Annotated in this window: 41 protein-coding genes and 1 pseudogene; 17 read left to right on the forward strand and 25 right to left on the reverse strand. The window is 48.2% G+C overall.

The genetic code is table 11. The features are described from left to right. The 3 genes and pseudogenes from Q1V74_RS04625 to Q1V74_RS04635 form a co-directional block, all read left to right on the forward strand. A pseudogene (locus Q1V74_RS04625) lies at nucleotides 1-616 on the forward strand (bifunctional uridylyltransferase/uridylyl-removing protein); the annotation flags it as partial. A gap of 10 nt (nucleotides 617-626) precedes the next feature. Continuing rightward, nucleotides 627-1,334 carry a MarC family protein gene (locus Q1V74_RS04630; RefSeq protein ID WP_260648695.1) on the forward strand — a complete coding sequence of 236 codons (708 nt, stop codon included), beginning with the start codon at nucleotides 627-629 and terminating at the stop codon, nucleotides 1,332-1,334. 15 nt (nucleotides 1,335-1,349) lie between these two features. After that, on the forward strand, nucleotides 1,350-1,832 hold the full coding sequence (locus Q1V74_RS04635) for a disulfide bond formation protein B (RefSeq protein WP_300647267.1): 483 nt from the start codon (nucleotides 1,350-1,352) through the stop codon (nucleotides 1,830-1,832). A gap of 84 nt (nucleotides 1,833-1,916) precedes the next feature. On the opposite strand, the gene purF is transcribed toward Q1V74_RS04635, so the two are convergent. The 7 genes from purF to aceE all read right to left on the reverse strand — a co-directional run bounded on the left by purF (nucleotide 1,917) and on the right by aceE (nucleotide 12,326). After that, a complete protein-coding gene (gene purF / locus Q1V74_RS04640) occupies nucleotides 1,917-3,377 on the reverse strand; it encodes an amidophosphoribosyltransferase (protein WP_300647269.1) in 1,461 nt (486 codons plus the stop codon). 18 nt (nucleotides 3,378-3,395) lie between these two features. After that, complete coding sequence (locus tag Q1V74_RS04645; RefSeq protein WP_300647270.1) at nucleotides 3,396-3,884, reverse strand: CvpA family protein; 489 nt, start codon at nucleotides 3,882-3,884, stop codon at nucleotides 3,396-3,398. Continuing rightward, complete coding sequence (locus tag Q1V74_RS04650) at nucleotides 3,884-4,663, reverse strand: SPOR domain-containing protein (RefSeq protein ID WP_300647271.1); 780 nt, start codon at nucleotides 4,661-4,663, stop codon at nucleotides 3,884-3,886. The genes Q1V74_RS04645 and Q1V74_RS04650 overlap by 1 nt, the downstream gene beginning before the upstream one ends. A gap of 75 nt (nucleotides 4,664-4,738) precedes the next feature. Further along, nucleotides 4,739-6,112, reverse strand: a complete 1,374-nt coding sequence (gene folC, locus Q1V74_RS04655) for a bifunctional tetrahydrofolate synthase/dihydrofolate synthase (RefSeq protein WP_300647272.1) — start codon at nucleotides 6,110-6,112, stop codon at nucleotides 4,739-4,741. Between the two features lie 74 nt (nucleotides 6,113-6,186). Further along, nucleotides 6,187-7,893 (reverse strand): dihydrolipoyl dehydrogenase, encoded by a 1,707-nt coding sequence (gene lpdA / locus Q1V74_RS04660; protein WP_300647273.1) that lies wholly within the window; start codon nucleotides 7,891-7,893, stop codon nucleotides 6,187-6,189. Between the two features lie 8 nt (nucleotides 7,894-7,901). Continuing rightward, on the reverse strand, nucleotides 7,902-9,605 hold the full coding sequence (gene aceF, locus Q1V74_RS04665; RefSeq protein WP_300647274.1) for a dihydrolipoyllysine-residue acetyltransferase: 1,704 nt from the start codon (nucleotides 9,603-9,605) through the stop codon (nucleotides 7,902-7,904). Between the two features lie 15 nt (nucleotides 9,606-9,620). Then, nucleotides 9,621-12,326: a pyruvate dehydrogenase (acetyl-transferring), homodimeric type gene (aceE, locus tag Q1V74_RS04670; RefSeq protein WP_300647275.1), complete on the reverse strand. Its 2,706-nt coding sequence runs from the start codon at nucleotides 12,324-12,326 to the stop codon at nucleotides 9,621-9,623. A 265-nt stretch (nucleotides 12,327-12,591) separates the two neighbouring features. Here aceE and Q1V74_RS04675 point away from each other — a divergent pair, with 265 nt between their 5' ends. The 5 genes from Q1V74_RS04675 to Q1V74_RS04695 are packed head-to-tail and all read left to right on the forward strand — an operon-like array spanning nucleotide 12,592 to nucleotide 18,518. Continuing rightward, nucleotides 12,592-14,349 carry a PAS domain-containing sensor histidine kinase gene (locus Q1V74_RS04675; RefSeq protein WP_260648686.1) on the forward strand — a complete coding sequence of 586 codons (1,758 nt, stop codon included), beginning with the start codon at nucleotides 12,592-12,594 and terminating at the stop codon, nucleotides 14,347-14,349. Next, on the forward strand, nucleotides 14,346-14,969 hold the full coding sequence (locus Q1V74_RS04680; protein WP_260648685.1) for a response regulator transcription factor: 624 nt from the start codon (nucleotides 14,346-14,348) through the stop codon (nucleotides 14,967-14,969). The genes Q1V74_RS04675 and Q1V74_RS04680 overlap by 4 nt, the downstream gene beginning before the upstream one ends. 1 nt (nucleotide 14,970) lies before the next feature. Then, complete coding sequence (folD, locus tag Q1V74_RS04685) at nucleotides 14,971-15,828, forward strand: bifunctional methylenetetrahydrofolate dehydrogenase/methenyltetrahydrofolate cyclohydrolase FolD (protein WP_260648684.1); 858 nt, start codon at nucleotides 14,971-14,973, stop codon at nucleotides 15,826-15,828. A 14-nt stretch (nucleotides 15,829-15,842) separates the two neighbouring features. Next, the gene (locus Q1V74_RS04690) at nucleotides 15,843-17,912 is read left to right on the forward strand and encodes a M3 family metallopeptidase (RefSeq protein ID WP_300647276.1); all 2,070 of its coding nucleotides are present in this window, start codon (nucleotides 15,843-15,845) and stop codon (nucleotides 17,910-17,912) included. Between the two features lie 15 nt (nucleotides 17,913-17,927). Continuing rightward, nucleotides 17,928-18,518: an SCO family protein gene (locus Q1V74_RS04695; protein ID WP_300647278.1), complete on the forward strand. Its 591-nt coding sequence runs from the start codon at nucleotides 17,928-17,930 to the stop codon at nucleotides 18,516-18,518. Between the two features lie 55 nt (nucleotides 18,519-18,573). Here the strand turns inward: Q1V74_RS04695 and Q1V74_RS04700 are convergent, their stop codons facing one another. Both Q1V74_RS04700 and Q1V74_RS04705 read right to left on the reverse strand, forming a co-directional pair. Then, complete coding sequence (locus Q1V74_RS04700; RefSeq protein ID WP_300647279.1) at nucleotides 18,574-19,956, reverse strand: dihydrolipoyl dehydrogenase; 1,383 nt, start codon at nucleotides 19,954-19,956, stop codon at nucleotides 18,574-18,576. 90 nt (nucleotides 19,957-20,046) lie between these two features. Then, entirely contained in the window at nucleotides 20,047-20,250 is a 204-nt protein-coding gene (locus tag Q1V74_RS04705; RefSeq protein ID WP_300647280.1) for a heavy-metal-associated domain-containing protein, read from the reverse strand. A 156-nt stretch (nucleotides 20,251-20,406) separates the two neighbouring features. Between Q1V74_RS04705 and Q1V74_RS04710 the strand changes: the two genes are divergently transcribed. Together Q1V74_RS04710 and cueR are read left to right on the forward strand one after the other, a co-directional pair. After that, nucleotides 20,407-22,674, forward strand: coding sequence for a heavy metal translocating P-type ATPase (locus tag Q1V74_RS04710; protein ID WP_300647281.1), 2,268 nt, complete (start codon nucleotides 20,407-20,409; stop codon nucleotides 22,672-22,674). After that, nucleotides 22,671-23,084, forward strand: coding sequence for a Cu(I)-responsive transcriptional regulator (cueR, locus tag Q1V74_RS04715; protein ID WP_300647282.1), 414 nt, complete (start codon nucleotides 22,671-22,673; stop codon nucleotides 23,082-23,084). Before Q1V74_RS04710 ends, cueR begins: the two co-directional genes overlap by 4 nt. On the opposite strand, the gene Q1V74_RS04720 is transcribed toward cueR, so the two are convergent. From Q1V74_RS04720 to Q1V74_RS04765, 10 genes are all read right to left on the reverse strand, one after another. Beyond that, a complete protein-coding gene (locus Q1V74_RS04720; RefSeq protein WP_300647283.1) occupies nucleotides 23,081-23,659 on the reverse strand; it encodes a nitroreductase in 579 nt (192 codons plus the stop codon). The two genes, cueR and Q1V74_RS04720, sit on opposite strands and share 4 nt — an antisense overlap. A gap of 9 nt (nucleotides 23,660-23,668) precedes the next feature. Next, a complete protein-coding gene (locus Q1V74_RS04725; protein WP_300647284.1) occupies nucleotides 23,669-24,394 on the reverse strand; it encodes a pyridoxine 5'-phosphate synthase in 726 nt (241 codons plus the stop codon). Nucleotides 24,395-24,402: 8 nt separating this feature from the next. Then, nucleotides 24,403-25,830, reverse strand: coding sequence for an efflux transporter outer membrane subunit (locus Q1V74_RS04730; RefSeq protein WP_300647285.1), 1,428 nt, complete (start codon nucleotides 25,828-25,830; stop codon nucleotides 24,403-24,405). Beyond that, the gene (locus Q1V74_RS04735) at nucleotides 25,827-28,985 is read right to left on the reverse strand and encodes an efflux RND transporter permease subunit (protein ID WP_300647286.1); all 3,159 of its coding nucleotides are present in this window, start codon (nucleotides 28,983-28,985) and stop codon (nucleotides 25,827-25,829) included. Before Q1V74_RS04735 ends, Q1V74_RS04730 begins: the two co-directional genes overlap by 4 nt. Nucleotides 28,986-28,990: 5 nt before the next feature. Next, nucleotides 28,991-30,184 (reverse strand): efflux RND transporter periplasmic adaptor subunit, encoded by a 1,194-nt coding sequence (locus Q1V74_RS04740; protein ID WP_300647287.1) that lies wholly within the window; start codon nucleotides 30,182-30,184, stop codon nucleotides 28,991-28,993. A gap of 127 nt (nucleotides 30,185-30,311) precedes the next feature. Next, on the reverse strand, nucleotides 30,312-31,106 hold the full coding sequence (locus Q1V74_RS04745) for an ABC transporter ATP-binding protein (protein ID WP_300647288.1): 795 nt from the start codon (nucleotides 31,104-31,106) through the stop codon (nucleotides 30,312-30,314). Between the two features lie 5 nt (nucleotides 31,107-31,111). Next, a complete protein-coding gene (locus Q1V74_RS04750) occupies nucleotides 31,112-32,002 on the reverse strand; it encodes an ABC transporter permease (RefSeq protein WP_300647289.1) in 891 nt (296 codons plus the stop codon). A 65-nt stretch (nucleotides 32,003-32,067) separates the two neighbouring features. Continuing rightward, on the reverse strand, nucleotides 32,068-33,036 hold the full coding sequence (locus Q1V74_RS04755; protein WP_300647290.1) for an ABC transporter substrate-binding protein: 969 nt from the start codon (nucleotides 33,034-33,036) through the stop codon (nucleotides 32,068-32,070). 167 nt (nucleotides 33,037-33,203) lie between these two features. Then, complete coding sequence (locus Q1V74_RS04760) at nucleotides 33,204-33,965, reverse strand: spermidine synthase (protein ID WP_300647291.1); 762 nt, start codon at nucleotides 33,963-33,965, stop codon at nucleotides 33,204-33,206. Between the two features lie 73 nt (nucleotides 33,966-34,038). Beyond that, nucleotides 34,039-34,188: a hypothetical protein gene (locus Q1V74_RS04765; protein WP_300647292.1), complete on the reverse strand. Its 150-nt coding sequence runs from the start codon at nucleotides 34,186-34,188 to the stop codon at nucleotides 34,039-34,041. Between the two features lie 219 nt (nucleotides 34,189-34,407). On the opposite strand from Q1V74_RS04765, the gene xth reads away from it, so the two are divergent. The 5 genes from xth to Q1V74_RS04790 are packed head-to-tail and all read left to right on the forward strand — an operon-like array spanning nucleotide 34,408 to nucleotide 38,751. Continuing rightward, nucleotides 34,408-35,187 carry an exodeoxyribonuclease III gene (xth, locus tag Q1V74_RS04770; RefSeq protein WP_300647293.1) on the forward strand — a complete coding sequence of 260 codons (780 nt, stop codon included), beginning with the start codon at nucleotides 34,408-34,410 and terminating at the stop codon, nucleotides 35,185-35,187. A gap of 30 nt (nucleotides 35,188-35,217) precedes the next feature. Next, nucleotides 35,218-35,550, forward strand: coding sequence for a hypothetical protein (locus Q1V74_RS04775; RefSeq protein WP_260648667.1), 333 nt, complete (start codon nucleotides 35,218-35,220; stop codon nucleotides 35,548-35,550). A gap of 10 nt (nucleotides 35,551-35,560) precedes the next feature. Further along, the gene (gene gmk / locus Q1V74_RS04780; protein WP_260648666.1) at nucleotides 35,561-36,211 is read left to right on the forward strand and encodes a guanylate kinase; all 651 of its coding nucleotides are present in this window, start codon (nucleotides 35,561-35,563) and stop codon (nucleotides 36,209-36,211) included. Between the two features lie 38 nt (nucleotides 36,212-36,249). Then, on the forward strand, nucleotides 36,250-36,453 hold the full coding sequence (rpoZ, locus tag Q1V74_RS04785) for a DNA-directed RNA polymerase subunit omega (RefSeq protein WP_260648665.1): 204 nt from the start codon (nucleotides 36,250-36,252) through the stop codon (nucleotides 36,451-36,453). A 27-nt stretch (nucleotides 36,454-36,480) separates the two neighbouring features. Continuing rightward, the gene (locus Q1V74_RS04790) at nucleotides 36,481-38,751 is read left to right on the forward strand and encodes a bifunctional (p)ppGpp synthetase/guanosine-3',5'-bis(diphosphate) 3'-pyrophosphohydrolase (protein WP_300647294.1); all 2,271 of its coding nucleotides are present in this window, start codon (nucleotides 36,481-36,483) and stop codon (nucleotides 38,749-38,751) included. Here Q1V74_RS04790 and Q1V74_RS04795 read toward each other — a convergent pair. The 3 genes from Q1V74_RS04795 to Q1V74_RS04805 all read right to left on the reverse strand — a co-directional run bounded on the left by Q1V74_RS04795 (nucleotide 38,732) and on the right by Q1V74_RS04805 (nucleotide 41,829). After that, a complete protein-coding gene (locus Q1V74_RS04795) occupies nucleotides 38,732-39,100 on the reverse strand; it encodes an AzlD domain-containing protein (protein ID WP_300647295.1) in 369 nt (122 codons plus the stop codon). The genes Q1V74_RS04790 and Q1V74_RS04795 overlap by 20 nt on opposite strands. Next, entirely contained in the window at nucleotides 39,090-39,788 is a 699-nt protein-coding gene (locus Q1V74_RS04800; protein WP_300647296.1) for an AzlC family ABC transporter permease, read from the reverse strand. Before Q1V74_RS04800 ends, Q1V74_RS04795 begins: the two co-directional genes overlap by 11 nt. 94 nt (nucleotides 39,789-39,882) lie before the next feature. Beyond that, complete coding sequence (locus Q1V74_RS04805) at nucleotides 39,883-41,829, reverse strand: SurA N-terminal domain-containing protein (RefSeq protein ID WP_300647297.1); 1,947 nt, start codon at nucleotides 41,827-41,829, stop codon at nucleotides 39,883-39,885. A gap of 155 nt (nucleotides 41,830-41,984) precedes the next feature. Between Q1V74_RS04805 and ugpQ the strand changes: the two genes are divergently transcribed. Next, nucleotides 41,985-42,743, forward strand: coding sequence for a glycerophosphodiester phosphodiesterase (gene ugpQ / locus Q1V74_RS04810; protein ID WP_260648660.1), 759 nt, complete (start codon nucleotides 41,985-41,987; stop codon nucleotides 42,741-42,743). 62 nt (nucleotides 42,744-42,805) lie between these two features. Here ugpQ and Q1V74_RS04815 read toward each other — a convergent pair whose 3' ends face one another. Continuing rightward, nucleotides 42,806-43,537, reverse strand: a complete 732-nt coding sequence (locus Q1V74_RS04815) for a pseudouridine synthase (RefSeq protein ID WP_260648659.1) — start codon at nucleotides 43,535-43,537, stop codon at nucleotides 42,806-42,808. A 137-nt stretch (nucleotides 43,538-43,674) separates the two neighbouring features. On the opposite strand from Q1V74_RS04815, the gene Q1V74_RS04820 reads away from it, so the two are divergent. Then, nucleotides 43,675-44,892 (forward strand): MFS transporter, encoded by a 1,218-nt coding sequence (locus tag Q1V74_RS04820; protein WP_300647299.1) that lies wholly within the window; start codon nucleotides 43,675-43,677, stop codon nucleotides 44,890-44,892. A 16-nt stretch (nucleotides 44,893-44,908) separates the two neighbouring features. Here Q1V74_RS04820 and Q1V74_RS04825 read toward each other — a convergent pair whose 3' ends face one another. Further along, nucleotides 44,909-45,247 carry a P-II family nitrogen regulator gene (locus tag Q1V74_RS04825; RefSeq protein ID WP_260648657.1) on the reverse strand — a complete coding sequence of 113 codons (339 nt, stop codon included), beginning with the start codon at nucleotides 45,245-45,247 and terminating at the stop codon, nucleotides 44,909-44,911. 40 nt (nucleotides 45,248-45,287) lie between these two features. Next, on the reverse strand, nucleotides 45,288-46,469 hold a 1,182-nt coding region (locus tag Q1V74_RS04830), incomplete at its 5' end, for a mechanosensitive ion channel domain-containing protein (RefSeq protein ID WP_300647300.1).

Below are 46,469 nucleotides of genomic sequence, written 5' to 3' on the forward strand. Positions count from 1 at the left end.
GCTAGCATTACACAAAGCGTTGCTCCACCCCCACCCTGTAGTCGAAACACGTCCCGTCGGCAAGGGCGAAACCATACAGATCATGATTTATACGCCCGACCGCGAAGACTTGTTCATGCATATTTGTGCTTTTTTTGACCAACACCACCTTAACACCCAAGACGCCCGCATCTACACCACCAACCACGGCTGGGCTTTAGATAGTTTTGTACTGCTTTTACCTCGACATCAGCGTTACTCTACGAACTTTGCCAAGACACTTCAACACCAGTTGTGTACTTTTTTACAGCATCCACAAACCCCATTTGACACCGCTCCCCGCTATCTACCCCAAACACAATCAAGACGTGCACGGGTTTTTCCTATTGCCCCTATTGTGGACATCCAACCAATGAGCCAACCACACACGTGGAAAATCTCTATTGTTTGCGCAGATCGCAAAGGGTTGCTCTATAGCATCGCCCAGGCCTTTACTGCACAACGCATTAACGTAAAATCCGCTAAAATTATGACTTTAGGTGAGCGCGTGGAAGACACGTTCATTGTGCACAGCGATGAACTTCACCACACCGTTTTTTTTAAGCAGTTCGAGCGCGCCTTGCGTTCGGTCCTTTAAGCCATGCTCCATGGAAACCTCCTTATTTTTTGATTTTAGTCGCAGTTTCTTATTTACCATAGCGACTCTACTGCCTATGCTGAATCCACCGGCGGCAGCTCCTATTTTTTTAACACTTACCGAGGGCGCTAGCACATCAGCACGCACTCGCCTCTCTAAAAAAGTCGCAATCAACATCTTTATTATGCTGACGGTAGCCATGATTGCTGGCAATGTGGTGCTGAACTTTTTTGGCATATCTTTGCCGATCATTCGTATTGGTGGCGGCTTACTCGTTATTGCCACAGCATGGCGTTTGGTGAGTGCTTCGGATTTTGATGCAGAGCAAGCGCAGGATATGGCTGAGTCCTACTCATGGGAACATGTGCGGGCCAAAGCCTTTTACCCTCTGACTTTTCCCATGCTCTGTGGCCCAGGGTCACTATCCGCTGCTCTTACTGTGGGCGCCACCTTACACCACAGTAGCGCTGTTGTTGGTGCCACAAAACTAGCCGGTGCCATCCCCGCTGTAGCAGCAGCGGCTTTTGTGGTGTATTTATGTTTACGCTTTGCCTCTCAGTTCTTACACCGTTTAGGCCAAAATGGTACCGCCGTCGTCATGCGACTATCAGCTTTTATTCTGCTTTGTTTAGGCGTGCAAATTGTCTGGGATGGTTTTCACGAAATCGTGTTAGATCTGTTAGTCGAAGCTGCTCATCGCAGCGCTACTGCTCAATAAACCAAGGTTTTTTTTATGCAACAACGCTTTTTTCTTTATACCGCCGTCCTCAGTTTACTCGCCCTGGGGGTTGCACTAATCTCTCAACATGGGTTTGGCTTACGCCCTTGTGCCTGGTGCGTTTTTCAACGTCTCTTATTAGTTGTTTTGTTTTTATTGAGTCTCATCGGATATATTGCTATGGCCTGGCGCCAACTTTGGCTAGGCTTATTGGCTCGGATTTTTATTATTATTACGGCCTACGGTGGCGTAATGGCTGCATGGTATCAGCACTCTGTGGCCGCTAAACTGTTTTCCTGCGATATGAGTTTTGCAGATCAATTCATGATCAACACGGGCTTAGAGTCAAGCATTCCCTGGTTATTTGGGATTTATGCTTCTTGTATGGATGCCACAACGGCTGTGTTAGGGCTGGATTATGCTCTCTGGGCTTTGTTGTTTTTTGCTCTGGTTGGCATTACAAATACCTTTGTGCTCTTTCGTAAAGCCGTTATTTAGTTTTCATTCCACCTAAATCAAAAAGCCCCCCAAGACTGACCTGAGTCGTCTTGAGGGGCGTTTTCTTATTGTTATCAACAAATGCTATGACTCACCACGCTCTTGTTCTAGTTGGTCTAAATCCTCGGCGGTAATATCACCCGTAACATAGTCCGCATCAAAACAAGAAGATTCAAAGCGATCAAAATCCGGATTTAAATCGCGTAAGGCTTGCTCTAAATCATCTAGGTCTTGATAGACTAAGCCATCTACCCCAATTTCCAAAGCAACGTCCTCTACCGTTTTGCCATACGCAATGAGCTCACGCCGTGTAGGCATATCAATACCATACACATTCGGGTAACGAACGGGTGGCGCTGCGGATGCAAAAAAGACTTTATTGGCTCCGGCTGAGCGAGCCATCTCAACAATCTCGCGGCTCGTTGTTCCTCTTACAATGGAATCGTCCACAAGCAATACATTCTTGCCTTTAAATTCCATAGGAATAGCACTCAATTTCTGCCTAACCGATTTTTTACGTACCGCTTGCCCCGGCATAATAAAGGTGCGCCCAATATAACGATTTTTAATAAAGCCTTCGCGATAGTTAAGATTTAACTGTGCAGCCAACTGCATGGCAGACGGACGTGCCGAATCAGGAATAGGCATCACCACATCAATATCCGCTAAACGTAACTGCTTTGCTACCTTGTTCCCCAAATACTCGCCCATTTTCAAGCGTGCATCATACACCGAGACCCCATCCAAGGTAGAATCTGGCCGAGCAAAATAAACGTACTCAAATACACAGGGGGATAACTGAGTGCTTTCTGCGCACTGGTGACGCTGTACATTACCTTTTAAATCAATAAAAATGGCTTCGCCCGGTAACACATCCCGCTCTAAGTGGAAACCACAGCCCGTCACCGCCACTGACTCTGACGCGATCATCCACTCTTTGCCCTCGGGTGTAAGCTGGCTGCCAATGCAAAGTGGTCGAATCCCATTTGGATCCCGAAATGCCACTAAACCGTAATGAGCGATTTGAGCAATCACCGCATAGGCCCCTTTGGCACGGCGATGTACAGCAGTTACTGCATCAAAAATAATATCCGGCGTTAAATCCCCACCATTCGCTGCTCGTTGTAGCTCGTGCGCAAAAACATTGAGCAATACCTCTGAGTCAGAGTTCGTATTAATATGACGACGATCAATGCTAAAAAGCTCCTGGCGTAGCTGACGCCAGTTGCTCAAGTTGCCATTATGCACAAAGCTAATACCAAAAGGGGCATTAACATAAAAAGGCTGCACCTCGTCAGCATTTTCAGCACTATCTGTGGTCGGATAGCGGACATGACCCACGCCCGAATTGCCCACTAAGCTGCGCATATTGCGTGTACGAAATACATCACGGACCAAACCTGGTCCGCGATGAGTGTGAAAAAAGTAATTGTTGTAGGTGGTTATTCCTGCAGCATCTTGGCCTCGGTGCTGTAGCAGCAATAAACTATCGTAAATCAATTGATTTACTGGCCCACGGCCGACGACCCCTACGACTCCTGACATAATGTTCTATCCATAATGTTAATAAGGTAACCACGCAGCCACATCGGGCGGCAAATAGGATTTTATACCTATTATTACATTGATGGCAGTATTTGCTAAGGTGGATTGTTGCCACCACGGCTCAACAGGTAGTTGCGTGTAGCCTGCTACTAAAATCACACCTAAAACTATCACACTACCTTTGGCTAAACCAAATAGAGCGCCAAGACTATGATCCGCTGAGCCTAAACCGGTATGCTCAATCAGCGCATTTAATGCCATATTTAGCAGGCCTACGCCAAGCAAGGCGACAAAAAACGTGGCAATATAACCCACCGCTGTGCGCAATAAGGGCGTAGCAATTAAATTTTCTAACCAACCGCTGGTTTGTGGCCCCCACCAAATCGCTGCCATAAATGCTGCCACATAAGCCACCAGTGACATCAGCTCTTTCATTAAACCGCGAGCAAAGCCTAACACGCTGGTTAGGCCAAGTACGGCGAGCAGTACATAATCAAAGCTATTCACTACTTAGATGAAATAAAGCTATTTTCGTAACCCAAGGAACGTAAGCGAGCTTGAGCGGCTTGAGCGGCTTGGCGGCTCGGAAAGGGCCCCACGCGCAAGCGATAAGCAGGTTTACCTGAAACTGTTGCGGTTTCTACATAAGCATTGCTCACCCCTGCCGCCACAAGTTTAGCGCGTCGTGCATTCGCATCACTTTGTGAAGAGTAAGCACCGATTTGCACCACGACAGCCCCCTGCTGCATTGTAGGTGCTGATGTGGTTTTGGGTGGGGTTCTGCCCTCGAGCAATGCTAAGGCTACCGCCCCGTCATCCGTACGCACAGGAGCTGGTTTGGGCTTTGGCTCTGGTTTAGGTTCGGGTTTCGGTTTTGGTTCAGGTTTTGGTTCTGGCTTAGGCTCGGGTTTTGCTTGAGCTACAGGCTCCACACTAGGGGGCAAAACGGTAGGCTCTGGCTCAGGCACCGTAACGGGCGTTTCGATTAGCCCAGGGTCTTCGGTGTTATCTATTTCCTGCTCGAACACAGGCTGCTCTAAACTTTCAGCAAGACGATATTTTTCTTCTGAAGGTGGAATAATTGATGGAATTACACTTACCACCTGCTCTGGCTCTTGTGTGCTTTTATCACTAATAAGAATAGGAATAAGCACAATTGCTGCTAACACCAGCACTACAGCACCAATCAAACGCCGACGCGCCCGATTACGCAGCTCAATGAGCTGATCATCACTTGAGCTTCGTGCTGTTTTTACTGCTGCCTCTTTACGTGAAAACAGTCCCATTTAAATTTTAAAACCTATAACAAGTCAGTGGGCAAAATAAATCATGAAATGCTATTTTAGCCTCTTTTGAATAAATTACAGTCGCCCTAAGTGCGTTAGCACTGGCCCCACCGCAAAAAATGAGCCAAACACTAAAATTCTATCATTTAGCTGTGCGATCTCTTGTGCTTTTACAAACGCTTGCACCATATCAGTACAACTTTGGATTTGTACTGTGCTCTTATCCACCCTAGGCTGCGAGCTACGCACACCAGGACTTAGGGCTGTAGACCCTGTATTATCGTCTATATCCGGCGCTTGCACGACTTGGTTAACCAATTCTGACAATTCCTCTGCCATCAAGGCTCGAGGCCCGCTTAAACTAGCACACAACCAAATATCGACCCAGGGTGCTAAACGCTGAATCACGGCCTTGGCATCTTTATCTTTGAGCATCCCCACCACAGCAATTGTTTTTGCATGCGGTTGATAAGGCATCTGCTGTAAGTTTTGTGCCAAAGCCCCTGCTGCATGCGGATTATGTGCAACATCCAATATCACGGTAGGCTGCCCCGGTAAAATCTGCATACGTCCAGGCACAGCCGCACGCAACAGCCCCTCGCGTACTGCGCTTGCCGGTATCACTAATTGCATACGCAATGCCTCTAATGCTGCTAAAACAGCCGAAGCATTCAAAAGCTGGTTGACCCCACGCAATGCAGGATACGCCAAAGCGGGACGACGTTGCTCACGCCCGGCAAATGCCCACTGCTGCGCATCGCCTGAATAGTTAAAATCCACGCCAAACTGCCATAAATCAGCCCCTACTTGGCGAGCATAGCGAGCAATCGATGCCGGTGGCATCGGATCAGCACAAATGGCTGGTTTATCAGCACGAAATATATGAGCTTTTTCCCAACCAATTTGCTCTCGGTCATCGCCCAAATACTCCACATGATCAATATCCACACTTGTAATAATGCTGCAATCCGCATCTACCACATTGACGGCATCTAAACGCCCACCTAGGCCGACCTCTAGCAACATCACATCGACGTTTGCGTCCATAAAAGCAGTTAATGCGGCAAGCGTAGAAAACTCAAAGTAGCTCAGGGAAATAGCACCTCGTGCTTGCTCTATGCGCGCAAATTGGGTGGTAATCACTGCGTCTTCAACAGGAGCACCATTAATACGTATACGCTCGTTATAATGCACTAAGTGTGGTGATGTGTACGTCCCCACTCGATACCCAGCCGCTAATAAAATTGCCTCTAGCATCGCACATGTTGAGCCTTTGCCATTGGTCCCACCCACCACAATTTTTAATGCCTTACTCTGCGCAACACCTAAGCTCTGTGCTACCTTGCCGACTCGCTCTAGCCCCATATCAATGACCTGTGGGTGTAAGCGTTCCAGATGAGCTAACCATTGGGATAACGGACTATATTGATCTAAGGTTGTGGTGTTCATAACTGTCATCAAAAAGTAAAAGCGGTAGGCGCCCATCATAGCACCTACCGCTCAAAAAATAACCTATAAATGCGTTATTTACGGCGCGCAGGAGGAATATCCGTACAAGCACCTAACGAGGCGGCCGCTGCCATGCCAACTGACTCCCCTAAAGTGGGATGAGGATGGATAGTTTTGGCAATATCCACTTGATCAGCACCCATCTCAATCGCTAAGACGATCTCGCTAATCAAATCACCAGCACCCACCCCTACGATACCTCCACCGAGAATACGCTTGGTTTCTGCATCGAATAAAAGCTTAGTAAAGCCCTCATCACGATTGTTCGCAATGGCCCGTCCTGAAGCCTGCCAAGGAAACAATCCTTTTTCGATTGCTATACCCTGCGCTTTGGCTTGCTCTTCGGTAAGCCCCACCCAAGCTACCTCTGGATCGGTGTAGGCAACGGAAGGAATCACACGTGCATCAAAGAATGATTTTTGCCCTGCGATTACCTCTGCCGCCACATGACCCTCGTGGACGGCTTTATGCGCTAGCATAGGTTGCCCCACAATATCACCAATGGCATAAATATGCGGTACATTGGTACGCATTTGATTATCAACAGCAATAAAACCGCGCTCATCCACACGTACACCGGCATTTTCAGCGCCGATTTTCTTGCCATTGGGGCTCCGTCCTACCGCCTGCAACACAAGGTCATAGCGCTGGGGTTCATCCGGAGCGCCTTCGCCCTCAAAACGCACCCAAATGCCATCATCCTTGGCCTCAGCAGAGATAGTTTTAGTATTGAGCATAATCTGATCAAAACGATGTTTGTTTTGATTTTGCCATACACGAACTAAATCCCGATCGGCGCCTTGCATCAGACCAGACTGCATTTCCACAACGTCTAAACGTGCACCCAGCCCCGAATAAACCGTACCCATTTCGAGGCCAATAATACCGCCCCCGATAATAAGCATTTTTTCTGGAATGGATTGCAGCTGCAAAGCCCCTGTAGAGTCGACAACGCGAGGGTCGTCTGGAAGAAAAGGCAGTTTCACAGACTCGCTGCCTGCCGCAATAATGGCAGATTTAAACCCAAGTGTCAGTGTTCCTGCTACATTTTCCACTTGAAGCTGATGTGGTCCAATAAAGCGCCCCGTTCCAGTGATGACTTCCACCTTGCGCGCTTTAGCCATGCCGGCCAAGCCTTTGGTTAGTTTTGCAATCACACCGTCTTTGTAGCCGCGCAGGCGCTCTAGATCAATACTCGCTTCGCCAAACTGAATGCCCTGCTCAGACAACGTTTGGGCGGCTTCATACACACCTATGGTATGTAATAGGGCTTTAGAAGGAATGCAGCCTACGTTTAAACACACGCCGCCTAGGGTCAAATAGCGTTCAACCAGAGCTACCTTTAGCCCTAAGTCTGCGGCACGAAAAGCCGCCGAATACCCACCGGGCCCTGATCCCAAGACCACCACATCAAACTGCTGCTCCGATTCAGTCGACACGGGCGCTGCAGCGACTGGCTTAGATGCTGCAGCAGCAGGTGACGCCGTCTCAATGCGCACAATAGCAGAGCCCTCAGAGACTTGATCTCCTACTTGAACCAATACCTCTTTTACCACCCCCGCATGACTGGCGGGGATTTCCATCGAGGCTTTATCGGACTCCACCGTAATCAAACTTTGCTCAAGCTCAATTTGATCGCCCGGCTGCACCAGGACCTCGATCACATCAACGCTTTCAAAGTCACCGATGTTTGGCACGACAATATCTTGTGTACTCATCAATGCGCTCCTTAAAGGACAATGCGACGGAAATCAGCCAATAACTGACCTAAGTACGCATTAAATCGCGCCCCTGCCGCCCCATCAATGACCCGATGATCATACGATAACGACAACGGCAACATCAGCCGAGGCTCAAAGTCTTTACCATTCCAAACCGGCTGCATCGTAGAACGTGATACCCCTAAAATAGCTACCTCGGGAGCATTAATAATAGGAGTAAAGTCTGTACCACCAATACCACCTAAAGAGGAAATGGTAAAGCACCCGCCTTGCATTTGAGCCGCACTCAGTTTGCCATCTCGCGCCAAAGCAGCGAGCTCTGCGGTTTCTTGGGCAATATCCAAAATACCTTTTTTATCGGCATCTTTAATCACCGGTACAACCAATCCATTTGGTGTGTCCGCAGCAAAGCCAATATTGTAGTATTTTTTAAGGACCAGATTATCCCCATCTAGCGAGGCATTAAACTCAGGGAACTGTTTTAAAGCCGCCACACTTGCTTTGATTAAAAAAGCTAGCATCGTCACGCGCACAGCCTGACCTGATTTTTTACCCTCCTCGTTAATTTGCTTACGGAAGGCTTCTAGCTCTGTGATATCGGCCACATCATTATTCGTAACATGCGGAATCATCACCCAGTTACGATGCAAGTTCGCACCAGAAATCTTTTTAATGCGTGATAGTGGCTGGATTTCGGTTTCACCAAAGCGTGCAAAATCCACCTTCGGCCAGGGCAAGACTTGGAAATCACCCGATACCGTTGCAACCCCGGCGGCAGGTGCGGCGCCACCTACGGCCCCACCTGCTAATGCCTGCTTAACAAAATTACGCACATCCTCGGGTTTAATACGACCTTTGCTGCCTGTTCCCTGAACGAGATTTAAGTCTACCCCTAGCTCACGAGCAAACTTACGTACCGACGGTGAAGCATGTGGCAGATTTCGTAAAGGCACATTGGCATCAGCAAAAGAAGAGGTTGGTGACTCGCGCTTAGGTGGGCTAGAGACCATCGCCCCCCCACTGCTTTGCCCCACAATAGCAGAAGGCTTTGACTCCACTTTTGGTGTAGTAGATGTGGCAGGCGCAGGGGCGGGAGCGGGGGCGGCCTTTTGCTCTTTAACCGTATCCGTACCGCTCATGGTTAGCTCTAAGATATCTGAGCCTTCAGACACCTTGTCACCTACCTTAACAAGGATTTTTTGAATCACGCCAGCATGACTCGAAGGCACCTCCATCGATGCTTTTTCTGTTTCGAGAGTAATTAAGCTTTGATCCCGCTCAATCGTATCGCCCTCGCTAACCAAAACCTCGATCACATCCACATCATGCGCATCCCCAATATCAGGAACACGTACCACGACGGTTTTTGTTTCTGTGCTCTCTGCAGCAGCGGTCACTGGCGCCGCTGAAGCGGACTCTACTGGCTGCTCAGCAACAGCTGCACTTGATGTCTGCGCTGTTGCCGAAGCATCAGCACTTTCTAATTCTAAAATCAACGAGCCCTGACGAACTTTATCACCCAACTTGACTTTGATGGATTTCACCACCCCAGCATGGCTAGAAGGGATTTCCATCGAGGCCTTGTCCGATTCCACAGTAATCAAGCTGTCCTCTTGGGCTACCGTATCCCCTTCGTTGACAAGGATCTCGATCACGTCCACATCTTCATCACTGCCAATATCAGGGACAACGACTTCAATAATTTCACTCATGACTTGCTCCCCTCTTTAAACGTGATGAGGATTGGGTTTATTTGGGTTAATCCCGTATTTATCAATGGCCTCAACCACTTTATCCATACTGATTTTGCCTTCGTCTGCTAAGGCGCGTAAAGCACTCAACACCACAAAGTAGCGATCGACCTCAAAGTGAGAACGTAGCTTGGCACGGAAATCCGAGCGACCATAACCATCGGTTCCCAATACACGATACGCTCGGTTTTGCGGAATAAACGCACGAATCTGATCGGCAAAAGCTTTGATATAGTCGGTAGATGCCACAATAGGCCCTTCGGTTTGCTCAAGCTGAGCAGTTACATAGGGCTTAGGCGGTTGGGTATCACGCGGGTGTAGTAGCGCATAACGCTCGCAATCCAAGCCATCGCGGCGCAGCTCTGTAAAGCTAGTAACACTCCACACATCCGAGCCAATCCCCCAGTCTTTTTCAAGCAAGTCTTGCGCAGCAATAACCTCACGCAAAATCGTGCCCGACCCCAGCAGCTGTACGCGGTGTTCGCCGTCCACAGACTTGAACTTATACATGCCGCGCAAAATGCCTTCTTCATCACCCGCTTTTAAACCTGGCTGGGCATAGTTCTCATTCATCAAGGTGATGTAGTAATACACATCCTCTTGTTTTTCCACCATGCGGTATAAACCATCACGGATGATAACGGCTACCTCATGAGCAAAAGTAGGATCATAAGACACGCAATTGGGAATAACAGAAGACTGAATATGGCTATGTCCGTCTTCGTGCTGTAAACCTTCTCCGTTCAATGTGGTGCGACCGGCCGTCCCTCCAAGCACAAAACCACGTGCCTGCATATCACCGGCCGCCCATGCCAAGTCACCAAAACGCTGGAAACCAAACATGGAATAGTAAATAAAGAACGGGATCATGATGCGGTTATTGCTGGAATAGGAAGTAGCCGCCGCAATCCAAGAGCTAAACGCACCAAGCTCATTAATCCCTTCTTGCAGAAGCTGACCGTTTTCCGCTTCGCGGTAGTACATCACCTGGTCTTTATCCACCGGGGTGTATTTTTGCCCTTCAGGAGCATAAATTCCAATCTGGCGGAATAAACCTTCCATCCCAAAAGTACGCGACTCATCCGCTAAAATGGGCACAACGCGTGGTCCCAACTGTTTATCACGTAACAACTGATTTAATACGCGCACAAAAGCTTGTGTAGTGGAAATCTCACGCCCTTCGGCCGTTGGCTCAAGCACTGCTTTAAAAGTATCTAGGCTAGGCGCAGGCAAATGCTCATCGGCTTTTACACGACGTTTTGGTAAGTATCCCCCTAAGGCCTGACGGTGTTCATGCAAATACCGCATTTCAGGCGAGTCTTCGGCGGGTTTAAAGTAAGGAACCTCTTCGAGGCGCTCATCAGGGATTGGGATATTAAAGCGATCACGGAACTCACGTAAGGACTCAACATCCAAGCTTTTTTGTTGATGCGTGGGGTTTTTCGCTTGCCCCACATGCCCCATCCCATAACCTTTAATGGTTTTAGCAAGAATTACCGTAGGCTGGCCTTCGTGTTTAACGGCAGAATCAAACGCGGCATACACCTTATATGGATCATGACCGCCACGATTTAATCGCCAAATATCCTCGTCACTCATGCGACTGACCATCTCAAGCAGCTTGGGATGCTTACCAAAGAAATGTTCGCGCACATAAGCGCCATCATTGGCTTTATAGGCCTGATATTCGCCATCGATGGTGTCTTCCATCACCTGACGTAAAATGCCCTCTTTGTCACGCGCTAATAAAGGATCCCAGTACCCGCCCCAGATCAGCTTGATGACGTTCCAACCACCCCCACGGAATACACCCTCTAGTTCTTGGATGATTTTGCCGTTACCACGTACGGGGCCGTCCAAGCGCTGCAGGTTACAGTTAACCACAAAAATCAGGTTATCCAGTTTTTCTCTTGCCGCTAAGCCAATCGCACCTAAAGATTCTGGCTCATCCATTTCGCCATCGCCCAAAAACACCCATACTTTGCGGCCAGAGGTGTCAGCAATCCCACGAGCGTGTAGGTATTTTAAAAATCGGGCTTGATAAATACCCATCAGTGGCCCTAAACCCATTGATACAGTTGGGAACTGCCAAAAATCAGGCATAAGCTTGGGGTGGGGATAAGAAGAAAGCCCTTTGCCATCGACCTCTTGACGGAAATTATCGAGCTGCTCCTCGGTCAACCGACCCTCTAGGTAAGCTCGCGCATACATGCCAGGAGAGGTATGGCCCTGAAAGTAAACCAGATCCCCGCCTCGACCATCGCTATCGGCTTTCCAGAAATGGTTTTGACCACACTCGATCATGGTCGCCAACGAAGCAAAAGAGGCAATATGACCACCTAAACCACCACCATCTGGAGGCGTTTCTTGGTTGGCTTTAACTACCATTGCCATCGCATTCCAGCGAATGTAGGAACGGATACGCTCCTCTAGGACAGGATCCCCTGGATATTTGGGTTCTAAACCTACAGGAATCGTATTAACGTAAGCCGTATAAGGAGAGAAAGGAATACGTGACCCAGAACGACGCGCTACGTCAGTCAAGCGCTCAATTAAATAGTGGGCTCGAGCCGGACCTTCGCGGTCCAATACGGCTTCTAGAGCCTCTAGCCATTCTTGGGTTTCTAAGGCTTCATCATTATCTACGTGAGCCGAATTATATACTTGATCAAGAGAGGACATAGGGCGTGTCTCCGGTGAATGAATATGAAGTCCGCTCTGACAAAGTTCTGGCATTATTATTCGCGTCTCAAACACTGTCAGATGGCACGAACCGCAAACATAAAAAACGATTTGTTCTTATGCTTGACCTATTCTAGGAAAGAAAAGCAAATGGCTCAAGCAAAATTTCATTTTATGGTAATAGATTTCATATTGCGAAAAGCAACCCATAGCAATACCATAGCATTCACGCTTACAATATTGCTTGGTCTTTTTTATTACTGCTATGGCTAATCACTCTAAAAAGTCTCTCATCCCCTCTACTTTCTACGAGCAAGCACGCCACAACCGGCGCGGCTTTTATTGGCTTACACCGGTTATCGTATTAGTCTTGTATTTATGCGTGATGGGGGCGTTTTTTTGGTTGCAACGGCTGCAACATGACAGTGTCATGTTCATCACCATCGACCAAGAAATCCGACAACAACGCCTGCTTTTGGTGGTGGTTGCCCTGTCGCTGGTGATTATTTTCAGCCTATTAGCTTTATGGCGCTACACGCGTTTTCGCTCCCATGCCGAGGCCGCACTCATCGCAGAAACAGGCTTTAGACGCGCCATGGAAAACTCCATGTCAACGGGGATGCGCGTTTTTGACATGTATGGGCGTATAGCTTACGTCAACCCAGCTTTCTGCCGCATGATTGGCTGGAATGAGGCCGATTTAATCGGACGCACAGCCCCTTTCCCTTATTGGTTACCTGGGCGTCATCAACAACATCAGGAAATTCTCGACCTACTCATGTCGGGTCGCACACCAAGTAGTGGCCTAGAGGTCGAAGCGCAACGGCGTGACGGCTCACGCTTTACTGCCCGCATGTACGTGTCACCTTTACGCGATCCAAATGGCGAGCAAATCGGCTGGATGACCTCCATGACCGATATTACTGAGCCTAAACGGATTCGCGAAGCTCTCACCGCCGCACATGAGCGCTTTATGACCGTCCTAGAGGGCTTGGATGATGCGATTTCTGTTGTAGCAGATACACCCGAAGGCCTAGAGCTGCTTTTTGCTAACCGTACTTACCGTCGTATTTTCGGCGCTCAACCCAATGGGCATGCTGAGCTTATGGGGGGGCGATTAGGACGCTTTACCGATGAAACCGTCGAAACTTTTTCCTTATCCGCTCAGCGTTGGTTTGAGGTCCACCACCGAATGCTAGCTTGGACGGACGGCCGACGGGTACGGCTACAAGTGGCTCGCGATATTACTGAGCGGCGCCAACACGAAGAAGCGTCTCGCATTCAACAAGAAAAAGTCCAGCTCACCAGTCGTCTTACTACCATGGGAGAAATGGCATCCTCTCTGGCTCATGAGTTAAACCAGCCCCTAACGGCGATTAGCAATTACAGCATGGGGGCAGTGGCTATGGTAAAATCAGGGCGATACAATCCGGAAACATTAATTGACGCGCTCGAAAAAGCAGCTGCCCAGGCAGAGCGCGCAGGTAAAATCATTAGTCGCATTCGCGAATTTGTAAAACGCAGTGAACCTCGTCGCCAACAGGTTCCATTAGCTCAAATTCTTGATAATGCGGTGGCTTTTGCTGATATTGATGCCCGCAAACGGCAAATTAAAATTGAAGTCAGCTTACCTACCCCCATTCCGGATGTATTAGCTGATCCCATTTTAATTGAACAGGTGTTATTAAACCTGCTCAAAAATGGGGTCGAGGCGATGGAAAATAGTGATTATCCTATTTTGCACGTCTACGTTACCCCACTCGAAGGTAACTTACTTGAAATCGCTGTCGTCGATAGAGGCTATGGTCTAAAAGACCCTGAGCGTTTATTTGAGCCTTTTTACAGCACAAAAAACGAAGGTTTAGGCATGGGCTTAAATATCTGTCGTACTATTATCGAATCCCATCATGGGCGTCTCTGGGCCACAGATAATCCAGATGGCGGTACGATTTTCCGTTTTACTCTGCCCTGTGCCCACCCCTCACAAAACACAACCACGCATTCCGAGGAGATTCAAGCATGAGTAGTACCCAAATGTCTTGCACTGTATTTATCGTAGATGATGACGAAGCCGTGCGTGACTCGCTCCGTTGGCTACTTGAAGCCAATGGTTATCGCGTCAAATGTTTTGCGGCGGCCGAAGAGTTTTTACAGCACTACGATGCCGAGCAAGTTGGCGTACTCATTGTCGATGTGCGTATGCCCGGCATGAGTGGTTTAGAGCTTCAAGAAGCGCTCATCGCCCGCAAAGCGCCTTTACCCATGGTCTTTATCACCGGACACGGTGATGTCCCAATGGCAGTCAGCACCATGAAAAAAGGGGCTGTGGATTTCTTAGAAAAGCCTTTTAACGAGGCTGATCTACGGGCTATTGTGGCGCGCATGATTGACCAAGCCATTGAGCTTGCCGATCAAGCCGCTCAGCAGCGTAATCACGAGCAGGTCTTATCCCGTTTAACCGCACGTGAGCAACAAGTCCTTGAGCGTATTGTTGCTGGCCGCCTGAATAAACAAATCGCAGGCGATCTTAATATCAGTATTAAAACCGTAGAGGCGCACCGCGCCAATATTATGGAAAAACTGGAAGTCACCACGGTGGCCGATTTAATGAAAATTGCTTTAGCAAAAACCGGAGAAAACTAAAATGAGTTCTAGCAGTGCGCGCCCTATCGATGGCAAAGCATTAGCACAGCGTGTACGTGCCGAAGTCGCACAACGTGTTGAAAAACTAAAAACCCAAGGGATCACCCCGGGCCTAACCGTTGTGCTCGTCGGCGAAGATCCTGCCTCACAAGTCTATGTGCGCAATAAGGCCCTAGCTTGTGAAAAAGCAGGCATGAAATCCGATGTGATCCGCCTTCCTGCCACGACCTCTCAGGCCGAACTGCTAGCGCTTATTGACCAGCTCAATCAAGACCCCACTGTGCATGGTATTTTGGTGCAGTTACCTCTCCCAGATTCCCTCGATGAACACGCTGTGATCGAGGCCATTGCCGCCACAAAGGACGTGGACGGTTTTCATATTAGCAATGCTGGACTCTTATTAACTGGCAAACCACTTTTCCGCCCTTGTACCCCTTACGGGGTCATGAAAATGCTCGAGGACGAACAGGTGAATCTGCGTGGTGCCGAAGCCGTGGTAATCGGTGCAAGCAATATCGTGGGTAAGCCCATGGCATTGATGCTACAAGCCGAAGGAGCAACGGTCACCATCTGTAACAGCAAAACCAAAGATCTTGCTGCTCACACCCGCCGTGCTGATGTACTGGTGGTCGCTGTAGGCCGCCCCCAAATGATCACCGGGGACATGGTTAAACCTGGCGCTGTTGTTATTGACGTAGGCATTAACCGTCTCGAATCCGGCAAGCTAGTGGGCGATGTGGATTATGACTCTGTCGCTCAAGTCGCCAGTGCTGTTACCCCTGTGCCTGGTGGTGTTGGCCCCATGACCATTGCCATGCTGCTCGTCAACACCGTTGAAGCAGCCGAACGTCTTATTTAATTTTTACTACCATCATGATGACCAATCCTTTGCTTGCACCCATTACTGAACTCATTGATTATGCAGCGATTCAAGCTGATCATGTTGAGCCGGCGATCACTCAACTACTGCAACAAGCACGTCAAGCAGTAGAGCAGATCGCACAACAGTCAACACCGACATGGGAGAGCACTGTTCCTGCCTTACATCTCGCCACAGAACAATTGTGGCGTGCTTGGACGGTTGTAGGACACTTGGATTCGGTCATCAATAGCCCCGCTTTGCGCGATGCCAAAAACCAATGTTTGCCGCACATCACCGAGTTCTCTACATGGATGGGGCAGCACCAAGGCTTGTATCAGCAATACCTTGCACTATCGCAAAGCCCTGATTATGCCCATTACAATGCAGAGCAAAAGCGCACCATTGAGCTTGCTTTACGCGATTTCCGTTTAGGCGGGGTTGAGCTCCAAGGCCAAGCGCGGCAACGCTATGGCGAAATCACGGAGCAACAGGCGCTGGCCTCACAGCGTTTTTCTGAAAATGTGCTTGACAGCATGGATCAATGGGCCCTTTATATTACAGATGCCTCCCAGCTAGCTGGGATCCCAGCTGACGCCCAAGCCGCCTTTGCACAAGCCGCTGCAGCCGATGGCAAACCGGGCTGGAAAATCACTCTAAAAATGCCAAGCTACCTACCCGTCATGCAATATGCAGACAACCGCGAGCTACGGCAAACCCTCTACAAGGCCTATGCCACCATCGCTTCCGATCAAGCAGAAAACACCGATTTAGATAACTCTGACGTGATTGAGCAACTGCTACGATTACGTGCGGAAAAAGCCAAGTTACTCGGCTATGACAGTTTTGCTGATCTACGCCTAGAAACACGCATGGCAGATAATGCTCACCAAGTTATTGACTTTCTCAACGATTTAGCTCGACGCGCCCTTCCTTTTGCACAACGTGATCTAGAGCAGCTTAAAGCGCACGCACAACAACTGGGGATCGCGGATTTTCAACCTTGGGATGCGGCCTATGTTTCAGAAAAACTGCGTCAGTCACAATATAATTATTCCGAGGACGAGGTCAAACAATACTTTACCGAGCCCCAAGTCCTCAACGGCTTATTTGATGTCGCTCAGCGGCTCTTTGGTGTAGAGTTCAAGCCCGCTACTTTATCGGTTTGGCATCCCGATGTAAAAGCGTACGAAGTACATAATCAACATCAGCAAGCAATCGGCTATTTGTATATCGACTTATATGCACGCTCTGGTAAACAGGGGGGAGCATGGGTTAATAGTGAGCGTTCTCGCCGTTATCACCCAGATGGTCTTTATTTGCCTGTTACCTATTTGATATGCAATTTTAGTGCCCCTCAAGACAACAAGCCGGCTTTATTAACACACGATGATGTGATCACGCTTTTCCACGAAAGCGGTCATGCGCTACACAACCTATTATCCACCGTCGATGAGCCCGACGTTTCCGCCTTTGCTGCAGTGGAATGGGATGCCATTGAGCTTCCCTCTCAGTTCATGGAGAATTTCTGCTGGGAATACCCCGTGCTTAAAACGCTTTCCGCACACGTGGATACGCAAGAGCCGCTACCCTTAGCCCTCTATCAAAAACTTGTCGCCGCCAAAAACTTCCAAAGCGGTATGCAAATGGTGCGTCAAATTGAATTTGCCTTGTTCGATATGCTGATTCACCATCAATCCCGTGGGCTAACCATCCAAGAGGTCCTACAAACCTTAGATCAAGTTCGCAACGAGGTAGCGGTAATTATTCCCCCAGCTTGGCATCGCTTCCCCCATGCCTTTTCACACTTATTTGCGGGGGGCTACGGGGCGGGTTATTACAGCTACAAGTGGGCAGAGGTTCTCTCGGCCGATGCCTATGCAGCGTTTGAGGAAAATGCTACAACCACTGCTGATGGCAGCCGTGACACGCTGGACCCGGCTACCGGAGCACGGTTCCGCGATGAAATCCTAGCAGTCGGGGGGGTACGCCCGGCGGCACAAAGCTTTGTCGCTTTCCGCGGTCGCGAACCCTCGGCTGAAGCCTTATTACGCCATAGCGGACTCAGTGAAGACGCGGCTTAATCTCAAGGAGCAATCATGTCCAGCCCTCTTCGTTTATTATCCGTGATTCTGGCGCTGTGTATGCTGAGTTTAACCCAAATAAGTCTAGCTAGCTCACAGATTCACCCAGTACGGGGCTTTATGCCAGATCTTAAATTCACGTTAAATGCCGCCAACCAAACGGTCTTAACCGAAAAAGATATGCGCGGCAAAGTCGTACTGATGTTTTTCGGTTACGCTAATTGTCCCGATATTTGCCCAACTTCCATGGCGCAATTAGCGGATGTGATGGAAAAACTCGGTGATGACGCACAGCATGTACGCATTTTATTCGTTAGTGTCGACCCTCACCGTGACACACCCGATATGCTGCAAGAATACGTGGAAAATTTCGATGACCGTTATGCTATTGGGCTTACCGGCACAGAAAAACAAATCGCCGACCTGGCGCGTCGTTATCGGGTTGCCTATCAAATTGAAAAGCCTCGCTCCGCTAATCCCAATGACTACGAGGTATCACACAGTCGAGGCGTCTATTTTTTTGATGCCAAAGGCAAAGCACGTTATTTAGCCTCTGACTCCGAAGAAGTCGAAGCACTTGTAGAAAAAGTACGTGCCATCTTATAAATGCCCAATAAAAAAGCTCAACAGACGTTGAGCTTTTTTGCGGTTAAAACACTTTTTACTCTACGCGCGCGCCGCGTAATGCTGTACGTAACCCCTCTTCCAACACGGGATGATAAAACGGCATCGCCAGCATTTGCTCAATGGTTAGCTCCATCTGCAAGCACCACGCTAATAAATGCGCCATATGCTCAGCAGCTGGCCCTAGCATCTCTGCTCCTAAAAAACGGCCATTTTCTTTATCCGCATACACGCGTAGACGCCCACAGTTTTTTAACATGACGCGTGCACGACCTTGATTCGCAAAATTGACCTCGCCAATCTGTGTTCGCGCTAAATCCAAATCCTTATAGGCGCAACCTACTTTCATAATCTGAGGGTCTGTAAAGACAATACCCATCGGCGCACGCCGTGCTACGGCAACTGGCGCTTGAGGCCAATGCGCCGCATTCATTCCTGACTGGTACCCGTCATCCGCCGCTTCGTGCAAAATAGGATGTTGATTATTGGCATCACCAGCAATAAAAATAGCTGTATTTTTGATTTGTAAGGTCTCCGTATCAAACAACGGCATCCCTTTTTCATCTAGCTCAGCTGATGTATTCTCTAAACCAAGCCCTTGCACATTGGGTATACGACCTGCTGCACTCAAAACAAAATCTGCTGTCACATGGTGTGTCTGGCCATTTTGTTCATAATGCACTACCACCTGATTATCTTTAAGCTCCGTAGCTGTTACCGTAGCATTCGCTTCTAGGGCAAACTCACAACAAAATGCTGCGCGCGCGGCTTCTCGTACCTCTGGATCTGTGATACCCCCTACCGTATCACTCCGATTCAGCAGGGTGGTTTTTACGCCTAAGCGGCTAAGAGCTTGGCCTAATTCTAAACCAATCACACCGGCCCCAACCACTACAATACGCTGGGGTAAATCCTCCCACTCAAACACATCATCATTAATCACCAGTCGGTCACCAGCGGCCAAAAGTGCTTTGGGAATAAAAGAAGTAGAACCCGTTGCTATCACAAAACTTTGGGCTTGAATTTGCGTGTGCTCATCTACTTGTACTGTTTGGTCATCCAAAAATTTAGCATAGCCTACGACCTTATCGTCCGCAGGAAACGCTTCTACATCACTTAACACAAAGCTCACAAAGCGATCCCGTTCACTTTTAACCCGCTGCATCACCTGTTTGCCATCAATGCGCACCGTGCCATCCACATGGACACCAAAGGCAGACGTATGTTGCGCTTGGTGCGCCGCATCGGCCGCGGCAATTAATAGTTTAGAAGGCATACACCCCACCCGGGCACATGTTGTCCCAAAAGCCCCTCCTTCAACTAAAATGGCTTTTTTCCCTGCTCGGGTTGCCGCCCGATAAGCAGTCATTCCTGCTGTTCCAGCACCTATAATGACTACATCAGCCTGACGTTTTTGCATAAACGGTTCCTTTGTGATTAACAATGCATAAAATCAACGCAATCGAGCGGCAAAAACACCCTGCCGCTCTGGACGATACAAAAATCGCCCTTATGCTACGTTCGGGGTATAACCAGCCTCTTGTAGCAGCAGCAAGACCGCTGCCTCATCTAATTGCATCGTCTCTACCGTCACCTGATGCGTCTGCGTGTCAGCATGAACCTGAGCATCAGCGTCCGCAGCCTGTACGGCTTGTGTGATCATTTTTACACAATGCCCACATGTCATATCGGGCACAATAAAAGTATGTTTCATCGCTTTTTTCCTACAAGTAAATCCATCGTGTAGTCCTTATGCTACCCAGCATAACATTTCACTACAACTACCCTATCATAATCTTCTCTTTATTATTTGACCTTCACCTAAGGTAAAGGTTCATACTAAAATAAAGCAAATCATATCGAGGTATCCATGACACAACAGGAAGGCGTCCAATTAGCGGTGCACGGCATGAATTGTGCCGCATGCGTACGGCACGTAGAAAATGCGCTGAAAGCAATCGAAGGCGTGGACCAAGCTTTTGTCAATTTAGCAACGGCCAAAGCCTATGTCACTCTGGCACCGCATGCCAGGGTTGCCCACACAACGCTCATTCAGGCTATTCAGAAAAAAGGCTTTGAAGCACAACTCTTAAATGAAAGTAATGAGCTCAACGCTCCAGCAGAAAATCAAAAAGCCCTCGCCAAAGAGGCCCAACAAAAAAAACAAGCGTTTCTCCTTGCGCTGATTCTAACCCTACCTGTTTTTATCAGTGATATGGGCAGCCATCTCATTGCCCCCTTTGCCCATTGGTTACACCAACAAATCTCACCTTATGCCCTTGGTCTCATGCAGGCCTCACTCGCCACACTGGTTATGGTAGTACCAGGACGTGATTTTTTTCTGCTTGGCTTCAACGCCTTGTGGCAGCGACAGCCTGATATGAATAGCTTAGTCGCCGTCGGTGCAGGCAGTGCTTGGCTTTATTCAATGGTGGCTTTATTTGCTCCCTTCCTCTTACCAGCAGGAGCCAACCATTTGTATTTTGAAGCGGCTGCGGTGGTAATCACTCTCATTTTGCTAGGTAAATACCTAGAAGCACGTGCCAAAGGTCAAACTGGTGAAGCCATCAATCAGCTTTTACGTCTACAGAGCCGCTTTGCCCGTGTATGGCGCCAAGAACAGTGGTTGGATTTACCAATTGATCAAATAATGATTGGTGATCGCATTTTAGTGCGCGCCGGAGAAACCATTCCTCTCGATGGTAAAATCCTCCAAGGCCAAAGCCATGTAAACGAAGCTATGATTACCGGTGAATCCATGCCCGTTTATAAAAGCACAGAGGATACCGTTATTGGCGGTACACTAAATGGCAATGGTCCTTTAGAAATTCACGTCACCCATCTGGCCAATCAATCTACCTTGGCCACGATTATCCGTATGGTGGAGTCAGCACAGGCCACTAAGCTACCTGTACAAAATCATGTTGATCGCATCACGGCTTGGTTTGTACCCACTGTCCTCGCTATTGCCGGTGCTGTTTTTATCGGTTGGGCCATATGGGGGCCTGGTTTAAATTATGCGGTAGTCAATGCCGTTGCCGTTCTTATTGTTGCCTGCCCATGTGCGATGGGTTTAGCCGTACCCACTTCTATTATGGTGGCGACAGGCCGTGCCGCTCAGCTCGGAGTACTCTTTAGACAGGGCGATGCGCTTCAACAATTAGCCTCTGTGCAGTTAATTGCTTTTGACAAAACAGGCACGCTCACTTTAGCTCAGCCGGTAGTTCAGGATCTATTTTTTAACGAAGACATTGACGCGACACGGACGCTTAGCCATATTGCCTCCTTACAACAGCATTCTGAGCACCCCATCGCCACGGCCTTAGTCAATGCGGCTCAAGCGAAGTCCTTACCACTTTCTGCACCCAGCCAGTTTCACACCCATACAGGCTTGGGCGTTAGCGCCCAAGTCGAGCAACATCACTATTATCTTGGCTCGGCGGCCCTGATGGCGCAACAAGGCTTGCAACCCAGCGCTGCGCAAAAAAATCAATTTGAACAATTAGCCGAACAAGGGAAAACTGTCATTTATGTGGCGCGAGACCAAGATATTATTGGGGTCATCGCCATTATGGACGCCATCCGCCCCGAAGCTGCTGCTGCCATTCAGCAATTACATCAGCTAGGTATAAAAACGGCTATGATTACAGGCGACCATATCCTAACAGCGCATCATGTCGCCAATGCACTCAGCATCGATGTGGTGTATGCTCAAACCCAACCCGGTGATAAAGCGCAAATTATTAAACAGCTGCAAGCCAATTATGGTACGGTAGCCTTTGTCGGCGATGGCATTAATGATGCACCCGCGCTCGCCCAAGCCGATGTTGGTATTGCAGTAGGCGCAGGTACAGATGTAGCAATCGAATCTGCTAACGTGGTTTTGCTGAATAATGATCTTGGCACCACCAGTGCAGCCGTACGGCTTTCTCAAGCTACCTTACGCAATATTAAACAAAATCTTTTTTGGGCGTTTGCTTACAATATTGCCCTTATTCCGCTAGCCGCGGGTTTGTTATTGTGGCTAACTGGGCACGTATTTTCCCCTGTCTATAGTGCATTAGCGATGGCATTTTCCAGTGTGTTTGTTGTAACAAATGCACTTCGTTTAAAACGCCTTCGTGTCAATCCATCATGACCTATTACAGTATCCGTCAGGCCGCTGAACACAGCGGGCTGACACCAAAGATGATTCGCGACTATGAGCAAAAAGGCTTGTTAGTCAATATACGCCGTAATGATGCTGGGTATCGCTTATATACCGAGCAGGATTTACATACATTATTTTTTATCGCCCATGCCCGTACTTTAGGATTTTCGCTAAAACAAATCGCTGAGTTGGTCGCCTTATGGCAAAACCCAACACGCAGCAGTGCAGATGTTAAAGCCTTAGCACAAAGCCATATACAAACCTTGGAACAAAAAGCGCAACAATTGCATGAAATGGCAAACAGCTTACGCCAGCTTGTTCATCAATGCCATGGTGATGAGCATCCTGACTGCCCAATATTAAAGGGCTTAGAAAAGCCCTTTAATTCTCTCGATTAAGCTAAGTCAGGCTCCCAGTCGGTAACATGGTCCGCTACCGCAGGACGCTCTTTTTGTGCTACAGGCTCTTGCAATGAGCCAATCACAACAAAGCCCAAAAATTCATATTCTAAAGGGTCAAAACCTAAGGCTTCGGGCACGGCATCGGTATATGTCCCAATACCTGTGCTCCAAAATGCACCAAAACCCAAAGCATGCGCTGCATTCAGGATATTCATCACAGCCGCCCCCGTAGCGAGCAACCGCTCATGTTGTGGGATACGATCATTACTATGATCCACATAGGACCCCACCGCTAACACTAAAGGCGCGCGCCCTAACCACTCACGCATGTTTTTTTCTTTGTTTTCAGCTAATGGACGCCCCTCATCTGCCATGGCTTTAACCGCCAAGTCAGCTAAATGCGCAATGTTTTCCCCTTGAATGCGCTTAAAGCGCCAAGGGCGTAGACGCCCATGATCAGGAGCACACATTGCCGTCGCAAGTATCTGCTGCAACTGCGCCTCAGTCGGGCCAGGCCCCGTAATCGCTTTTGTGGAGTTACGGGATAATAATACAGAAATCACATCAGACATCATTAATCCTTAAGCTGCTGCAGTACGAATCAAGGCTTTCATATCACGCACGGCTTTTTCCCAACCATCAAAAACCGCTTGTGCCACAATTGCATGACCAATATTAAGCTCGGCAATACCAGGAATCGCCGCCACCGCTTGCACATTCTGATAATGCAAACCATGCCCCGCGTTTACGCGTAAGCCTAACGCTACGCCGTGTGCCGCTCCCACTCGGATACGGTCAAGTTCTTTGGCTGCACTATCAGGGCTAGCAGCATCAGCATACGCTCCTGTATGTAACTCAATCACTGTCGCCCCAGCACGTTGAGCCGCCTCAATTTGCTCTGTACATGCATCAATAAACAAAGAAACACGAATCCCATGATTCTGCAGTTTTTTTACTGCAGCTTGTACTGCCTCGTAATGTGTAATCACATCCAAACCGCCTTCTGTGGTGAGCTCATTACGTTTTTCCGGCACTAAACACACATCTTCCGGTTTGACCTCGCATGCGATATTCAGCATTTCCTCTGTGATCGCGCATTCTAAGTTCATGCGTGTACGAATCGCTTTACGCATTTTCCATACATCAGCGTCTTGAATATGACGTCGATCCTCTCGTAAATGAAGCGTAATCAGGTCAGCCCCGGCTTCTTCGGCACGCACTGCCGCTAAAATCGGATCAGGATAAGTAGTAAGTCGCTGCTGCCGTAAGGTTGCAACATGATCAATATTTACGCCAAGTTCAATCATGTAAATTCCTAATAAGTGTTATCCAGTTGCCATCCGCCTCCAAGGGCTTTATACAACATAACACGATTCAATAATGACTCCATGCCTGTTTGCACAAAGCGCTGCTGTGCCGCATAGAGGTTAATTTCTGCCGTTTGTACCTGCAAAAAGCTATCAATGCCTGTTTCATAGCGAAGATTAGCTAAGCGTAAACTTTCTGCTGCAGCATGCTCCATATCACGCAAAGCATTCAATTGCTCTGTATAGGTGGCCTCGCCCGCTAAAGCATCTGCCACCTCTTTAAACGCCACTTGAATGGCTTTTTCGTAATTGGAGATCGCAATATTTTGACGTGCTTTTGCTAAATCTAAGCCACCCTTAACCCCTCCAGAAAACAAGGGCATGGTGATTTGAGGCGAATACTGCCAATACGTGCGCCCCGAATCAAATAAGGCACTCAAAGAAGGGCTCGCAAAGCCAAATAGCCCTGTAATAGAAATATTTGGAAAAAAAGCCGCGCGCGCCGCACCGATATTGGCATAAGCCGCTTTAAGCTGATGTTCTGCCGCTAAAATATCAGGCCTGCGCACCAGCAAGCTCGAGGGCAAACCCACAGGTATATCGACAACAATTTGCTCTTTACCAAATACAGCTGGTTCCGGTAAATCCTGTGGTAGTTGGGTACCCACCAGCAGAGTTAAGGCATTATAAGCCTGCATTTGAGCCCGCTGCATTGCTTGAATATCAGCACGCACGGTATCCAACTGAACCTGTGCTTGGTGACGCTCTAAGGCTGAAGCTGTCCCCACCTCAAAGAGGCGGTTGACCAAGCGATACGTGCGCTCTCGACTGGCCAAGGTGGATTGCATTAAGTCAACCATCTGCTGCGCGCTACGCCAACGGAAATAGGCTTCTGCAACCTGAGCTACCACGTTAATTCGTACCGTACGCTGTGCTTGCTCAGTCGCTAAATATTGCTGATAAGCGGCCTCGGAAAGATTACGTACGCGACCAAAAAAATCAAGCTCAAACGCTGTAATCCCTACCCCAGCTTGAAAAAACCGGCTGATAGCTGGCGCATCGGGCCCCCCTGCTCGTAAGTCTGAGGGGCTACGTGTTACCTGCCCAGCTCCACCTGCACCAAATGTTGGAAATTGGTCGCTTTGCGCAATACCATATTGAGCGCGAGCCTCCTCAATACGATCCATCGCCATCCGTAAGTCACGGTTATTCAACAAAGCGAGCTCAATCAAAGCTTGTAACCGAGGATCCGCGAAAAAATCACGCCAACCTAAAGCGTCTAGCTTTGACATATCCTGCTCTATAGTGGCCGGATCCTGATGGTCAAACTGCGGCGCCACCGGCGCCATCGGCTGCTCGTATTTGGGGGCTAAAGAACAACCTGCCAAAATCAACGCCATTGCCATCGCAGATAAGCTAAATTTTGCTCCCATCATGATACATGATCTCCTGTCTGCGCCTGTTGTTTGGCTTCAGCACCAAGTAAACGAGGTTTTGTTTTAAACACTTTTATCACTGCCACAAAGAAAGCGGGAACAAATAATACAGCTAAGGGGGTAGCGGCTAACATCCCACCCAATACCCCAAAACCTACGGCGTTTTGACTGGCAGCCCCGGCCCCAGAAGACAAAGCTAAAGGCGTAACCCCTAAAATAAAGGCAAAAGAGGTCATGATAATAGGACGGAAACGCATACGGGCTGCCTCGACGGTGGACTCAATTAAGCCACCACCACGCGCGACCGCGTCTTTAGCAAACTCAATAATCAAAATCGCATTTTTTGCAGAAAGCCCAATAACTGTCACCATGCCCACTTGGAAATAAACATCATTGGCCATCCCTTTGGCCGAGACCAATAAAACGGCTCCTAACATACCTAGTGGCACAGCGAGCATTACCGCTAGGGGTATCGCCCAGCTTTCATATAACGCGGCTAACACCATAAAGACCACGAGAATTGCTAGTCCCATCAATATCGTGCTCTGACCCGCCGCTTGGATTTCCTGGTAAGACAAGCCTGTCCACTCAAAACCAAACCCTGCTGGCAGCTCGCCCACTAGGCGCTCCATTTCCGCCATGGCCTCGCCCGTGGTATAGCCAGGTGCGGCAGAACCACCGATACGAATGGACTCATAACTGTTATAGCGCACAATTTGTACCGGCGCCTGCACGGAATCCGCTGTCACAAAAGTGCTTAACGGCACCATTTCCCCACGATTGTTTTTGGCATTCAGCTTCATCACATCATCAATGTTCATACGGAATCGATCATCCGCTTGTACCCAGATGTTTTCCACCCAGCCCGCGTTCGTATATTTACCAATATATGCGGAGCCTAATGCAGTGGAAATAAGCTGAGCGGCTTCATCAAAGTTAACCCCTTGAGCCGCAGCCTTTTCCCGGTCTATCGTCAAATTCCACTGACGACCAGGCCCTAAGCCAGTAATACGCGTTTGCGTTAAAACCGGGCTTTGTGAGGCCAACATTAAAAGCTGTTGGGATGCTTCAAGCAAAGCCTGATGCCCATGGTTCGCTCGGTCCTCTAGGCGCATATCAAACCCAGAAGCATTCCCCAACGAGCTAATAGCAGGTGGCACGATGGAAAACACCATGGCATCGGGTAAGCCGAAAAGTAAATTCTGCATGGCCTTGCCCGCGATAGCCTGCGCTGAATCACCCGGCCCACGTCGCTCTGCAAAATCTTTTAACGTTACGAAAGCAATGGCCGAGTTCAAACCATTACCGTTAAAGCTAAAACCTTGAACGGCAACAATGTCTTTGACCTGTGGTTGCTGTTGAAAATAATTTTCTACTTGCTCAATAATTTCAATGGTGCGGTTGGATGTAGACCCAGCAGGCAACTCAATGTTAGCTAAGGCAAAGCCCTGGTCTTCTTCGGGTAAAAAAGCAGTAGGCATGCGCATGTAGGCCCAACCTAACAACACCACAAGAAGCACATAGAGCAGCATCATTCGCCCAACAGCACCAAGGCTCTTGCTCACAATACCCATATAGCCTTTGGTGATACCGTTAAAGAAACGGTTAAACCAGCCAAAAAAGCCACGACGTTCTTTACCGTGTTCCCCTTTGGGAATCGGCTTTAACATCGTCACACATAAGGCAGGGGTAAAAGCCAATGCCAAGAAGCCAGAAAATAAAATCGAAACTGACATCGCCACAGCAAACTGGCGATAAATCACCCCGACGGACCCCGACATAAAAGCCAGCGGCAAAAATACCACGGTAAGAATTAAAGTAATCCCTACAATTGCTCCACTAATTTGGGGCATGGCTTTTTTCGTGGCCTCTTTGGGCGATAAGCCCTCTTCGGACATGATGCGCTCAACGTTTTCCACCACCACAATGGCGTCATCCACCAAAATCCCGATAGCTAATACCATCGCGAACATGGTCAATACGTTGATGGAAAAGCCCAACGCATTCATCACCGCTAGCGCCCCCAAAATCGCCACGGGTACAACCAAGGCCGGGATCAAGGTATAGCGAATGTTTTGTAAAAACACAAACATCACGATAAACACCAGCACCATGGCCTCGAGCAATGTATGTACTACTTGCTCAATAGAGGTTTCGATATAAGGTGAGGTGTCATAAGGAATACTGTAGCTAATGCCAGCCGGGAAAAACTCGGCAAGCTCATCCATTTTTGCTTTGATCCCTTTGGCAGTAGATAAGGCATTGGCATCGGGTGAAAGCGAAATAGCAAAAGCCGCCGTGGTTTTCCCATTCAAACGCGCGCCAAACTGGTAGTTATCCGCGCCCACCTCTACACGTGCCACATCTTTAACACGCACACTTGAACCATCCGCATAAGAGCGTAGGATCACGTTTTCAAACTCTTCAGCCGTACGCAACTGCCCGTTCACCACAATAGGGGCCGTCACACGCTGATCACTGGGGTTAGGCGGTGAACCTAAAATCCCGGCAGAAATCAGGACGTTTTGTTGCGCAATAGCAGCGTTGACCTCTGCCATACTGAGGTTATAGCTCACTAGCTTTTCAGGATCTACCCAAATACGCATAGCACGCCCCGCCGCAAACAACTGGAACTTACCCACACCAGGTACACGTGAAATGGCGTTTTGAATATTACGTTTAATGTAGTCTGCCAGCTCGGTTTGTGTAAGCGAGCCATCATCTGATGACAGGGCTACCACAAGTAAAAAGCCAGTATTACTTTGTTCAACTTTCAAGCCTTGTTGCATAACAGCAGCAGGCAACGTCGCCGTCACGTTTGACACGCGGTTTTGTACATCCACCTGTGCCATATCTGGGTCTGTACCTGGAGCAAAAGTAGCTGTGATTTGGCTTTGACCATAGGAGTCACTCACCGACTCGTAATACAACAAGCCTTTAGCCCCGTTCAACTCATTTTCGATCACACTCGCTACCGAGCTGGCCGCATCGTCGGCGGAGGCTCCTGGATAGGTCGCACTAATCGTGATAGCCGGCGGCGCGACTTCAGGATACTGAGACACGGGCATATTAGGTAAGGACAACAAACCCAACAGCGTAATGCCTAGGGCTACCACCCAAGCAAAAATGGGTCTATCAATAAAAAACTGTGGCATGAGCATTATCCATTATTTGAGCTAGAGGACGCGTCTTCTTGTGTCGCTGGAGCCGCTTTCCAGGGCATACCTTGTACAGGTGCACCCGGACGGATTTTCTGGAAGCCCTCTACAATGACGGTACTATTGGGCTCGAGCCCCTCGTTAATAATGACTCGTCCATCGATTGTGCTACCTAATTTCACAGGAACCACTTGTACCACATCGTCTTTAACTATCATTAAAGAGGTCGTGCCGTTAGCTCCATACTGTACTGCTTGTGTAGGGACTAATAACGCTTTTTCATCTACCCCTTGTTCTAAGCGTACACGCACGAACATACCAGGTAACAATAGCTGATCTGGATTAGGAAAAACTGCCCGCATATTTAGTTGACCCGTGGTAGGATCCACAGATACCCCGGAGAAAAGCAGACGCCCTGTTTCCTCATACACGGAGCGATCATCCAATATGGCAGAAACTCGGGCTGCCCCATCGGGATCTGACTTTAAGGTACCATCAGCAATCGCTTTGCGCAGGCTCATGACCTCTCCGACAGGACGAGTAATATCAACATACATCTCATCCAGATGCTGAATGGTTGCCAAATGCGTGGCCTGTGTGGCACTAACTAAAGCACCCTCTGTGATTTCTGCCCGACCAATACGCCCGGAGATGGGCGCAGTTACCTTCGTATAGCCTAAATCAATTTCCGCGGCTTTTAGCGCTGCCTTTGCCGCCGCCACAGCCGCTTGCGCCTGATTTGCTCGTGCCATCGCCGTATCGTAATCCTGACGACTCACTGCATTTTCTTTAATGAGCTTGCCATAGCGCTGAGCCAGCAAAGAAGCGGTCTGTGCTTCGGCCTGTGCATTTTTCAACTGAGCTGCTGCTTGATCACGCACCGCCTCGTAAGGTGCTGGGTCAATAGTAAACAACAAGTCGCCCTCTTTGACCTCTGAGCCTTGCTCAAAGTTAATCGCTGTCACAATACCCGTTACCCGTGCACGAACCTCGGCTTCTTTAATCGCCTCTACGCGGCCGGGAAGCTCAGTAAATATGGGAGTAACCTCTGGTTGGACTTGAATCACACTAACAGGAACCTTCATGCCAGACATATCTTGTTGTTGCGGTTTCTCACCACATGCCGCCAACAATACGGTGGCTGATAACAAAGCAACGCGCAGTGAGCGCCATGCCGTATGGCGATTTCTTAACATGAACAAACTCCTGTAATTCAGGCTAATTAAGCTAGACCGTTTTCGTGGCATAACTTAAGCAATAAATAAATAAACAAATACAGTAAATGGATATCGGCGCCCTGAGGCGCCGATATAGTATGACGAGTTAGCCTAATAATAAGGCATCATCCGTAATGGCTTCGCCCCTCACTTTTTCAAACATGGCGAGTAGATCGGGAACTTGTAGCCCTTTGCGCTCAGGACCGCTAACGTCTAAAACGACCTTGCCTTGATGTAACATAATGGTGCGCTCGCCCACTTCAAGGGCTTGCTTCATGCTGTGCGTTACCATCATTGTTGTGAGCTTACCTTCGCTTACAATGCGCTCGGTCAACGCTAATACAAAATCCGCCGTGCGCGGGTCTAAAGCAGCTGTGTGCTCATCTAGTAACAAAATACGCGATGGCCGCATTGCTGCCATCAATAAGCTCACAGCTTGTCGTTGCCCCCCGGACAGTAGCCCAATTCTATCGCCAAGACGATTCTCCAAGCCCAAGCCCAGTGTTTCTAAGCGCGCCCGAAACTCATCACGCATTGAGGCTTGTACTGCTGTGCTTAAGCCTCTGCGTGAGCCCCTGCAAGTCGCCAGCGCCATGTTCTCTTCGATGGTTAGGTCCTCACAGGTGCCAGCCATTGGATCTTGGAATACACGCGCCACATATTGGGCTCTTTCCCATACTGGCATACGTGTTACATCTTTATCATCGATATGTATAGTACCCGAATCCACGGTCTGGTCGCCAGATACCGTATTCAAAAATGTGGATTTTCCCGCACCATTTGAGCCAATAACTGTCACAAATTGACCACTAGGGATGTCTAACGATAAGCCCCTTAGCGCTTTGGTTTCAATTGGCGTATCTGGATTAAAGGTGAGATAAAGGTTTTTTGCACTTAACATGGTGATTACGCTTTGCGCCCCCCTTTAAACCGTTTTTTCAGTAGAGGAATAACCAGAGCCACTGTAACTAATATTGCTGTGACTAGGTTCAAATCCTGAGCTTTAAGACCAATGAAATCGGCGTTTAACGCCAGCGCAATAAAAAAACGATATAAGATTGCACCTAAAATGACGGCTAAGGTAGCATAGACTAAACGACGAGCTGGTAAAATGCTTTCGCCTACAATCACTGCGGCTAAACCAATCACAATCGTACCAATACCCATCGAGATATCCGCTCCCCCTTGGGACTGGGCAAACAACGCGCCGGCCAAAGCCACTAACGCATTAGAAATAGCCATTCCTAACAGCACCATATTACCTGTGGCCACGCCTTGCGAGCGAGCCATACGGGCATTCGAGCCTGTCGCACGCATCGCTAAACCAGTTTGCGTAGCAAAAAACCAGTCTAAAAGTAGTTTAGCCGCCAGTACAACCACAATAAGCAATAATGGACGCGCCATATAGTCGCCTAAATTTTCTGGCTGTAGTACCGAAAACACCGTGGGCTCCATAATCAATGGGACGTTTGGCTTACCCATAATACGTAGATTAATGGAGTACAACGCGATCATCATCAAAATACTAGCCAATAAGTCCATGATTTTGAGGCGCACGTTTAGCCAGCCGGTTACCATACCAGCACCTGCTCCAATCAGCGTAGCAATAGCTGTCGCTGAGAAGGGATCAAAGCCTTGAGTAATTAATGTTGCAGCAACAGCGCCACCTAGCGGAAAACTACCATCTACCGTTAAATCAGGAAAACGAAGGATGCGAAAAGAAATAAACACCCCTAAGGCCACCAAGCCAAAGATCAGGCCAATTTCTAAAGCACCCCATAAGGAGTAAATAGACATTGTGTGTCAACTCTTAAAAAAGCAGGCACACCCTGATAAGGGCGGCCTGCAACATGGGTGATGAGTTATTCAATAATTTTTGTGGCTGACTTAACAAAGGCTTCGTCTAAAGTTACGCCTTGTTTTTTGGCCGCAGCGGGGTTTACAAACAGCTCCAAACGATCACTGGTTTCCGATGCGATATCCCCAGGTTTTTCCCCTTTTAGAATTCGCACCACCATTTTCCCTGTCTGCAGCCCTAAATCGTAGTAATTCACCCCTAATGCCGCGATGGCTCCACGCGCTACACTATCCGTATCTGAAGCGATAATAGGAATTTTGGCGTCATTGCCCACTTTAACTAAGGCCTCAAAGGCAGAAACCACGTTATTGTCTGTATTGGTGTAGATCACATCCACTTTGCCAACTAGGCTACGAGCCGCTGCACCCACATCCACCGTACGTGCTGCTGTTGCCTCGACTAAGCTCATGTCGTTAGCAGACAATAGTTCACGCAAACGCTCTACCACAACCACAGAGTTAGCTTCGCCTGGGTTATAAACCATACCAACATGTTTGGCCTCGGGCACCACTTGTTTGATCAGCTCTAGCTGCTTTTCGAGCACTAACATATCCGATACGCCGCTCACATTCGTCCCCGAGGGCTCCCAAGAAGGCACTAGCTGAGCTGCCACCGGATCTGTTACCCCAGAGTACACTACTGGTATCGTTTTTGTAGCCGCTACCACCGCTTGTGCTGAGGGCGTAGAAATGGCCACGATTACATCGGATTTATCACCAACGTACTTACGCGCGATTTGAGCGGCAATCGCGGTATTACCCTGGGCGGTTTGAAACTGCCATTTAAGCCCATTGGCTTCGGTATAACCCGCGTCTGTTAGCGCTTGCTTGACACCGTCCCGCACCGAATCTAATGCAGGATGCTCTACGATAGACGACACTGAAACCATTTGTGCCCACGCTGCAGAGGTGGCGAGCAGACTGGTGCTTAATGCCAGACCCAATAGGGTTTTTAGGGTTTTATTGCGTTTCATAATGGGTGCTCCTAGTTATTTTTTATGCAAAAATGCAATTGCGCTCAAGTCTACCCCGATTTGTTGTAAATTGCCGCAGGGAATAACCCTGTCTACCTTGTACAAATACGGACCCCGTTACTATAAACCAACCTTTGCAAAAAACCCCAGCATCTGTTCGTATTATGTTACGTCTTTGGCTGCTCAGCTAGAATCCCTTTGGCCCAACGCCGAGCTGGTAATTTGTATTTCTTCTGTATGTATTCGGCTTGATCCATAAGCATGGCCGTTGTTGTCCGCGATAGATCATCCCCTTTAAATGCCAGTACGACAATATTACCCTCGTCAATTTCAGGCAAAATCAATATATTGCCGTGAAAAGCTTGAGAAATATGATTGATATTCACATCATAACTTTCGTGAGCGCCAAATAAATTTACCGTCATCAAACCCTGCTCATCTAAGCAGCGGTAACATCCTTGATAAAACGCCAACGACGAACATACCGGACCTTGTGCGGCCGCATCATATAAATCCACCATCAACACGCGATATCGATCAAAATGTGTCGGGTCTTGTACCCACGACTCTGCATCCTCATGGTAAATAACCGAGCGTTGATTTTGTGGCAAACGAAAAAAAGCTTGGCACATGGCGGTGACGCGCGGATTAATTTCAACCGTATGCAAATCACTTTGGGTATGCTTCATACAAAAGCGCAGCAGTGAGCCTGCCCCTAAGCCTAATATCGCGATCTCATCATCTTTGCTGACTTCCTGAAAAAGTAACCAAGCCATCATTTGCTGAGTGTAAGTTAAAACCAAATCATGGGGACGCATGATGCGCATAGCGCCTTGAATCCATTGCGTACCAAAATGCAAATAACGAATCCCATCCTCTTCAGAGATGGTGACATCATTCATATCAATGGCTTGATTAAACATTTCCATAGTTAAGATCCTCAGAAAACAAAACGCGCAGGCATAACCTGCGCGTTCAGTATTTTAGTACAAACAATAAAAATTAGCTTTTTGCCATTTTTTTATCGTCTTGTTCTACTTCGTCCTTCTCGACGCGTTTATCGCTTTGATCTTCGCGTGCATCGGGTGCTACCCAGTTTAAGGGCTCAATCACAAGCTCTTTACGACGACGTGTGGGTCGTTTCGTAGCCATACATACACCTCCTGCTAAAAATTTGCGGGACAACCCTTTTGCCCCGCATTCCAATCATTATAACACGAACTATTAAAAAATCCAATAAAGACAAAGACTTACAAATAAAAGTTAAATAAAATGCCCATAAAGACTCCTGCGATACCCCTTCGTCCTATATTGAATTCGGTTATGATCTAAGGAATTTTTACTTTCTTTTTATTTTTTGAGCCAAAAATCGTGAAACTCGCAACGTGGAATGTCAACTCATTACGGGTGCGCCTGCCCCAGGTCATTGACTGGCTACAACAAAACCCCGTGGACGTACTGTGCTTACAAGAGCTTAAACTTCCTCAAGACAAATTCCCGCTCGATGCATTACAAGCCATCGGCTACCAAGCAGTCTGGGCCGGGCAACCCACCTATAACGGCGTCGCCTTGATTAGCAAAACCGAAGGCACACAAGTGCAGCGTAATATTCCTCATTTTGAAGACCCACAGCAACGTGTGATCGCCGCTACCTATGACTCCGCCAAAGGTCCTATACGGGTCATCAGTGCCTACTGCCCAAATGGTCAAGCCCCTGACAGTGATAAATACATTTATAAAATGCAATGGTTTGCTGCTCTAGAAAATTGGTTAAGTGATGAACTACAACATTATCCTCACCTAGCTATTTTAGGGGACTATAATGTAGCGCCCACAGACCTCGATGTGCATGATCCTAAAAAATGGGAAGGCAAAATTCATGTTTCCCCAGCAGAGCGAGCCGCTTGGCAAAAACTCATTGACCTTGGTCTACATGACGCTTTCCGGCATATTCATCCTGAAGACCCTGGTTTTACTTGGTGGGACTATCGACGCGGCGCCTTTAGACGTAACGCAGGTCTACGTATTGACCACGCTTTGCTCTCTACGCCTTTGTTGACCCACTGCTCCGACTGCCTGGTGGACAAATCCCCACGCGCTAATGAGCAGCCTTCGGACCACACCCCTGTTATCGTGCAACTTGATCTCTAACACAGCCAATCCCATTACACGGAGGCAATAATGAGCCAAACCAACCAGTTGATCTCCACCTTAAACGAAGGCGCCGTATTGCAAGTATATGTAGACGGCTGTCTTGTCCACGCTTACGTTGTCGTAAGCGAGCCTAATATTGATAGAGTCGCCGATATCGTCCCACAAGAACGATTTGATGCCGATGGAGATATCCATGTCATGGCCGTCGGCCAACCACAAGACGCAAGCGCTATGATTGATGACGTTAGTCAAAATCTTAACGCTGAGGACACCGTTGTTTTTCTCTGCATTGACCATGCTACCAAAGATGAAGTGCTGAAGCAGTTCGGTATTAACGCAGGTCAAGCTCATCACCACTAAAAGGATACCTATGCCAGCTACGTTTCACGGCAATGTGTTTTTAGTCGCCGCTCCAAGTGGGGCGGGCAAATCCAGTCTTGTTAATGCGCTGTTAGCACAAGAGCCCAATATAGAGCTATCTATATCATGTACAACTCGTCCCATGCGCCCCGGCGAAACCAACGGACAGCACTACCACTTTGTCAGCCTTGAACAATACCAACAGTTACGTGACAGCAATAATTTGCTTGAGCATGCTGAGGTACATGGCAATTTTTATGGCACCCCAGCCCAACCTGTTGAGCAAGCATTAGCCACGGGCAAAGATGTGCTCCTCGAAATTGACTGGCAAGGTGCACGTCAAGTGCGTGAACGCTTTCCTAAAGCCATTGGCATTTTTATCCTCCCCCCTTCTATCCAAGCTCTAGAAGAGCGCTTACGCAAACGTGGTCAAGATGATGACTCAGTGATTGCACGACGCTTACTCGCAGCCGGTGGTGAGATGGCTCACGTTGGCGAGTTCCAATATGCTATTATCAATGATGACTTTGATGTCGCCTTGGCCCAACTACAAGCCATTATTCAAGCGAGTCGCTTACGCACTGCTCAACAGGCGGCGCGCTATGCGGATTTATTTGATCAACTTGGCATCAGTGCCTCTGTGGCCGCAAATTTACTATAATAGTACTTATTGATATTTTGACTTACAGGTAAACCATTATGGCTCGTATTACGGTCGAAGACTGCTTAGAAAAAATCCCAAACCGCTTTAATCTCACTTTAGTCGCGGCATACCGTGCGCGTGAGCTTGCTCAAGGTCACGAACCCCGCTTGGAAAGCAAAAACAAGCCCACAGTGACCGCGTTGCGTGAAGTCGCTGCTGGAGCTACCGGTATGGAAATGTTACGCAAAGTCCCCACCTAATCACTTAGTAGCACAAAAGGACAGGCAATGGCTTTTTCTACCCTCAAAGGCGCCTCTTCAGGCTTACTCGCTGTACTAAAAAAAGGATCCCGACTCGGTCGTCGCAAAGATACCGTATCGGTGCCTAAGCTTGAGCCCGCGAAAAACACCATTGCCTCACTCGCTCCTTTAACTAAAATCATCAGCAAATATCTAGATGAGGCCGATGTAGAGCGTGTACGCGAAGCTTATAAATTAGCCGACGAGGCCCATTTAGGTCAGTTTCGATCAAGCGGTGAGCCCTATATCACTCACCCTATTGCTGTGACTGAAATTTGCGCCGGCTGGAAACTCGATGCCGAGTCCCTCATGGCTGCGCTACTACACGACGTTATCGAAGACCAAGACGTCAGCAAACAAGAGCTTGCTGAAAAATTCGGCACCGATGTTGCTGAGATTGTAGATGGTGTTTCCAAACTAGAGCGCTTGCAGTTTGAAACCAAAAGCCAACAACAAGCCGAAAGCTTTAGAAAAATGTTGTTGGCCATGTCACGCGATGTTCGTGTCATATTAATTAAACTGGCAGACCGCCTGCACAATATGCGCACGCTTGATGCGGTCAGCCCTGAAAAACAACGTCGCATTGCCAAAGAAACCCTAGAAATTTACGCGCCTATTGCGCACCGGCTGGGGCTTAATGCGCTTTTTCGAGAACTCCAAGATCGTTGTTTTCAAGCCATTCATCCTAATCGTTATCGTGTGTTACACAAAGCGCTCCTTGCCGCTCGTGGTAATCGCCGTGATGCGTTAGGAAAAATCAGTGATGCGGTTCATGCTGCGCTGCCTGCCGCTGGGATTGAAGCCGAAATTTCCGGCCGTGAAAAATCCCTCTATAGCATTTTCTGTAAAATGGTTGAACAGAAAAAATCATTTTCTGATGTGTTGGATATTTATGGCTTTAGAATTATTGTCCACACCCTTCCAGAATGCTATTTAACCCTAGGTACATTACACCAGCTTTACAGACCCATTCCTGGAAAATTTAAAGACTACATTGCCATCCCTAAAATCAATGGCTATCAGTCTTTGCATACCACTCTTATTGGCCCTCATGGTACCCCTGTAGAGTTCCAAATACGCACTCGCGAAATGGATCATGTCGCCGAAGAGGGAGTTGCCTCACACTGGCTATATAAAGACGATGACGTTTCTTTGAGCGAGCTACAAAAACGCACACACCGCTGGTTACAATCATTATTAGATATTCAAAGCCAAACTGGGGACTCTAGCGAATTTTTAGAGCACGTAAAAGTCGACCTGTTTCCTGATGCTGTCTACGTCAATACACCTCGTGGCAAAATTATCTCTTTACCACGTGGGGCAACGCCTATTGATTTTGCATATACCATTCACTCGGATATTGGTAACCACGCTGTGGCGGCTAAAGTCAATGATGAGTTCGTATCTTTACGCAGCGAGCTCAAAAGCGGCGATATGGTGGAAATCATCACCTCACCCGCAGCTCGACCCAGTGCACAATGGTTAAATCATGTGCGTACTGGTCGTGCGCGCTCAGAAATACGGCATTATCTGCGTACGGTTCAATACGAGGAATCAGTAGCCTTTGGTCGCCGTCTTTTAAAACAAGCCCTTAATGAGCTCGGCATTGAAATGCCCGCAGACAATGACCCCATGTGGGAAGGGCTGGTGAAAAGCTCAGGTGCAACCTCACAAACTGAAATCCTAGCCGATATTGGTTTAGGCAAACGTTTGGCTGCCGTGGTGGCTCGTCGCTTTATCGCTGATAATCCTCTTATTAAAACCACCGCTGCCGCGGTAGATGAGTACACCTCCACCACCCGAGCCCCCGTCGTCATCCATGGCAATGAAGGCCAAGCCGTTCAGTTAGCCACCTGCTGCGGTCCTCTTCCTGGTGATGCCATTGTCGGTGGCATTCGCATGGGGCATGGCTTAGTTGTGCATATGGCAGAATGCGCCGTCGCCCAACGACAACAAGCCAAAGAACCCGAGCGTTGGATTCCCGTGATCTGGGATACCAAAACCGCTCGCCACTTATCCACACGCCTAGATGTTACTGCTCTTAATGAGCGCGGGGTACTCGGGCGCTTAGCGGCGACAATCACCGAGGCTGACTCTAATATCTTACACCTCACTATGCCCGATGATGAGGGTGTCACTACACTCCTTCACCTGACTATTCAAGTCGATAGCCGCAATCACCTTGCACAGGTTATCCGCTCCATGCGTCAAGTCCCCCAAGTACAAAAGATTGTCCGCGTTAAAGGCCAGGCAAACTAAAAAGCGATTGGCTATAAAGCACAACACCATAACTGAATACTCCAATAACTGTGATCAGTATGGTGTTGCGCCACCACCTAAAGACAATCCACATCACAGTGCAAGCAAGCCCAATCGGACCCACTTGCCCTAAGGCAACCTTAGGGGTATTGAGCCCCACTAATCCACTTAGCGACACCACAAGTAAGGCCACTATTGCAGCGGGACCCAAGGTAACCAAGACCGCGCGTAAGTCTGGGCGCTCGAAAATAGTTTGCAATGTTAAATACCAACGCATGGGTAAATAACGTAATAAATACGTTCCTACTCCAGCGCCTACCAACAAAAAAAACACAGATTTAGTATCCACTTTTACCCTTTTGCTGCAACCAAGCCCATATCCCTCCTATCCCCATACCAATCAATAAGCTGTGATGAGCAGGTAAGTAGTAATGTGCACATAGCGTGGTCGTAGCCACACTCAATAACAAATAACCCGATACATACTGCTTCATATCAAGCAATAAGGCAAAGAATAAAGCAGGCAATACAAAAGCTAAGGTTTGCTGCAATAGCGGCTGCTCCATTAACCAGTCACTGGCAACATAGGCCCCCAACACGGTACCACTCACCCAAGCGCTATAAGCACCTAGCTGCAGTCCCAAATACCAAGCTTCTTTTTGCCCGGGTGGAATTCTACTCAAACGCCCCCGTGCCGTGGCAAATACCTCGTCCGTTAAACCAAATGCCATCAATGCCGGCCAGCGCGGTAGCTCCTTCTGTTGAAATTGGCTTAATAATGCAGGCCCATAAAATAGGTGTCGTAAATTCACAGCAATGGTAATCATCACCATTTGCAGGATAGCGGTCTGCTGCGCAATCAGTACAATCAGAATAAATTGACTAGCTCCCGCATAAACCCCAATGGAGATTAAGGTCGCAAACCAAGGCGACAATCCAGCCTGAACCGCTGCCACCCCAAAAGAAACGGCCACAGGAAAATATCCTAGAGCAATCGAACTACTGGCCCCCAAGCCGCTCAATAGCGCTTTTTTCATACTCTTACCTTTTGGCTTTGCACCTTGAACCACAAAAAACCCCCTATATTAAAAGCATATAGGGGGTTTTCACAACGGTTTACACTTTATAAGCTTATTCCTCTAGCTCTGACTCCATGGCAGTAGCTGCTGCAGGTAAGGTTTTGACCTGTAGCTGATCGCGTAACGCTTGCATAAAGACCTGCTCTTGTGCATTCCCCCAGAGCTGCTGCAACTGCATTTGCAAGAAATCAGCAATTAAAGGATCTGGCGTTGCAGACTCTTTAGCGATAATTTTAACCAGCTGATAGCCTGTTTCGGTTTCCACACCAACATACGCCGGTAGGCTTTGTACGTCGGTTGTCATAATACGATCCAAAGTCGCCTTAGGTAACTGCTGGTTATCAATACGACTCACGGTTAGGCTCTCGGAAAAATCCACAGCGATATCTTCGCCTGCTTGTAGCTGTTTAAGCAGTTGCTGCCCTGCTTTTTGCGTCGCTTCTAAGGCTTTTTCTTGGGCCAAAGTCTGCTCTACCTGCGTACGCAGCTGCTCTAGGCTGGGTACATGTGAGGGCACAAATTCATTGACACGCACCGCTACCAACGTATCCGAAGAAAGCTCAATCACCCCTGCATTTTGCTTCTGCTCTAAAGAGGTAGGTGTATAAAGCGCTCGACGTACACGAGGATCCTCGAGCAAGGCGGCGCTTGCAGAAGGTTGTTTGCTTAAACCAAGCTCAGCCTCGCTAAGCAAACGATCTCGAGCCACACCTTTAGCCTGCAAAATAGGCAAACCTAAGGTCTCAGCCGCCGCCGCTAAGCTCTCGGGGCTTTCATACACTAAGTCGGTTAGCTTAGTTGCCATATCGGCAAAACGCTCCGCTGCTAGTTGTTGACGGGCTTCATTCGTAATCTGCTCGCGCACCGCCTCAAACGGTTGACGCTGCTCTTCTTGGAAGTCATTTGCTTTAAAAATGTGATAGCCATCCGGCCCCTCAATCACACCTGAGACCTCTCCTTTTTTCAAAGCAAATACCGCATTTTGTAGCACCTCGGGCCAATTGCCCTGCGTGATCCAACCAAGCTCGCCCCCTGATGTAGCGCTCCCTTTATCTTGAGAATGCGCCTTAGCAAGCTCCGCAAACTGATCTGGGGCGGCTTGGGCTTGCGCGGCTAAGTCTTTAGCCTGTTTTTGCGCCTCTTGATGTGCGTTGTCTGTAGCACCAGGCTGAATTAAGATATGACTCAAGTGAATACGCGCGGGCGTAACAAAGCGTGCTTTGTTCTGCTCGTAATACGACTGTAGATCTTCGTCTTTTAAGGCAGGTACGCTCTTTACGGCTGCTTGCTCATCCAACAACACATAATCCACATTAACGTAATCAGGTAGACGTAGCTGCTCCTGATTGGCTTGGTACCATTCCTGTATTTCCTCATCGGTAATGCTCTGCTCCGCGACTTTATCAGCAGCCTGAAGCACATGCATCTGAATCGTACGGCTATCAAGCAGGACTTTTTGTAGCTCGTCCTGAATGACTTGAGGTAACACTGCGGTCTGAGTCACAGGGGTGATCACTCGCGCCAAAGCGAGCTCCGCACGCTGAGACTGCTCAAACTGTTTTGAAGTTAAGCCTGCACCAGCCAATAACTGGTTATATCGCTGTGGAGAAAAAACCCCGTCCTCTTGCATTTCGGGCATCGCGGCAATGGCTTGACGCAAAGCCGTATCCGATACACTAAAACGCTCTTTGGTTGCAATCTCAATTAACACACGACGGTCTACCAAAGAATCCAGTAACTGTTGTTTAACCTCTGGTGTTTCCACCACCGCCGGATCAAATGCATTGCCCATAGAACGCTGTAGCTCATGCAGCTGATTACGGCGTGCTTGATCAAACTCTTGAGCAGTGACAGCACTATCCCCTACGCTCACTAGATCCTCATCTCCGGAAACGTAATTGGTATAGCCACTAACGCCAATCAATACAAATGACGGCAAAATCAAGATAAGCAACACCAACTGCATTAAGCGTTGATGTCTACGAATAAAATTGAACATGAATCACCTATTTGGGTTTGCGCACCCATATCGCCATAGATTAGTTACATAGCCAAAGAGTTTACCACTTTGCTTGCAAAGTGCCGCCCCAAAATGCAGGCTAAGGCGTAAAATGGAAGTATTTTACTGCAATCTTTTTTATTTTTTGCCTTTTTATGCCTAGTTCTCCTTTTATTTGGAATTATCCTACGCTCATTGCTCATCGTGGCGCAGGCAAACATGCTCCCGAAAATACCCTTAGTGCGGCTCGTCTTGGCGCCACACATGGGTTTAAAATGATGGAATATGATGTCAAGCTCAGTCGTGATGGCGTGGCTATTTTATTACATGACGACACCATTGATCGTACGTCAAATGCCAAGGGCCCAGCCAGTCAGTATAATCTAGACGAGCTTTTACACTTTGATTTTGGGGGCTGGCTCAACCCAAAATACACCGGTGAGCCCATTTTAACCTTGGCAACCATGGCGCAATTTACTATTGCTCAAGGTATTTGCAGTAATATTGAAATCAAACCGGAAACCGGCTTAGAGGCCGAAACAGGGGCTCGTGTCGCACGTATTGCACAAAAACTCTGGCAGCATGCCAGCATTCCACCTTTGCTTTCATCTTTTTCCGAAACGGCTCTGGAGGCAGCCAAGCTTGCTGCGCCTGAGCTTCCGCGTGCTTTATTAATTGAAAATCATGTACCTGATGACTACCTAACACGTTTACAGCGTTTAGGCTGCGTTGCCCTAAACTTAGATACAACGCTAACCACACAAGCACTGGTTGAGCAAACACGCCAAGCAGGCTATGAAATGTGTATCTGGACAGTGAATGATAAACAACGCGCTCTGGAACTACTAAGCTGGGGCTGCAAAGGTATTGTCACAGATAACATCGACACGATGGCACCACATTGCTTTGATTAACACCCATATCAGCGCGGTGCAAATACTCACTGTTTTTGCACCGCCCCTTGATAACACCATGCTCAAAAAAATCGCTCATTAGGGCGTACATAACGCCATTGCCCTTCTGGCAAATCCCCTAACACCACGTTACCCATGCGTACACGCTTTAGTCCGACGACTTTTAAGCCCACCATTTCACACATACGGCGGATCTGTCGCTTTTTTCCTTCACGTAAAATAAATCGTAACTGATCCTCGTTCAACCAGCTCACCTTAGCGGGGCGCAAAGCCTCACCATCTAAACTTAAGCCATGATTTAATAAGGCTAAACCTCTTTCATCCAAATGACCCGTGACGCGGACCAAGTATTCTTTTTCTATGGGAGAGTCCTCTCCAATCAATTGACGCGCTATCCTCCCATCCTGAGTTAATACCAATAACCCTTGGGAATCGATATCCAAGCGCCCAGCGGGCGCTAAACCACGTAAGTGAGATGCGTCAAAACGCGGCGCATTTTTATTACGGCCCCGAAACTGATTCTGCGCCTGAATCAATGACACCGCATTTTTATACCCCTTTTCTGCCTGCCCAGAGACATAACCAACAGGTTTGTTTAGAATAATCGTAACCCGCTGCGTTTGTTTTTCTCTTGCTGTGCGATGCAGAGTGATTTTGGCAGTTGGCGAGGCTTTTTGACCCAAAACGGCTTTTTGCCCATTGACATAAACCCAGCCACGCTCAATAAACGCGTCTGCTTCACGCCGTGAACACATGCCTCGATCGGCCATTATTTTTGAAATTCGTATTTCCATAACGTTTTGTTAAAGGTTGCTTAATAGGTTGCTATCGCCTCATATCCCTATAGGATGGCGAGAAATGCTTGGCTAAATAACAAATAGCGATTAACTTATTGCTAATTGTTTTAATCTATTGATCCATATCGGTTCTTATGACGCAATCCACTTTTTCTGGCGCTGGTCGCCGCAATGCCGGACTTCTGTCTGGACTACAAGCCTTAGGCGGCGCTAACCCTGCGTTGGTTGTGGCGCTAGGGGGACTGGTTGGGCAGCAACTAGCGAGTAATCCCGAGTACGCCACGCTGCCGGTTAGTCTATTTAATCTAGGGATGGCGATTGGTATTTTACCTGCTGCCTTTTTTATGCGTCGCCTAGGTCGACGCAATGCCTATTTTCTAGGCGCTCTATTAGGGATCTGTGGTGGGCTAACTGCCTATTTGGGCATCACGATCAGTTCTTTTGTCATTTTTAGCCTTGGCACCATTTTAGCCGGTTTTTACTCCTCGTATGTACAAAATTATCGTTTTGCTGCTGCCGATAGTGTCAGCCCGGAATGGCGCCCCAAAGCCATTTCTTGGGTCATGCTTGGGGGGTTAGTGGCTGCCATTGTTGGTACACAAATCATTTTATTTACCCGCGACCTATGGCCTGCTACGCCATTTGCGGCTACCTTTTTAGCCCAAGCTGGCTTGGCAGCCCTTGCTATCCCGCTCATTAGCCTTTTGCGCAGTGATGCCATTCAATCTGCCTCTGTGCATACTTCTACTAGCACCGGCCGCTCCTTATGGGAAATCAGCAAAAATCCACGCTTTATCATAGCCGTGGTAACAGGCATGGTGTCTTATAGTCTTATGAGCTTTATGATGACGGCCTCGCCGTTAGCCATGATTGGTTGTGGTCATAGTGTGCGCGATTCTACATTAGGCGTGCAATGGCATATTTTATCTATGTTTGCGCCGAGTTTTGTCACCTCAATGCTGATTAACCGCTTTGGTAAAATTAGCATCACCCTATTGGGAATTGTATTAATTGGCGCAGCCAGTTTTGCTGCCTTAGCCGGGCTGTCTGTAGCGCACTTTTGGACCAGTTTAATTCTATTAGGCGTGGGCTGGAACTTTAGTTTTATTGGTGCCACTACACTCGTGACCGATTGCTATCGCCCAGAAGAAACCAGCCGTGTACAAGCTTTTAATGATTTTTTAATTTTTGGCTCTGTGGCGCTGTCTTCTTTTTCCTCTGGAAAACTACTCGCCACACAAGGCTGGAACGGCATTAATGTCTGGACCTTCCCTATTGTTGGGGTAGTGAGTCTTGCATTAATTTGGTTGGCCTGGCATGAGCGCCAGCACAAAAATACCCCAGCGGCCTAGGCTGGGGTTGGGGGAGTTATAGTGCTGCTAAGCCTGTTTCCCCAGTACGAATCCGAATAACTTGTTCAACGGGGGTGACAAAAATTTTGCCATCCCCGATTTTTCCTGTTTGTGCCGCACGCATAATGGCTTCGATGATTTCATCACAGCGTTCCGCTGGCACAACAATATCAATACGAATTTTAGGCAAAAAATCCACCACATATTCAGCACCACGATATAGCTCGGTATGCCCTTTTTGGCGACCAAAACCTTTTACTTCGGTGATGGTCAGCCCGGTAATATCTAATTCCCCTAATGCCTCTCGCACCTCTTCGAGCTTAAAAGGCTTAATCATAGCGGTAATTTGTTTCATTGTTCACGTCATATAAAACAAGCAATGGCATATAGTAGCATTAAGCCCGAGCATCTATTGGCGCCAGATCCGTTTTTGCTACGTTTTGTGGATGAAAAGCACCAGCTAAATCCGCTCCAGCCGGCGCTTGATACAAGCGTAAACCCATTTCTGGCAAAATCGCAATCAGATGATCGAAGATATCCCCTTGTAAAGCTTCGTAATTTACCCAAGCGGTATCACTACTAAAACAATAAACTTCCATAGGGATGCCCTCGGCAGTCGGCTCCATCATACGCACCATCATCGTCATATCTGGGTGAACCCCCTCTTTATTTTTGATGTACTCATTCGCATAGGCCCGAAACGTACCAAGATTAGTCAGACGACGACAGTTAACCGGATCTTTGGCGCCCCCTGTCTCATCATAATTTGCCTGCTTTAAAAGGGTTTCTTTTTGCTCCAAATAATCCTTGAGTAAGCTAAAGCGGCGTAATGCTTGAATTTCATCATCACTTAAAAAACGAACGGTACGCGCATCAATACGTAAGCTGCGCTTGATACGCCGCCCCCCTGATTCAAACATTTGACGCCAGTTACGATAGCTTTCAGAAAAGAGCTTATACGTAGGGATAGTGGTTACCGTTTTATCCCAATTCTGAACTTTAACGGTGTGTAAAGCAATGTCGATGACATACCCATCGGCCCCCGCTTGCGGCATCTCGATCCAATCGCCAATGCGCAACATATCATTGGTGCTCATTTGCGCACTGGCGACTAAAGACAATAGCGTATCTTTAAATACCAAAAGCAAAACAGCAGAAAGAGCCCCCAAACCAGAAATCATCAACAAGGGAGATTTATTGGTTAATACCGACACCAATATAATGAAGGCAATACACCAAAAAGCAATGCGAATGAGTTGCAAATAGCCTTTAATCGATCTTGTTTGATCCTGCTTTTTGCTCTCGTAAACATCTTGTGCTGTTAACAATAACGCACTAATCCCACGAAACAAAAAAAACAGGGATACCGCTAAGACAAGGCGGGCAATGACCTCTAGTGTCTGCTGCCCGACGGGAATCATCCCCAGCCCCGTGGCCGTAATAAAAAGTGGGATGGAAGCACTTAAATGTTCCCGCACACGACGTTGCTGCAAAGCAGTTAACCATTCACTTTTACCAATAGTGAGTAAAAACCGCCCTAAAACAATACGCATTGCTACCGAGGTACCCCAGTGCAA

The organism is Paenalcaligenes sp., assembly GCF_030152715.1.
Lineage (GTDB): Bacteria > Pseudomonadota > Gammaproteobacteria > Burkholderiales > Burkholderiaceae_B > Paenalcaligenes > Paenalcaligenes hermetiae.

Bases quoted from the DNA above. Each gene is read 5' to 3' on its own strand.
- Q1V74_RS04630 (WP_260648695.1), top strand. From the start codon at position 627: ATGGAAACCTCCTTATTTTTTGATTTTAGTCGCAGTTTCTTATTTACC.
- Q1V74_RS04635 (WP_300647267.1), top strand. From the start codon at position 1,350: ATGCAACAACGCTTTTTTCTTTATACCGCCGTCCTCAGTTTACTCGCC.
- purF (WP_300647269.1), bottom strand. From the start codon at position 3,377: ATGTCAGGAGTCGTAGGGGTCGTCGGCCGTGGGCCAGTAAATCAATTG.
- Q1V74_RS04650 (WP_300647271.1), bottom strand. From the start codon at position 4,663: ATGGGACTGTTTTCACGTAAAGAGGCAGCAGTAAAAACAGCACGAAGC.
- folC (WP_300647272.1), bottom strand. From the start codon at position 6,112: ATGAACACCACAACCTTAGATCAATATAGTCCGTTATCCCAATGGTTA.
- aceF (WP_300647274.1), bottom strand. From the start codon at position 9,605: ATGAGTGAAATTATTGAAGTCGTTGTCCCTGATATTGGCAGTGATGAA.
- aceE (WP_300647275.1), bottom strand. From the start codon at position 12,326: ATGTCCTCTCTTGATCAAGTATATAATTCGGCTCACGTAGATAATGAT.
- Q1V74_RS04675 (WP_260648686.1), top strand. From the start codon at position 12,592: ATGGCTAATCACTCTAAAAAGTCTCTCATCCCCTCTACTTTCTACGAG.
- Q1V74_RS04680 (WP_260648685.1), top strand. From the start codon at position 14,346: ATGAGTAGTACCCAAATGTCTTGCACTGTATTTATCGTAGATGATGAC.
- folD (WP_260648684.1), top strand. From the start codon at position 14,971: ATGAGTTCTAGCAGTGCGCGCCCTATCGATGGCAAAGCATTAGCACAG.
- Q1V74_RS04690 (WP_300647276.1), top strand. From the start codon at position 15,843: ATGATGACCAATCCTTTGCTTGCACCCATTACTGAACTCATTGATTAT.
- Q1V74_RS04695 (WP_300647278.1), top strand. From the start codon at position 17,928: ATGTCCAGCCCTCTTCGTTTATTATCCGTGATTCTGGCGCTGTGTATG.
- Q1V74_RS04700 (WP_300647279.1), bottom strand. From the start codon at position 19,956: ATGCAAAAACGTCAGGCTGATGTAGTCATTATAGGTGCTGGAACAGCA.
- Q1V74_RS04705 (WP_300647280.1), bottom strand. From the start codon at position 20,250: ATGAAACATACTTTTATTGTGCCCGATATGACATGTGGGCATTGTGTA.
- Q1V74_RS04710 (WP_300647281.1), top strand. From the start codon at position 20,407: ATGACACAACAGGAAGGCGTCCAATTAGCGGTGCACGGCATGAATTGT.
- cueR (WP_300647282.1), top strand. From the start codon at position 22,671: ATGACCTATTACAGTATCCGTCAGGCCGCTGAACACAGCGGGCTGACA.
- Q1V74_RS04720 (WP_300647283.1), bottom strand. From the start codon at position 23,659: ATGTCTGATGTGATTTCTGTATTATTATCCCGTAACTCCACAAAAGCG.
- Q1V74_RS04725 (WP_300647284.1), bottom strand. From the start codon at position 24,394: ATGATTGAACTTGGCGTAAATATTGATCATGTTGCAACCTTACGGCAG.
- Q1V74_RS04730 (WP_300647285.1), bottom strand. From the start codon at position 25,830: ATGATGGGAGCAAAATTTAGCTTATCTGCGATGGCAATGGCGTTGATT.
- Q1V74_RS04735 (WP_300647286.1), bottom strand. From the start codon at position 28,985: ATGCCACAGTTTTTTATTGATAGACCCATTTTTGCTTGGGTGGTAGCC.
- Q1V74_RS04740 (WP_300647287.1), bottom strand. From the start codon at position 30,184: ATGTTAAGAAATCGCCATACGGCATGGCGCTCACTGCGCGTTGCTTTG.
- Q1V74_RS04745 (WP_300647288.1), bottom strand. From the start codon at position 31,106: ATGTTAAGTGCAAAAAACCTTTATCTCACCTTTAATCCAGATACGCCA.
- Q1V74_RS04750 (WP_300647289.1), bottom strand. From the start codon at position 32,002: ATGTCTATTTACTCCTTATGGGGTGCTTTAGAAATTGGCCTGATCTTT.
- Q1V74_RS04755 (WP_300647290.1), bottom strand. From the start codon at position 33,036: ATGAAACGCAATAAAACCCTAAAAACCCTATTGGGTCTGGCATTAAGC.
- Q1V74_RS04760 (WP_300647291.1), bottom strand. From the start codon at position 33,965: ATGGAAATGTTTAATCAAGCCATTGATATGAATGATGTCACCATCTCT.
- Q1V74_RS04765 (WP_300647292.1), bottom strand. From the start codon at position 34,188: ATGGCTACGAAACGACCCACACGTCGTCGTAAAGAGCTTGTGATTGAG.
- Q1V74_RS04775 (WP_260648667.1), top strand. From the start codon at position 35,218: ATGAGCCAAACCAACCAGTTGATCTCCACCTTAAACGAAGGCGCCGTA.
- gmk (WP_260648666.1), top strand. From the start codon at position 35,561: ATGCCAGCTACGTTTCACGGCAATGTGTTTTTAGTCGCCGCTCCAAGT.
- rpoZ (WP_260648665.1), top strand. From the start codon at position 36,250: ATGGCTCGTATTACGGTCGAAGACTGCTTAGAAAAAATCCCAAACCGC.
- Q1V74_RS04790 (WP_300647294.1), top strand. From the start codon at position 36,481: ATGGCTTTTTCTACCCTCAAAGGCGCCTCTTCAGGCTTACTCGCTGTA.
- Q1V74_RS04800 (WP_300647296.1), bottom strand. From the start codon at position 39,788: ATGAAAAAAGCGCTATTGAGCGGCTTGGGGGCCAGTAGTTCGATTGCT.
- Q1V74_RS04805 (WP_300647297.1), bottom strand. From the start codon at position 41,829: ATGTTCAATTTTATTCGTAGACATCAACGCTTAATGCAGTTGGTGTTG.
- ugpQ (WP_260648660.1), top strand. From the start codon at position 41,985: ATGCCTAGTTCTCCTTTTATTTGGAATTATCCTACGCTCATTGCTCAT.
- Q1V74_RS04815 (WP_260648659.1), bottom strand. From the start codon at position 43,537: ATGGAAATACGAATTTCAAAAATAATGGCCGATCGAGGCATGTGTTCA.
- Q1V74_RS04820 (WP_300647299.1), top strand. From the start codon at position 43,675: ATGACGCAATCCACTTTTTCTGGCGCTGGTCGCCGCAATGCCGGACTT.
- Q1V74_RS04825 (WP_260648657.1), bottom strand. From the start codon at position 45,247: ATGAAACAAATTACCGCTATGATTAAGCCTTTTAAGCTCGAAGAGGTG.